The sequence below is a fragment of the Pragia fontium genome (assembly GCF_900638655.1).
In the GTDB taxonomy this organism is placed as follows: domain Bacteria; phylum Pseudomonadota; class Gammaproteobacteria; order Enterobacterales; family Enterobacteriaceae; genus Pragia; species Pragia fontium.
In genome coordinates, this window is record NZ_LR134531.1 from 2,076,175 (window position 1) to 2,133,845 (window position 57,671).

General features: G+C 44.7%; 56 protein-coding genes and 1 riboswitch (2 of these 57 only partly in view). Of the genes, 20 read left to right on the plus strand and 36 right to left on the minus strand.

Translation table 11 applies throughout. The features are described from left to right. Positions 1–89, minus strand: partial view of an AMP nucleosidase gene (locus tag EL341_RS09005; protein ID WP_047781067.1) — the 5' end (the start) only. 1,372 nt of this gene lie to the left of the window's left edge; the window shows 89 of its 1,461 coding nt (coding positions 1–89); it begins with the start codon at positions 87–89; its stop codon lies beyond the left edge, outside the window. Between the two features lie 224 nt (positions 90–313). Here EL341_RS09005 and EL341_RS09010 point away from each other — a divergent pair, with 224 nt between their 5' ends. After that, entirely contained in the window at positions 314–1,219 is a 906-nt protein-coding gene (locus tag EL341_RS09010; RefSeq protein WP_047781068.1) for an EamA family transporter, read from the plus strand. 90 nt (positions 1,220–1,309) lie between these two features. Here the strand turns inward: EL341_RS09010 and fghA are convergent, their stop codons facing one another. The 9 genes from fghA to EL341_RS09055 form a co-directional block, all read right to left on the minus strand. After that, complete coding sequence (fghA, locus tag EL341_RS09015; protein ID WP_074822418.1) at positions 1,310–2,158, minus strand: S-formylglutathione hydrolase; 849 nt, start codon at positions 2,156–2,158, stop codon at positions 1,310–1,312. 495 nt (positions 2,159–2,653) lie between these two features. Continuing rightward, on the minus strand, positions 2,654–3,772 hold the full coding sequence (locus EL341_RS09020; protein WP_047781070.1) for an S-(hydroxymethyl)glutathione dehydrogenase/class III alcohol dehydrogenase: 1,119 nt from the start codon (positions 3,770–3,772) through the stop codon (positions 2,654–2,656). Positions 3,773–3,792: 20 nt separating this feature from the next. Beyond that, entirely contained in the window at positions 3,793–4,068 is a 276-nt protein-coding gene (locus EL341_RS09025; protein ID WP_047781071.1) for a metal-sensing transcriptional repressor, read from the minus strand. A gap of 167 nt (positions 4,069–4,235) precedes the next feature. Then, the gene (locus tag EL341_RS09030) at positions 4,236–5,954 is read right to left on the minus strand and encodes a lysophospholipid acyltransferase family protein (protein WP_074822415.1); all 1,719 of its coding nucleotides are present in this window, start codon (positions 5,952–5,954) and stop codon (positions 4,236–4,238) included. A gap of 339 nt (positions 5,955–6,293) precedes the next feature. Further along, positions 6,294–6,686, minus strand: a complete 393-nt coding sequence (panD, locus tag EL341_RS09035) for an aspartate 1-decarboxylase (RefSeq protein ID WP_047781074.1) — start codon at positions 6,684–6,686, stop codon at positions 6,294–6,296. A gap of 9 nt (positions 6,687–6,695) precedes the next feature. Further along, the gene (gene panC, locus EL341_RS09040) at positions 6,696–7,547 is read right to left on the minus strand and encodes a pantoate--beta-alanine ligase (protein WP_074822412.1); all 852 of its coding nucleotides are present in this window, start codon (positions 7,545–7,547) and stop codon (positions 6,696–6,698) included. Positions 7,548–7,565: 18 nt separating this feature from the next. Further along, entirely contained in the window at positions 7,566–8,405 is an 840-nt protein-coding gene (panB, locus tag EL341_RS09045; protein ID WP_074822409.1) for a 3-methyl-2-oxobutanoate hydroxymethyltransferase, read from the minus strand. After that, a complete protein-coding gene (locus tag EL341_RS09050; protein WP_074822406.1) occupies positions 8,405–9,244 on the minus strand; it encodes a Rossmann-like and DUF2520 domain-containing protein in 840 nt (279 codons plus the stop codon). The genes panB and EL341_RS09050 overlap by 1 nt, the downstream gene beginning before the upstream one ends. Before the next feature lie 285 nt (positions 9,245–9,529). Next, entirely contained in the window at positions 9,530–9,955 is a 426-nt protein-coding gene (locus EL341_RS09055) for a pyridoxamine 5'-phosphate oxidase family protein (protein WP_074822401.1), read from the minus strand. A gap of 122 nt (positions 9,956–10,077) precedes the next feature. Here EL341_RS09055 and EL341_RS09060 point away from each other — a divergent pair, with 122 nt between their 5' ends. Beyond that, positions 10,078–11,010: a helix-turn-helix transcriptional regulator gene (locus tag EL341_RS09060; protein WP_074822398.1), complete on the plus strand. Its 933-nt coding sequence runs from the start codon at positions 10,078–10,080 to the stop codon at positions 11,008–11,010. A 35-nt stretch (positions 11,011–11,045) separates the two neighbouring features. Beyond that, positions 11,046–11,747 carry an alpha/beta hydrolase gene (locus EL341_RS09065; protein WP_074822397.1) on the plus strand — a complete coding sequence of 234 codons (702 nt, stop codon included), beginning with the start codon at positions 11,046–11,048 and terminating at the stop codon, positions 11,745–11,747. A 243-nt stretch (positions 11,748–11,990) separates the two neighbouring features. On the opposite strand, the gene EL341_RS09070 is transcribed toward EL341_RS09065, so the two are convergent. From EL341_RS09070 to EL341_RS09080, 3 genes are read right to left on the minus strand one after another with little or no spacing between them, the layout of a single operon-like run. After that, a complete protein-coding gene (locus EL341_RS09070; protein WP_047781080.1) occupies positions 11,991–13,034 on the minus strand; it encodes an aldo/keto reductase in 1,044 nt (347 codons plus the stop codon). 25 nt (positions 13,035–13,059) lie between these two features. Beyond that, positions 13,060–13,404, minus strand: coding sequence for a TIGR04076 family protein (locus EL341_RS09075; protein WP_047781081.1), 345 nt, complete (start codon positions 13,402–13,404; stop codon positions 13,060–13,062). Further along, entirely contained in the window at positions 13,394–14,851 is a 1,458-nt protein-coding gene (locus EL341_RS09080) for a Na+/H+ antiporter NhaC family protein (protein WP_126467598.1), read from the minus strand. The genes EL341_RS09075 and EL341_RS09080 overlap by 11 nt, the downstream gene beginning before the upstream one ends. A 284-nt stretch (positions 14,852–15,135) precedes the next feature. Between EL341_RS09080 and EL341_RS09085 the strand changes: the two genes are divergently transcribed. The 6 genes from EL341_RS09085 (at position 15,136) to mntP (ending at position 20,974) form a co-directional block, all read left to right on the plus strand. Continuing rightward, entirely contained in the window at positions 15,136–16,257 is a 1,122-nt protein-coding gene (locus EL341_RS09085) for a DNA alkylation repair protein (protein WP_074822393.1), read from the plus strand. A 258-nt stretch (positions 16,258–16,515) separates the two neighbouring features. Beyond that, the gene (gene ivbL / locus EL341_RS09090; RefSeq protein WP_071845460.1) at positions 16,516–16,614 is read left to right on the plus strand and encodes an ilvB operon leader peptide IvbL; all 99 of its coding nucleotides are present in this window, start codon (positions 16,516–16,518) and stop codon (positions 16,612–16,614) included. Between the two features lie 114 nt (positions 16,615–16,728). Then, positions 16,729–18,423, plus strand: a complete 1,695-nt coding sequence (gene ilvB / locus EL341_RS09095) for an acetolactate synthase large subunit (protein WP_126467600.1) — start codon at positions 16,729–16,731, stop codon at positions 18,421–18,423. Between the two features lie 2 nt (positions 18,424–18,425). Beyond that, positions 18,426–18,710 carry an acetolactate synthase small subunit gene (gene ilvN / locus EL341_RS09100; RefSeq protein WP_047781084.1) on the plus strand — a complete coding sequence of 95 codons (285 nt, stop codon included), beginning with the start codon at positions 18,426–18,428 and terminating at the stop codon, positions 18,708–18,710. A 176-nt stretch (positions 18,711–18,886) separates the two neighbouring features. Continuing rightward, the gene (locus EL341_RS09105; RefSeq protein ID WP_126467602.1) at positions 18,887–20,068 is read left to right on the plus strand and encodes a sugar efflux transporter; all 1,182 of its coding nucleotides are present in this window, start codon (positions 18,887–18,889) and stop codon (positions 20,066–20,068) included. 153 nt (positions 20,069–20,221) lie between these two features. Beyond that, positions 20,222–20,408: riboswitch (yybP-ykoY riboswitch) on the plus strand. A 5-nt stretch (positions 20,409–20,413) separates the two neighbouring features. Continuing rightward, positions 20,414–20,974 carry a manganese efflux pump MntP gene (gene mntP / locus EL341_RS09110; protein WP_047781086.1) on the plus strand — a complete coding sequence of 187 codons (561 nt, stop codon included), beginning with the start codon at positions 20,414–20,416 and terminating at the stop codon, positions 20,972–20,974. Positions 20,975–21,027: 53 nt separating this feature from the next. On the opposite strand, the gene EL341_RS09115 is transcribed toward mntP, so the two are convergent. Continuing rightward, positions 21,028–21,684, minus strand: coding sequence for a TetR/AcrR family transcriptional regulator (locus EL341_RS09115; protein WP_126467604.1), 657 nt, complete (start codon positions 21,682–21,684; stop codon positions 21,028–21,030). 408 nt (positions 21,685–22,092) lie between these two features. Between EL341_RS09115 and EL341_RS09120 the strand changes: the two genes are divergently transcribed. Further along, positions 22,093–22,920: a phosphoenolpyruvate hydrolase family protein gene (locus EL341_RS09120; protein ID WP_114986663.1), complete on the plus strand. Its 828-nt coding sequence runs from the start codon at positions 22,093–22,095 to the stop codon at positions 22,918–22,920. Positions 22,921–23,112: 192 nt separating this feature from the next. Then, positions 23,113–24,750 (plus strand): phosphoethanolamine transferase EptA, encoded by a 1,638-nt coding sequence (eptA, locus tag EL341_RS09125; RefSeq protein WP_126467606.1) that lies wholly within the window; start codon positions 23,113–23,115, stop codon positions 24,748–24,750. A 46-nt stretch (positions 24,751–24,796) separates the two neighbouring features. Here the strand turns inward: eptA and qseC (EL341_RS09130) are convergent, their stop codons facing one another. From qseC (EL341_RS09130) to qseB, 4 genes are all read right to left on the minus strand, one after another. After that, on the minus strand, positions 24,797–26,146 hold the full coding sequence (gene qseC, locus EL341_RS09130; RefSeq protein ID WP_126467608.1) for a quorum sensing histidine kinase QseC: 1,350 nt from the start codon (positions 26,144–26,146) through the stop codon (positions 24,797–24,799). Further along, complete coding sequence (locus tag EL341_RS09135) at positions 26,143–26,805, minus strand: response regulator (RefSeq protein WP_047781091.1); 663 nt, start codon at positions 26,803–26,805, stop codon at positions 26,143–26,145. Before EL341_RS09135 ends, qseC (EL341_RS09130) begins: the two co-directional genes overlap by 4 nt. A gap of 83 nt (positions 26,806–26,888) precedes the next feature. Then, entirely contained in the window at positions 26,889–28,241 is a 1,353-nt protein-coding gene (gene qseC, locus EL341_RS09140; RefSeq protein WP_126467610.1) for a quorum sensing histidine kinase QseC, read from the minus strand. Then, on the minus strand, positions 28,238–28,900 hold the full coding sequence (gene qseB / locus EL341_RS09145) for a quorum sensing response regulator transcription factor QseB (protein WP_126467612.1): 663 nt from the start codon (positions 28,898–28,900) through the stop codon (positions 28,238–28,240). The genes qseC (EL341_RS09140) and qseB overlap by 4 nt, the downstream gene beginning before the upstream one ends. A 181-nt stretch (positions 28,901–29,081) precedes the next feature. Between qseB and EL341_RS09150 the strand changes: the two genes are divergently transcribed. Further along, positions 29,082–29,489: a YgiW/YdeI family stress tolerance OB fold protein gene (locus EL341_RS09150; protein ID WP_126467614.1), complete on the plus strand. Its 408-nt coding sequence runs from the start codon at positions 29,082–29,084 to the stop codon at positions 29,487–29,489. A gap of 226 nt (positions 29,490–29,715) precedes the next feature. Beyond that, on the plus strand, positions 29,716–30,330 hold the full coding sequence (locus EL341_RS09155; RefSeq protein ID WP_126467616.1) for a LysE family transporter: 615 nt from the start codon (positions 29,716–29,718) through the stop codon (positions 30,328–30,330). A 136-nt stretch (positions 30,331–30,466) separates the two neighbouring features. On the opposite strand, the gene rnd is transcribed toward EL341_RS09155, so the two are convergent. The 4 genes from rnd to EL341_RS09175 all read right to left on the minus strand — a co-directional run bounded on the left by rnd (position 30,467) and on the right by EL341_RS09175 (position 36,281). Next, a complete protein-coding gene (gene rnd / locus EL341_RS09160) occupies positions 30,467–31,603 on the minus strand; it encodes a ribonuclease D (protein WP_126467618.1) in 1,137 nt (378 codons plus the stop codon). Between the two features lie 86 nt (positions 31,604–31,689). Continuing rightward, positions 31,690–33,372, minus strand: coding sequence for a long-chain-fatty-acid--CoA ligase FadD (gene fadD, locus EL341_RS09165; protein WP_047781097.1), 1,683 nt, complete (start codon positions 33,370–33,372; stop codon positions 31,690–31,692). Positions 33,373–33,570: 198 nt separating this feature from the next. Beyond that, the gene (gene tsaB, locus EL341_RS09170; protein WP_126467620.1) at positions 33,571–34,272 is read right to left on the minus strand and encodes a tRNA (adenosine(37)-N6)-threonylcarbamoyltransferase complex dimerization subunit type 1 TsaB; all 702 of its coding nucleotides are present in this window, start codon (positions 34,270–34,272) and stop codon (positions 33,571–33,573) included. A gap of 89 nt (positions 34,273–34,361) precedes the next feature. Continuing rightward, positions 34,362–36,281 (minus strand): ATP-dependent DNA helicase, encoded by a 1,920-nt coding sequence (locus tag EL341_RS09175; RefSeq protein ID WP_047781099.1) that lies wholly within the window; start codon positions 36,279–36,281, stop codon positions 34,362–34,364. A 263-nt stretch (positions 36,282–36,544) separates the two neighbouring features. On the opposite strand from EL341_RS09175, the gene EL341_RS09180 reads away from it, so the two are divergent. After that, on the plus strand, positions 36,545–36,889 hold the full coding sequence (locus tag EL341_RS09180; protein ID WP_126467622.1) for a RidA family protein: 345 nt from the start codon (positions 36,545–36,547) through the stop codon (positions 36,887–36,889). 105 nt (positions 36,890–36,994) lie between these two features. Here EL341_RS09180 and mdtI read toward each other — a convergent pair whose 3' ends face one another. The 5 genes from mdtI to zwf all read right to left on the minus strand — a co-directional run bounded on the left by mdtI (position 36,995) and on the right by zwf (position 41,219). Then, positions 36,995–37,327 (minus strand): multidrug/spermidine efflux SMR transporter subunit MdtI, encoded by a 333-nt coding sequence (gene mdtI / locus EL341_RS09185; protein WP_047781101.1) that lies wholly within the window; start codon positions 37,325–37,327, stop codon positions 36,995–36,997. Then, entirely contained in the window at positions 37,314–37,703 is a 390-nt protein-coding gene (gene mdtJ / locus EL341_RS09190; protein ID WP_074822358.1) for a multidrug/spermidine efflux SMR transporter subunit MdtJ, read from the minus strand. The genes mdtI and mdtJ overlap by 14 nt, the downstream gene beginning before the upstream one ends. 511 nt (positions 37,704–38,214) lie before the next feature. Next, positions 38,215–38,856: a bifunctional 4-hydroxy-2-oxoglutarate aldolase/2-dehydro-3-deoxy-phosphogluconate aldolase gene (locus EL341_RS09195; RefSeq protein ID WP_074822355.1), complete on the minus strand. Its 642-nt coding sequence runs from the start codon at positions 38,854–38,856 to the stop codon at positions 38,215–38,217. Positions 38,857–38,962: 106 nt separating this feature from the next. Beyond that, positions 38,963–39,658 (minus strand): 6-phosphogluconolactonase, encoded by a 696-nt coding sequence (pgl, locus tag EL341_RS09200; protein WP_126467624.1) that lies wholly within the window; start codon positions 39,656–39,658, stop codon positions 38,963–38,965. An 85-nt stretch (positions 39,659–39,743) separates the two neighbouring features. Continuing rightward, positions 39,744–41,219 (minus strand): glucose-6-phosphate dehydrogenase, encoded by a 1,476-nt coding sequence (gene zwf, locus EL341_RS09205; RefSeq protein ID WP_047781105.1) that lies wholly within the window; start codon positions 41,217–41,219, stop codon positions 39,744–39,746. A gap of 368 nt (positions 41,220–41,587) precedes the next feature. Here zwf and EL341_RS09210 point away from each other — a divergent pair, with 368 nt between their 5' ends. Then, complete coding sequence (locus EL341_RS09210) at positions 41,588–42,427, plus strand: MurR/RpiR family transcriptional regulator (protein ID WP_047781106.1); 840 nt, start codon at positions 41,588–41,590, stop codon at positions 42,425–42,427. Between the two features lie 238 nt (positions 42,428–42,665). Continuing rightward, on the plus strand, positions 42,666–44,108 hold the full coding sequence (pyk, locus tag EL341_RS09215) for a pyruvate kinase (protein ID WP_114986670.1): 1,443 nt from the start codon (positions 42,666–42,668) through the stop codon (positions 44,106–44,108). Positions 44,109–44,165: 57 nt separating this feature from the next. On the opposite strand, the gene lpxM is transcribed toward pyk, so the two are convergent. The 3 genes from lpxM to znuA all read right to left on the minus strand — a co-directional run bounded on the left by lpxM (position 44,166) and on the right by znuA (position 47,512). Next, entirely contained in the window at positions 44,166–45,143 is a 978-nt protein-coding gene (gene lpxM / locus EL341_RS09220; protein ID WP_074822347.1) for a lauroyl-Kdo(2)-lipid IV(A) myristoyltransferase, read from the minus strand. Between the two features lie 129 nt (positions 45,144–45,272). After that, positions 45,273–46,535 carry a murein DD-endopeptidase MepM gene (mepM, locus tag EL341_RS09225; RefSeq protein WP_408634902.1) on the minus strand — a complete coding sequence of 421 codons (1,263 nt, stop codon included), beginning with the start codon at positions 46,533–46,535 and terminating at the stop codon, positions 45,273–45,275. Between the two features lie 50 nt (positions 46,536–46,585). Then, positions 46,586–47,512, minus strand: a complete 927-nt coding sequence (znuA, locus tag EL341_RS09230; protein ID WP_408634903.1) for a zinc ABC transporter substrate-binding protein ZnuA — start codon at positions 47,510–47,512, stop codon at positions 46,586–46,588. Positions 47,513–47,631: 119 nt separating this feature from the next. Between znuA and znuC the strand changes: the two genes are divergently transcribed. The 4 genes from znuC (at position 47,632) to EL341_RS09250 (ending at position 51,932) form a co-directional block, all read left to right on the plus strand. Continuing rightward, positions 47,632–48,390, plus strand: coding sequence for a zinc ABC transporter ATP-binding protein ZnuC (znuC, locus tag EL341_RS09235; RefSeq protein WP_047781111.1), 759 nt, complete (start codon positions 47,632–47,634; stop codon positions 48,388–48,390). After that, entirely contained in the window at positions 48,387–49,172 is a 786-nt protein-coding gene (gene znuB / locus EL341_RS09240; RefSeq protein WP_074822342.1) for a zinc ABC transporter permease subunit ZnuB, read from the plus strand. Before znuC ends, znuB begins: the two co-directional genes overlap by 4 nt. A 218-nt stretch (positions 49,173–49,390) precedes the next feature. Continuing rightward, positions 49,391–51,079 carry an aspartate:alanine antiporter gene (locus EL341_RS09245; protein ID WP_047781113.1) on the plus strand — a complete coding sequence of 563 codons (1,689 nt, stop codon included), beginning with the start codon at positions 49,391–49,393 and terminating at the stop codon, positions 51,077–51,079. 283 nt (positions 51,080–51,362) lie between these two features. Then, positions 51,363–51,932 (plus strand): DUF1523 family protein, encoded by a 570-nt coding sequence (locus tag EL341_RS09250; RefSeq protein ID WP_047781114.1) that lies wholly within the window; start codon positions 51,363–51,365, stop codon positions 51,930–51,932. A gap of 172 nt (positions 51,933–52,104) precedes the next feature. Here EL341_RS09250 and EL341_RS09255 read toward each other — a convergent pair whose 3' ends face one another. The 6 genes from EL341_RS09255 to EL341_RS09280 all read right to left on the minus strand — a co-directional run. Further along, entirely contained in the window at positions 52,105–53,361 is a 1,257-nt protein-coding gene (locus EL341_RS09255; RefSeq protein WP_126467628.1) for an amino acid deaminase, read from the minus strand. A 97-nt stretch (positions 53,362–53,458) separates the two neighbouring features. Next, entirely contained in the window at positions 53,459–54,901 is a 1,443-nt protein-coding gene (locus EL341_RS09260) for a sodium:solute symporter family protein (RefSeq protein ID WP_047781116.1), read from the minus strand. Positions 54,902–54,949: 48 nt separating this feature from the next. Then, positions 54,950–55,339, minus strand: a complete 390-nt coding sequence (locus EL341_RS09265; protein WP_074822339.1) for a RidA family protein — start codon at positions 55,337–55,339, stop codon at positions 54,950–54,952. 76 nt (positions 55,340–55,415) lie between these two features. Beyond that, positions 55,416–56,855, minus strand: coding sequence for an N-acyl-D-amino-acid deacylase family protein (locus EL341_RS09270; protein ID WP_114986674.1), 1,440 nt, complete (start codon positions 56,853–56,855; stop codon positions 55,416–55,418). A gap of 57 nt (positions 56,856–56,912) precedes the next feature. Further along, complete coding sequence (locus EL341_RS09275) at positions 56,913–57,539, minus strand: 2-dehydro-3-deoxy-6-phosphogalactonate aldolase (protein WP_126467630.1); 627 nt, start codon at positions 57,537–57,539, stop codon at positions 56,913–56,915. Between the two features lie 4 nt (positions 57,540–57,543). After that, a protein-coding gene (locus EL341_RS09280; RefSeq protein WP_047781120.1) for a 2-dehydro-3-deoxygalactonokinase crosses the window boundary here: on the minus strand, positions 57,544–57,671 show its 3' end. The gene runs 904 nt beyond the window's last position; the window shows 128 of its 1,032 coding nt (coding positions 905–1,032); the start codon falls outside the window, past its right edge — the gene reads right to left on this strand; its stop codon occupies positions 57,544–57,546.

Here is a 57,671-nt window from a genome sequence, read left to right on the forward strand (position 1 = left end):
AATGCAGCAAGAGCGCTATCATACAAAATGTCGAGTTTATCAAGGGCCTCAGCCGCGGTGAGATGAGATGCTGTTACTGATTGAGTCAAAATATCTCCTTAGAGAACCAGCGAAAACCAAATAACTTACTGTTACCAGCAATAATAGCCCAGGAACTAACCGAGTGTCATAAATCACTAATGATGTTCATCGCTATTGCTTTGTTACCTTCTTCGATAGTACTCAATAATTAGTTTACTTATTACTCTAACCTCAATATGTTAGAAAATTGTCAAAATAAAAAAACTAAAGTACCAAACGGAACAGGGTAATAATGAATACAAAAGATAAGCTGTTGGCGCTTTGCGTCGTGATCATCTGGGGCGTTAATTTTGTTGTTATCAAGTTCGGTTTGGACGGCGTACCGCCTTTTTTACTCGGTGGCTTACGCTTTTTATTTGTTCTGTTCCCCGCCATTCTATTTGTCCCCAGACCTAAAGTTCCGATGAAACTTCTGATCATGTATGGATTGGCGATGAACTTTGGTCAGTTTGCTTTTCTGTTTAGCGCTATAAAGCTAGGCATGCCGGCTGGCTTAGCCTCGCTGGTGCTTCAGTCCCAAGCCTTCTTTACGCTATTGTTATGCGCTCTGTTTTTCCGCGAGAAAATCAAGCTCAACCATCTACTGGGAATAACCGTCGCCGGCATTGGAATTACCGTTTTAGCGATGGGACAAGCATCTGCCGCTAATATTACCGCCATTGGCTTTATGCTAACGCTGTGTGCTGCACTATCATGGGCAAGCGGTAATGTAGTCAATAAACAAATTGGTCGTGTATCTCAGGGTGGGAGCGCGTTTAGCGTAGTTGTCTGGAGTGCTGCTATTCCTATCCTGCCGTTCTTTGCCTGTTCATATCTGTTTGAGGGAAGCGAAGCAATAACCCATAGCCTGATGAATCTCAATCTTAAAAGTGCCTTCTCTATCGCCTATCTGTCTTTTGCCGCCTCAATTTTGGGCTATTCTATCTGGGGTAATCTCTTGTCGCGTTACGAAACTTGGCGGGTGGCACCATTAACCTTATTAGTTCCCATTGTCGGACTGGCTACGGCTTGGATCATTTTGGGAGAAACCCTCTCGATAGCCCAAACCTCCGGAGCCGTTTTGGTTATGGTTGGCTTATTGATCAATATCTTCGGTGCACTCATCAAGCCAAGAAGGCCGCACTTTGCCAAAAAGTAACGGCGCGGACTCAATGATTAGGCACAATTGAGATCCCGATCATCAAATCCGCTCAAAGATACCTTTCCACGCCAGTATCTTCGATAACACCTAGGCGTTCAGTAAATATTGCTGATGGAAGGTCAAGTGTTCTTCAATAAAACTGGCAATAAAATAGTAGCTGTGATCGTAACCCGGCTGTATACGTAGCGTTAATGGATAGTTCACTTTTTCGGCGATCTCCACTAGCTTTTCAGGTTGTAACTGCTGCTGTAAAAAGGGATCTTCATCGCCTTGGTCAATCAGTACAGGCAATGCCGTGCCCTGATAATCTGCCATTAACTTACAGGCATCCCACTCCGACCATAAATCACGGTTATTTCCTAAGTAGGCCTGAAAGGCATTTTGTCCCCAAGGCACATCCATCGGATTAACAATGGGAGCAAAAGCCGATACCGATCTAAATTTATGCGGATTCTTTAATGCCATCACCAGCGCACCGTGCCCCCCCATCGAGTGACCGGCAATGGCGTGAGGGCCGGTAAATCCTAAAGACACCTGAACCAGGCTATACAGCTCTTCATTCAGGTAATCATACATTCGGTAATGAGCCGCCCAAGGCGTTTGCGTAGCATTAAGATAAAAACCTGCGCCTTGCCCTAAATCCCATTCTTTAACATCAGCGACTTCCGGCCCGCGCGGACTGGTATCCGGCATAATAATCGCCATACCTAAACGGGCAGCGGCCTGCTGTGCGCCAGCCTTAGTGGTAAAGTTTTCATCATTACAAGTCAAACCGGAAAGCCACCACAGTAAAGGTGGTGAGCTAAATTTCTTCTTATTAGGCAGAAACAGGCTAAATGTCATCTCACAATTCAACGTTGTTGAATAATGGCGATAGCGGTACTGGCAACCATCAAAAACTTTATGCTGCTCGAGAAGCGTTAATTCATGTGGCATATTTTAGCTCCAGAAAAACGTTAGGTTATGGTTAATGCTTGTCAGTTAAGCTTAATGACAGCGAAAGTTTCGTCCACTATCAGTGCAGAGCATCAATTAACGTTGGTGCACGTGGCCGAGCAGAGGGCGTTAGGCGAACGCCCTCTGCACTCCCACGCCTTCGCCCCCGAATCCAGGTCGCCGTTGGCGACTCCCCTCCGCCTTCGTTCGGGTTAACGCACCGGCGCTGATTCTGTTATTCGCCTTATTGCATAAGTCTCACCCTAACGGGCCAGCACAAGTGCTGTTCAAAATGGCTAACGCCATTTAGTCCGGAGAAGCAGCGCCTCGCCCATCATCCTTGATGGGCGTGCTCCCTCTCTCAGTTGTCGGCTGAATTCCAGCGCTCAATATAAAGGTCAAAAGAAAGGTCAAAAGATAAAACTCACCGATCGCATTTTCTTAACTGACAAGCATTAAGATTATGGCCGGTTTGTTATCGGCCACTATAGAGTTTTATTTATCGCCGAAATGAATTACGGTGCGAATTGACTTGCCTTCGTGCATTAAGTCAAACGCTTGATTAATCTGCTCCAAAGGCATGGTATGGGTAATAAATGGGTCGAGCTGAATATCCCCTTTCATCGCCTGCTCCACCATGCCCGGCAATTGGCTACGGCCTTTTACACCACCAAACGCAGAACCGCGCCAGACACGACCGGTAACCAGTTGGAATGGCCGAGTACGAATCTCCTGACCGGCACCAGCAACGCCGATAATCACGCTTTCTCCCCAGCCCTTATGACAACACTCAAGCGCTGAGCGCATCACATCAACATTACCGATACATTCAAAACTGTAATCTACGCCACCGTCGGTCATTTCGACGATCACATCCTGAATGGGCTTATCGTAATCTTTTGGATTGATGCAGTCTGTCGCCCCCATATCACGCGCCAGCTCAAATTTGTCCGCATTGATATCAATAGCGATGATTCTACCGGCTTTCGCCTGTACCGCCCCTTGAATCGCCGCCAGACCAATCCCACCCAGACCAAAAATCGCTACCGTATCACCGGGTTTAACTTTAGCCGTATTATGTACCGCACCGATACCTGTGGTAACGCCACAGCCCAATAGACACACCTTCTCCAGCGGAGCCTGAGGATTAATTTTGGCTAAAGATATTTCCGCAACCACGGTATATTCACTGAAGGTACTGGTTCCCATATAGTGGTAAATTGGCTGACCGTTATAAGAAAAACGCGTCGTTCCATCAGGCATCAGTCCTTTTCCCTGAGTCGCACGTACTGCCTGACACAGGTTGGTTTTTCCTGACAGACAGAACTTGCACTCACCACATTCTGCCGTATACAGCGGAATCACGTGATCTCCGGGTTTTAAGGTGGTTACCCCTTCACCAACCTCAACCACAATACCGCCGCCCTCGTGCCCCAGAACGGCCGGGAATACGCCTTCTGGATCGTCACCCGATAGGGTGAAAGCGTCAGTATGACAAACGCCGGTATGGGTAATACGCACCAAGACTTCCCCTTTTTTAGGAGGAGCAACATCAATTTCGACGATCTGTAACGGTTTACCGGCTTCAAAAGCCACGGCAGCACGAGATTTCATAAGATTTTCTCCAGTAACAACTACTTTAGATAAGAATTAATTAGGCCGGCTAGCTCATCAACTTTGGACAGTTGCGGATCTCCCGGTGGTAGCAATTCACGCAGTTCATCACGCAAATGGGTTTGCAAAATATCATTCATTAACCCATTGGCTGCACCGCGAAAAGAGGCTATTTGCTGTAATAACAGCTGGCATTCTTGACCTGACTCCAGCGCTTTTTCCAGCGCATCCACCTGCCCTTTAATTTTACGTATCCGCGTCAGGATACGCTTTTTATCTATTGCTTGATTTGGCATAAGGCTCACCGCACGAAATAGTATAGGGGGGTATAGTATATGGAACTATGGCAATGAGTTAAACAGACACTATCGCGATAAATTGAAATAAAGAGTCTCGCGGTTAATTTTGCGAGACGATGCGCAGATTTCGCATTGATTAAAAATAGGACATTACAAAGCGTTATCTAACTTGTAGATTCCGTCGGCTTTTGATGTACTGCGATGTAGCGCTGATAACGGGAAGGCTTCAACTGAGAGATATCCACCAGAACCAAACCATCTATGCTGTTAAAAGCGTCATCAATACCAAAATCGAGAAACTGCACTCCGCCCGGTTCACACAATTCAGCATACTGCTTATACAGTGTGGGAATGGAACACCCCAAATTCCCCAATAAACTTTTTAACTTCACCAGATCGTTAGCATAGTCCTTGCCGGAAAACTGAGCCAAAACTTGCGGTAATGATGGAGGATAAGGACTACGAGACGTAGCCGATGGATTTGGTTGCGAAAAGTAGAGACGATAAAAGGCCACCAATAGGTCTCGCCCAGCTTTTGGCATATCTCCGGAAATGGATACCGGGCCAAACAGGTAACGATACTGTGGATATTTAGCTAAATACGCGCCGATACCCAACCATAAATAATCCAGTCCTCGCTTACCCCAGTATTTCGGTTGAATAAAGCTGCGCCCCAACTCAATCCCTTGAGCCAATATGGGTTGCATACTGTCATCGTAATCAAAGAAAATATGGGTATAGATGCCCTCAATACCCTTTTCGCTGATTTGTTTGGCAGTAGCAATGAATCGATACGCCCCGACAATCTCCAATTCTGCATCGTCCCATAACACTAGATGACAATAGTCGTCGTCATATTTATCTAAATCTCGGCGACGTCCACTGCCTTCACCTACCGCGCGGAAAGCAATCTCACGCAGCCGTCCTAACTCTCGTAAAACAGGAGAATCAATATCTTCGCCACGCCGATAAAGATAGATTATTTTATTATCTGGTGTTATCCCTAATACTTCACATAACGTCAGCGCTTTTCTTAACTGTGTTCTATTTTCCGCCAAAGCTATAGGCGCCTCCGTTTCAAATAGCCCTTCTTTACCCTTAGCTAAACGATAAACGTGCTGACGAAAACGTTCAGCTAAAGCCTTATCGTCATATTGATGGCTGTGCCAGCGATGAAATGAAATTCGCCGCCCTATTTTCAGCTTTAGTTGAGCATTCTGATGGGTGAATAACTCCCTCACTAATAACAGCGTTGACAGCGGTCGGTAAAATAGTGACGCCGTATAAAACAGGGCGCTGTTACGCGCTTGTATATGTACCGGCACAATAGGCGCATTGACCTTAGCCGCTAATCGCAAGAAACCGCTAAGCCATGGCCCATCCTGAATGCCTGTTAAGCTTAGGCGTGATACCTCTCCAGCAGGAAATATGATTAACGCGTGCTGATTGGTCAGATGTGTCATGACCTCATGAATCTGGCGGCGATGTGTGCGGTGATTAATATTATCTACGGAGATAAATAGACTGCGTAAGGGGTCAATATAAGAGAGCAGTGGCGTGGTCATCACTTTAACATCCGGACGAACCTTCGCCACTGTTTGTAGTAAAACCAATGCGTCTAATGAACCAATAGGATGATTAGCAACTAAGACCACCGGCCCTTGTGCTGGTATATTTTCTAAATCGCTATGGGAGAGTTCGCAGTGAATATTAAAATCATTAATCACCTGCTCGATTAAATCCAATCCTTTAAGATGCGGGTAATCATCAGCAATTTGCTGGAATGCTTTTTCATAAACTAACTTACGCAATAAATAGCGTTGCCAATCAGGAAATTTACGGTCTGGGTGAAGCGCTTGCAGCAAGGCATCCAAACTAAACATAACGAGATTTCCTTATGAAAAGAAAAATCTTATTAACTCCTTTTAATACATGAATATTTCATCCGTATGACTATATTGAGTTTGGCAGATTTTAATCATTATTCAAAAAGCGTTAGTCTGTGGCTAATGTCAGGCAACTAACCTTAATTGATATTCCTAATAAAATACCGAGTTGACCATGTTGACCAAACAGTTGGCTGAACGGATAGAAAAGCTAACCATCCAAATACATAAGAAGGAACATCCTGATAAATAAAAGGTTAGATAGATACTACGTTAACAATACGGTGGTGCTATCCACCACAATAAAAAGCGGATAGCACTCACGGTGGCGCGGATTTAAGCCATATCCTCAAGGCGACCATGTGTCTCATAGCGAGAAATACGACTCACGCTATTATCATCATCCACAAAAACCACTTTAGGCTGATGTTGCTGCGCCTCTTCCGCCGTTAGCTGGGCATAGCACATGATGATCACTTTATCACCCACCTGAACATGCCGAGCCGCTGCGCCGTTCAGGCAGATCAAACCGCTGCCCCTCTCTCCGCAAATGGTATAGGTTTCAAACCGGCTTCCGTTGTTGATATTAACAATCTGCACCTTTTCATATTCTAAAATACCTGCCGCATCCAGAAGATCGCGGTCGATCGTGATACTACCAATATAATCCAGCTCAGCCTGTATTACGGTTGCACGGTGGATTTTGCTTTTTAGCATTGTTAATTCCATGACAACCTCTTAATGTATATCCACAATAAAATTATCAATTAATCGGGTATTACCAATGTAAACCGCGATGGCACACAATATCGATTGATGAATTTGCTCAATCGGTCTTAACGTCTCAGCATCCACGATGGTGATATAGTCAACACGCGCCAGCGGCTGCTGTGTAATGATTGATTGCATTGATGAGGTTATCTTTTGGCAATTTCTTTCGCCCCGTTGTACCAACTGTTGACCTAACGAAATAGCCTGAGACAAGCAAAGCGCTGCCTGTCGCTGCTCAGCATTCAGATAGCTATTACGCGAGCTTTTGGCTAAACCGTCCGCTTCTCTCACAATAGGACAACCAATCACCTGAACATCAATATTTAAATCCCGCACCATACGGCGTATCACCGCCAACTGTTGTGCATCTTTCTGCCCAAAATAGGCTTTGTCAGGTTGAACAATATTAAATAGCTTACTCACTACCGTACAAACGCCCCGGAAATGCGCCGGACGACTGCGTCCACACAGTTCTTCTGTTAACCCGGTCATATCAACGAAGCTACAAAAATCTTCAGCATAGATTTCACTGGCATCAGGATGAAAAATCAGATCAACCCCTGCCTGCTGACAAAGTTGCTGGTCTTTATCAATATCTCTCGGATAACTGGCCAGATCCTCATTTGGGCCAAATTGCATGGGGTTAACAAAGATCGACACCACAACCTTATGATTATCTGCTTTTGCCGCAGACATCAAACTTTGGTGTCCCTCATGTAAATAGCCCATCGTTGGAACGAAACCAACCTGATATCCAGCCTTTTTCCACGCTTTAACCGTATCTCTGACTTCACTAATGGTTTTTACTATCTGGACCAAAACGTTGCTCCTATTGTGCTAAGCATATTCCCGCTGTAGTTTTTCAATAACTGCATCATCAATGTGAAAAGTATGTTCTATTGCTGGAAACGCTTGCTCTTTGGTTTCCTGAATATACTGCTGAAAACCGCCTTTCATTCGTTCACCAATATTAACAAACTGTTTGGCAAACTTTGGCGCAACACCGTCATACATGCCAAGCATATCCTGATAAACTAATACCTGCCCATCGCAGCCCGCACCCGCACCGATACCGATAGTCGGAATAACCAGTAGCTGTGAAATCAGCGAGGCCAGCGTTGCCGGTACACACTCTAATACCACTGCAAATGCACCGGCTTTTTCAACGGCCAAAGCCGACTGAATAATCTTGCGGGCTGCCGCTTCATCACGCCCCTGGACTTTGAACCCGCCAAAAGCATTCACCGACTGAGGCGTTAATCCCAAATGCCCCATAACAGGAATGGCAGCCTGAGTTATGGCTTTAATTTGTGCACAGACTTCTTCCCCGCCTTCTAGCTTAACCGCATGAGCACGTCCTTCTTTTATCAGACGCCCTGCGTTAGATAACGCTTCCTGAACGGAAACCTGATAAGACATAAAGGGCAAATCCGTTATGATCATTGCCCGCTGTGCCCCTCTGGCAACCGCTTTACTATGATGAATCATATCTTCCATGGTCACGGAAAGGGTATCTGGATAACCCAGCATGACCATACCAAGTGAATCACCAACTAAAATTGCCTCAATACCCGACTCATCCATCAGTTTGGCGGTCGAATAGTCATAGGCGGTTAACATAGTGATTTTATTCAGACTATTTTTTTGCTGTTGCATTGTCACAACGGTATTTCTCACTATTTTAACTCCGTTTCTATTAAGGAATAATCTCTGTCCGGATGCTTCTCTTGCGCTACACTCAGCAATGACCGTGACAGCGTCACGTAGATTTCACGTTGTTTATCGTTTAAACAAGCGAGATGTTTGCGAATAGTGTTAATGTCCCCGCGTTCTAATGGGCCAGTTAACGCTTTTGACACACCTGAGTGGCAAATGTTCTCTACATTACCAAGAAATAATGCATTCCATGCCTTCTCAGAAAACTGCGCATCAAAACCACATTGCGCAAAAAGATCCGACCCCGTTTTGGCTAACGCAATCACCAAATTGCTGACCATCACTGAAGCCGCATGATACAACGCTTTATTCTCTGCCTTCATGATTCTGACTGAATTACCCAAGGAAGCAATAAGCATCGTGATTTGACTGATATGAGCATCACAACCTTCAACGGTAAAGTAAGCTTCTGAAAACATTTGGAATGAGGTGTCTTTGTCATGGATAGCATAAATAGGATGAACAGAATATCCATAGGCTCCATAGTATTGCAGGTCAGCAAATATATCTGCGGAAAGCGCCCCGCTGCAATGGCATATATTTTTCCCGCTAATGGGATAATGTTTTATCTCATCCCATACTTGAACGATATTCGTATCCGGCACGGTTAAAAACAGCGTATCGCAAGCAGCGATCAACGTTTCAGCATCCTTGAAATAGTTAGTTTGCGTAAACGCAGCCGCCTCTCTGGCATCATCAATATGTTGGCTATAGTAACCTACAACGTTGACGCCTTTAGACGTGAAGTATTTACCTAAGGTAAACCCCACTTTACCCGCACCAATAAAACCTATTCTCAAAGCAACCTCTCATCCTGAATGCGTATGAGAAATAAGATAGCTGCTATTCATCATTTCTAACAGCCGAACAACGCAATAACGATGCTATAAGCAAGCTTGTATTCAAAATGTTGCGGAAAGAGATGAAATACTTGCGCTTTAAGAGTGAATTAATGAATGAAATTCTACTTTATAACAAAAAAAGGGATAGTAATTATCCCTTTATTAATATGAGTGCTCCCGTCCTGAATAGCATTTTTTATTATTCACATTTAACGCTAACAGTAACGCACCAATCATTAACCATCAGGCAACCGTCACGCTACCGGATGTCATATGATCGATAGTCACTTGGGCTTGTTCAAAGCGAACTTCGTACAGATCCAACTCACTTCCCGCCTGTTCAATAATTTCCTGATAGCTTGGGATTTTACTGACAAACCCTTCTTGCAGGTCATACAGTGATAAATCACTTTTATGCACGGTGGCGTTATGAACCCTGACGTGCTGGGTATCCCCAATGGGAATTGTCGTTATCGCTACACGGTTATTGTGTACAAACTCTTGCGTTTTCGGGTTATTTTTAAAGCTAGAAAAATAAATAACACCGCGATTATCCGGATGATAGTAGAAATTAACAATCCGCACATTTGGCTGATTATCAACACAGCTTGCTAATGCCATATCCGTTTGTTGCTGCATAATGCTATGAAAACTCGCTAAAAAATCCATATTCCCATCCTGATTAACTTAACGGCTGACTATCAGCCAGTTTCCGAATTTGAGTATGGCATGCTAACCTTGACATCAGTATGTCAGGGTTTGATTCGATGAAATAAATTAAGGCGAATGAAGTGAAAATAGATCGATTAATTTCCATCATCATGGTGTTGCTGGAGCGTGAAAAAATCAGCGCAACGCTACTGGCTGAGATGTTTGAAGTTACCCCCAGAACGATCTATCGAGATATTGAAACCATTGCACAAGCAGGTATTCCGGTGGTGTCTTACCCGGGAGTTAACGGCGGTATCAGTATTATGGAAAAATATAAAGTCGATAAAAAGCTGTTTACCCAAGGTGATATCGCCACGCTATTAATGGGGTTGGGTAGCATCTCCCCCACGTTATCCTCCAAAGAATTGGTCGGTACGCTGGCAAAAGTCAAAAGTCTAATTCCGGAAAAGCTGTATCGGGATATCGAAATTAAATCTAATCAAATATCTATCGATCTGACAACCTGGTCAGGCAATCGCCACTTACAACCTAATCTGGAAATTATTAAGCAAGCGTTGAATGAAAGCCGCAGCTTATCCTTTCACTACTCAGACAGTAATGGATCAGCGACTTGCAGAAGCATTGAGCCCTATCAATTAGTGTTAAAGCAAGGACATTGGTATATACAGGGATATTGCTTTATCAGACAGGCTTTCCGGCTGTTTAAGCTCTACCGTATGTCGCAGTTAACGCTTTTAGATGAGCACTTTATTCCACGAGAATTCAATTCCGCCCCGTTAAATTGTTCAGAATGGATCGATCCGCGATTAATTGATATTACCTTATTAATTGATGCGTCCTTAAGAGAGCGAATAGCTGAACATTGTGGCGAGGAAAACATTCAACCAACCGATAGTAATAAACTGATGGTGCGCTTCCCATTTGTTGCGGATGAACAGGGATATAATATTTTACTTAGCTTCGGCAATAAGTGTGAGTGTTTGGCACCGGAACCTGTACGTAGAGAGTTAATTCAGCGGGTTCAGGAATTGCTTGCCATCTATCAATCATAAGATGATTAAAGCATTAAAAGGGGTGGATTATCAGGATGAGAAAAGAATATTTAAAAATCGAACAAATACCAGCGGTATTATGGGGGCCTTCGGCTGAAAAACTGGTTATTGCTATTCATGGAAATATGTCGAATAAGACAGATAGGTCTATTGAATTATTTGCAAGACATGCTATTCAAAATGGATATCAAGTTTTGAGTTTTGACTTACCTGAACATGGAGATCGGAAAGATGAAGATACTTTATGTAAGATTGATATTTGCGTCAGTGAATTAAATCTCATCATGGAATATGCGAGAGCTTATTCTAAACGCATTAGCTTATTCGCTATCAGCATGGGCGTTTATTTTAGCTTATCTGCCTATCAAGATATGGCTTTAGAAAAGGCATGGTTTCTTTCTCCGATAATCGACATGCAACGCATGATTGAGAATATGATGTCATGGTTTAACATAACACCTGAACAGCTCAAGCAGGAAGAAAGCATTGTAACACCAATAGGAGCAACCCTATACTGGGACTATTATTGTTATGTTAAAACATATCCTATTGTTAAATGGAATGTGTCCACCGAAATCTTATATGGCAGTCAAGATGACATATGCGAAAAGGATTGCTTGCTATCTTTTGTACATAAATATGCATGTAATCTGGAGATAAAAGATGCAGAACATTACTTTCATACGCCAGACCAATTAAATATATTAAATACTTGGCTGGTTAAAACAATTCAATGATTTGATCAGGCGAGAGATAAAGACTTCAAAGATGCAGTTCCGGCAGAGCGATCTTTAATATTAAAAAATAAAAATATTTAGAAATAGGTCTCCACTATCAACACTTCTGGGGTCAATTATGCCGGTGCTTTATCTCGTGACGTTTTCATGAGATCCCCCAAAATTGGATTATCATCTCCAACTTTGGGGGCAGTTCAGAAAGCAGCCATGACCGCTTTAAGTCATACGAACAATAGATCATCACTATTCGTCGTTGAGATTCATCTTCATAATATTACGGTGCTTATTGCCCTCTTCGCGCTCCAGCTCAAACGGTTCGCCAGCGGGGATACTATGTCGATCTAAAAATTCATCAATCCGTTGGATGTCTTCCGCCAACAATTGCGTAGAAAAGACCGTTTCATTAGATTGGATATGACGCTCACTGCGTGTACCAACAATCGCAGCAGCCACCGCCGGTTTATTTAATACGTAGTGCACCGCCACATTCGACAGTGAGCAGCCCCGTTGTTCACCGATCTGCTTCATCAACAATAGCAATTGCTGGTAACCTTCCCAGCCAACGGAATCCTCAATCACCAAACGATATTTCACCAGAGAACGGTTTTCCAGTTTCTCAGGTGCGGCTTTTCCTAACCAGGCTTCGGATAAAAAACCGCCTGCCAGTGAGCCGTAACACAATAGTTTGACGTTATTACGCAGGCAAAAATCCACCATGGCACGTTCCGGGCGACGATCCAGAACAGAATACTGGGTTTGGTTACTCACCAGCGGATAGCCTGCATCAATCAGCTGCTGTAAATGAAGTGTATCAAAGTTGGTGGTGCCCAAATTATCAATCAGCCCTTTTTCCTGCAAACGAACCAAATGACCAGCAATATCCATACATCCCGGAATGTTGTAATCCCACCAGTGGAACTGAACCAAATCCAGACGCTCTTTATTTAATCGTTTCAGGCTGCGGGTAATAATCCGCTCCACATAGTGATAGTCTACCTGATCCAGCATTGACAGATCTGGAACAAACTTAGTGTGAACCCGGATATCATCCTTACCGCTGCTTTTTCTACGCGCCAGAATAAACTGACCAATCAGCTCTTCTACGCCAGTATAGATATCAGCGCAGTCAAAGGTGTTAAATCCACGATCGGCCAACTGATGAAAGGCCTGAAGTACCGGGTCAACGTCTAACGTTCCCTGAAGCTTATGCCCTTCAGATAACTGCCAGCCACCGTTGATAATACGGCATATGGGATAGTCAGGCGTCAGTTGTATTTGCTTATCCATTGTTTATTCCCTCTGTGTAAACAGATTATTTCTCATCCTGATTGAGCGGAACTACCGTACAATCGCTGTGATTAAACGTTCGAATGCCAGTACGCGTAATTTTAAACAGCGCACCGCAGTATGGGTCGGGGCAGGCAATGAGTGAATCGGTTGTCATCCAATCATGGGCATGGGTCATGCGCTGCTTCGCAGGCAACAACGGTAACAATGCCGCCATGGAATAAAGAGAAAAACGCCCACCTTCTGGAAAAATCAGGTTTTCGCCCTCGACATTAAATCCTTGCCCGGTATGGTGAGAGCAGACATAAGGTTTATCACCTGGCACCACTTCTACGCGTAAATCATAAAGTTCAAAGCTATCATTGGCCATTCGCTTTCTCCGCCTCTTCCTCGGTTGGCATTACGGTATCCAGCGTTTTCAGCGCGCTCCGATCTTTACCTTCGAAACGGCGTCCCCACCCGGTAATAATGCTACCGCTAAAAACAATAAACAGCGCCCACGGATAAAACGCACTGGTTAACAGAGTAAACGGCGTAATCATGTCGCCCGCAGTTTGGTTTTTCACGGCGATCATCACCACAAAAACAAAGGCGCTAAACGGTAAAATAACCGGGATACTGTTGGCCATCGCACTCATAATATGTGAACGACGGAACGGATGCAGTCCGGCACTTTTGCCAATTTTATCACCGATTGGTCCAAACAAAATTAGCGCAGCGCTGGTGACACCAGCAAATACCGTTGAGCAAACAAAAGAGCCGGTAGCCAGAATAACTTCAGCCCGACGCGGGCTTAATTTCTTATCACCCTGCAACAGTTTATTGGTCATGGCCGCAATGGCACCGCTCTTTTCCAGCAGACCAATAACGGCAAACAAGGACAGGCAAAGCATAATCGTCCCTGACATGCTATTCACGCCGTCATAGAGGATGCCCACCAGATGTCCGTCATTCACCGCAAGAATCTGTTCCATCCCCAGTCGCCCGGTGAATAAACCCAGCAAAATGCCGGAAATAATACCGGTGATTAATGCCAGGAAAATATTTTTAGAATAGATAGCCACTGCCACCAGAATAATAACCGGTATCAGCATCACCAATCCATTAGCTGAAGCATTCTCCATCAGTACCGTATTGATGGTACCGCCGCCGCCAAACAGCATATAAAAAGGAATAGCCAATGCACCGGCCAATAACGCATAAGGACTACGTGACACCACGACCCCACCCACTTCAGCCGTTTCACCATTTTGGTAAGTTTGCGTACTGGCTGAAATGACGGTGACATCGGAAACCGGTGCCAGATTATCGCCAAAAATAGCGCCGCTAAGAATCGCCCCGGCCAACATAGCCGGATCGCCGCCCAACTGAACGCCTGCGGCAAAAAACACCGGTACCGCGGCAAAAATAGTCCCTATCGATGTACCCGTTGCCGTAGCGATGATGGCCGTTGCAATAAAGGTAAACGTGCAGAACAGCGCTCCGGTAATCCCAGTTTGAGAACCTAACCAGACAAAGCCACTGGCAATGCCCCCGGTTTTCATCATTGAGGAGAAAATACCAGCCAACACCAAGATACACACCAAAATACCGGTCAGTGGTGTTGCGATACCCGCAATAGCACCGTTCCAATAATCTACTGAGTTCTTAGCCAGAAAAGAACCAATAATCACGCCTAAGAAACCGCCCATTGCCAGGCCGGTCATGTCGAATGCTTTCTGAAAGATAAACAGATACACGGCAACAATAAGAAATATGACCGCCGGCACTAATACCATTAACGGGCCGCCATAAAATTGAATCCTTGATGAAGACAAGTGAAACTCCAAAAAACCTAAATAGGATATGTGTCTCTACAATACCCGTGAACTAGTACAACATTCAAGTATCAACGTTTGAAAATTTAACCGGGTGTCTATCCGTTTTATTCTTTTTACTGCATAGCGTTCGTTCTCATGTGGTGGGGAAAGAATTTCCTCTTGGTCGTAACCTTACGCTTCAGAATATATGGATGCAAAAAATGAATAAAATATGAGATTTAGATATAACAGTATGATATTAATAAATATCTCTATAGCGTAATCATTAAAGAGCGAGATCTATGGCAAAGGCTGAAACTGGACACAAAAAGTATTACAACAGTGAATGTGCGCAAATTATCGCTGAGATGATTAATCCATTACATCAAATTGATACGAATGATTACGCCTCAAAAGTGCAGACGAAAATTGGCCCATTAGAACTTAAAGATAGGGTCTATGTACTTGCAGATGAATTACGTAAACAGCTACCACAGGACTATCCTACCGCTATCAATATCATTGTTGATTCGTTGGGCGATGAATTAGCTGAAGATGCCGGGATGTTTAACGAAGGCTGGTATCTGATGCCTATCGCACGATTCGTTGAGGAGTTTGGATTAAGCTTTCCTGAGGCTTCTTTATCTGCGCTGGCAGAGATTACTAAGCGGCATACTGCCGAATATGCAGTTCGTCCATTTATTCAACAACATTATGAATACACTATGGGGACTCTTGGTGAGTGGGCAAGAAGTTCAAATTTTCATTTAAGACGTGCAGCATCAGAGGGAATTCGTCCTCGTTTACCTTGGGCACCTAAGCTCCAATGTTTTATTGATGATCCAAAGCCTGTTTTAGCGATTCTGGAAATATTACGCTCAGATCCTAGTGATTACGTCCGAAAATCAGTAGGGAATAATCTTAATGATATTTCAAAAGACTGGCCGGATTTAATCATTGAAACGCTAGAACGTTGGAAGTCTGAAAGCTCAACCCCTGAAACAACTCAAATTATCAAGAGAGCATTAAGAAGCCTGATTAAAGCGGGCAATCAAAAGGCCTTAACACTAATTGGGGCAACTGGCGGTGAGATTATAGAAGTCTCACATTTTGATATCACGCCAAAAGAGATTCAGCTTGGTGAATCAATCAAGATGGAAGTGGCTATGATAAATCCGGATACGGCTCATCATGATTTAACAGTTGAATATATTATTCATCATGTTCGTCATAATGGTCGAACGATTCCAAAAGCATTTCGCTTAGCATCACTGAAATTAAATGCTCATGAGACTAAACATATTAGCAAGACTCATGCTGTTAAAGCCGTAGGTGTCAGAGCCTATTATGCCGGGCATCATCGCGTTGATATTGTCGTTAATGGACAGCTTAAAGCCTCATCGGCGTTTGAATTGAAGATATGACCAGTTTATGTCCACGTCAGCGTAGCTCTGGGCAATGAGGCACCTCCGTAAAAGATAAACCCTGTTGGTCAGTTGCTATCCTATGTGGCTTATTTGTCATATTTCCCCAATTTATTCGTTCACAACGCCATTCATATAGTGACAAATCTCTCATTTTTTATTCTTTCTTAACGTTCTATCGATAAATCTATTGTCCTACCTTTTGAGCTGTGCTTTTATAAATGCACTTTAAATTTTACTGATTGATAAGGTTACCCTGTGATCCCAGCTCAATTCACTTCGACTCTTCTCTTTACCGCGCAACCTGCTGCGGTAGTCGTCGTGCGTGTGGTGGTGGTCGTCGGCAGTGCGCCGTAACGGGTCCGAATCAACGCATTGATTTCAAAAACCCCGCCGGCGCAAACCGAGCGGGGTTTCTCTTTTCTAGACGCCCTGCTCCGAGTGTACCGGCTTAATGAAAGGATATAAGCTATGGTTTCTTTGGGCATACCTCAACACCCCACCCGCATGACGGGCGCTGAATTAATTGTTTATTTGCTGGAGCGTCAAGGTATTACCACCGTCGCCGGTATACCCGGAGGCGCAGCGTTACCATTGTATGATGCACTCAGTCAAAGCAGCATTATTCACCATGTTTTGGCTCGCCATGAGCAAGGTGCAGGCTTTATGGCTCAAGGTATGGCCAGAACCAGCGGGAAAGCAGCAGTCTGTATTGCCTCTAGCGGCCCTGGGGCAACTAATCTGGTTACCGCGATTGCCGATGCTAAGCTGGATTCCATTCCGCTAGTTTGTATTACCGGACAAGTTTCTTCCGGCATGATCGGGACTGATGCTTTTCAGGAAGTTGATACTTACGGTATTTCTATTCCTATCACCAAGCACAACTACTTAGTGCGCGATATTAACGACCTGCCCAACGTTATTTGTGAGGCTTTTCGTATTGCTGAATCTGGCCGTCCGGGCCCGGTGTGGGTTGATATTCCCAAAGATATTCAAACCGCTACCATTGAGCTATCAGCATTACCGCCTATGCCGGTAATGGATAGCGCCCCACTGTTTGATATCAACCAAATTAAACAGGCCGCCGATATGATTAATCAGGCCAAGCGTCCGGTGCTGTATTTAGGTGGCGGTATTATTTGTGCCAACGCCCATGAATCAGCGCTGGCGCTGGCGGAACGCGCTAATTTACCAACAACGATGACGCTTATGGCTTTAGGTACGGTACCAACCAGCCATCCATTATCTTTAGGGATGTTGGGGATGCACGCCGCACGCAGTACCAATCTTATCCTACAGGAAGCCGATCTACTCATCGTCATCGGCGCTCGCTTTGACGATCGAGCCATTGGTAAAGCTGAACAGTTTTGTCCAAACGCCAGTATTATTCATGTTGATATTGACCGTGCAGAACTGAGTAAAATCAGGCAGCCGCATATCGCGATCCATGCCGATGCAGGTCAGGTTTTACAGCAATTGTTGCCGCAGATAGAGCAGCAGCCTCGTACCGCATGGTTAAATGTGGTCAATAACATCAAACAACAGCATCCATTTAATATGCCTGATGCCGATAATCCGTTAAGCCATTATGGTTTGGTATTAGCCGCAGCGCGCTGCGTCGATAAAGATGCGATTATCACCACCGATGTTGGTCAACATCAGATGTGGGTTGCCCAAGCTTATCCGCTGTGCCGACCGCGCCAGTGGTTAACGTCTGGCGGTTTAGGCACCATGGGATTTGGCTTACCCGCAGCCATTGGCGCGGCGTTAGCGGAACCAACACGCAAAGTGCTGTGTTTCTCGGGTGATGGCAGTTTGATGATGAACATTCAAGAAATGGCCACCGCGGTAGAACACAATCTGGATATTAAAATCATCTTGATGAACAATCAGGCTCTGGGCTTGGTTCATCAGCAACAAACCCTGTTCTATCAGCAACGTATTTTTGCCGCGGCTTATCCCTATCAAACGGACTTTGTCAAAATCGCCGCTGGGTTTGGTTTGGATACTTGCGATCTCAATACCGAATCCGATCCAGAGAAAGCCTTGGCAGCCGCCATTAATCGCCCTGGACCTTGTTTAATTCATGCCTTAATTGACGTTAACCAGAAAGTATTCCCAATGGTACCGCCGGGTGCCGCTAATATCGAAATGATTGGAGCTTAACCATGACACAACAAAATCACTCTATTGCTTTAGAGCTCACTGTCTGTAATCACCCCGGCGTAATGTCACACATCTGTGGCTTGTTTGCTCGCAGGGCATTCAACGTCGAAGGCATCCTGTGTCTACCCATGAAAGAGAGCAACCAGAGCCGAATATGGTTATTGGTACAAAACGATCAACGCCTGCCACAAATGGTCAGTCAGGTAGAAAAGCTGGAGGACGTACAGCAGGTCAAATACAGCCAAAACCTACAGATATTTGAGCAGCTCGAACAGTTTATTCAATAACCTTGGCGACCAAACCACGTCTGATTTATAGACAGACGTGGTTTGGTGATTCGCTTTACTCCGTATCATCTATCTATTTGTTATCAATAAGTTAAAAGATAATTCGCCTTTTTATTCGACAGTAAAGCGCGTATCATCCGCTACAACCCCTTATTCTGTTGAAATTTCATTCAATTATGAAGAGTTTTACCACATCACTCAGGCAAATGACTGACCTTACGTCATTAGCTTTTCTCTTGATTGCCTTCCTTACCGGGATTGCCGGTGCATTGCAAACCCCAACGCTCAGCCTGTTTTTGACCACTGAAGTGCACACCAGACCTATTCTGGTTGGCCTGTTTTTTACCGGCAGTGCAGTGATTGGCATTATTATTAGTCAGATTATCGCCAGCTATTCTGACCGCGCTGGCGATCGCAAAATGTTGATCGTGATATGCTGCCTGTTTGGGGCATTGGGTAGTGTACTTTATGCTTTTAATCGAGATTACTTTCTGCTGCTAACGGTGGGGGTTTTGCTCTCAACATTTGGCTCAACCGCGACACCTCAATTGTTTGCGCTGGCCAGAGAACACGCTGACCGAACCAATCGTGAAGTAGTGATGTTCAGTTCAATACTGCGCGCTCAAATTTCACTGGCTTGGGTTATTGGCCCACCTTTAGCTTTTGCGCTGGCATTAGGATTTGGTTTTAAAACCATGTATCTCTCCGCCGCAGTAGCGTTTGTTTTTTGTTCAGTGATTGTTTGGTATGCCCTGCCTTCTATGCCAAAAGAAAAACGAATCGACAACGCTCGCCTTCAAGCCCCTCGTCAGAACAGGCGTGATACGCTGCTATTGTTTATCGTCAGCGCCTTGATGTGGACTTGTAATAGTATGTACATCATCAATATGCCGCTCTATCTGATTACAGAATTACAGCTGTCAGAAAAGCTGGTGGGAATTATGATGGGAACCGCTGCCGGGCTAGAAATTCCAGTGATGATTATCGCTGGTTATTATGCCCAGCGATTCGGTAAACATAAGCTAATGAAAAACGCCATTATTGCCGGTCTGCTGTTTTATATTGCGTTATTCTTTTTCACCTCTCCATGGATATTATTGTTATTACAAATACTTAATGCCATTTTTATCGGTATTCTTGCCGGGATCGGTATGCTCTACTTTCAAGATCTGATGCCAGGTCAGGCCGGTGCGGCAACGACTCTGTTTACCAATACAATACGGGTAGGTTGGATTATCGCCGGCTCGCTGGCCGGTACCGTGGCAGAAATATGGAATTTTCACACGGTGTTCTATATTGCTGCGGTGATGTGTCTGGTCGCCATTTTCTGTCTGCAAGGTATTAAACCGACGAAATAAAGCCTGTATGACGATATTTCTTCCGTCATTTCGGTAAAAACCGCAATACGCAGCCGTAACCCAGCACATCAAATGAAAATAACAATCATTTAATGAGAATATTTATTAATAAGTGTTTCCTTCTTGGTGAAGCGGGAACCTAATGTTAAGATCCCGCCCGTCATTGGGGAGTAGCCGGTTTTTGTTCATCCAACAAAAGCGCCTGTATCAACATGCTCGCTTGAATTACCTAAAATTCAGCGTGGTGCAGGCAACCGTCAGGTAGGCGAGACCATAGACATGGTGGGCACTCTGTAGGTTTAGAGGTGCCTTGCATGTATATGTTGCTCAGCCGGAGACTTTCCCATGAACCTTTCAGCCACACTTATTCTTGCCTTTGGTATGTCTATGGATGCGTTTGCCGCATCCGTTGGTAAAGGCGCTATCTTACATAAACCCCGATTTCGCGAAGCTTTTCGTACCGGATTAATTTTCGGTTGTATTGAAGCGATCACGCCGCTGATTGGCTGGGGAATAGGTTTAGTTGCTGGTCAGTACATTACCGAATGGGATCACTGGGTTGCTTTTACCCTGCTCTTTATTCTTGGTTGCCGGATGATTGTTGAAGGCAGTAAAAAACCAGACGAGCATATAGTAAAAATTCGCCGTCACTCCTTTTGGGTTTTGGTTACCACGGCCATAGCCACCAGCCTGGACGCGATGGCCGTAGGCGTTGGATTAGCCTTATTGCAAGTTGATATTATTCATACCGCCATGGCTATCGGCCTGGCGACCATGATTATGGCAACGCTGGGCATGATGCTAGGCCGTTTTATTGGCCCTATCTTGGGTAAACGTGCAGAAATTATCGGTGGTCTGATCCTGATTGGTATTGGGGTTAATATCCTGTTTGAACATCTGAGCTAACTTCTGCTGATATCAGTTCCCCGCAGCATGACGCTGCGGGTCAGAGACTAAACCTATTTTTTCGCGTCAGTCCGAGCCTGATTAAGAATGGCCTTTGCCATCCATTGGGTCACTGACTGTACATTATCGTTATCAAGCTGCCAGATATCCTTTAACACCATAAATACTTCAGAACCATAAATGATAGATAACGCATGGTTTACTTTCTCCACTAGCTCTGAAGGAAGCTCTTCACGTAACGGCTCCGTCACCAGAGATAAAATCTGTTTGCGGTGCCCCCTAACCAGTTTCTCTTTCACTTCAGTTACTTCGGTTTTCACCTCAGCCTGACTTGCAATCAAACGTTCGTTAGCCCACTGCTGGAGCGATAATAGTAGTGCTGCACGTAATGCTCCCTCATGCTGTAACATCTTCGGATAGGCAAACTTAAGTAGCTCCTCTACCCTATCCTCAGCTTTAGTATGTTCCGGACGCCATAAGATAATCGGTTTAAGGCACTCATCGACTACCGCAGAAATCAAATCGCTTTGCGTCGGGAAATACCGATAAGCCGTTGCCCGTGAGACCTGAGCTTCAATAGCCAATTCGCTGACTGATGGAAATGCGCCTTCTTCAAACATTTTTAGAGCCAACTTAATTAAGAGATTATATTTTCTCCTCTTTAAATGCGTTAGCGTGTTGACGTCATTAATTGGTTCAACTGGTTCCATTCACAAGCCCTTCTTATCTCAGCTTAGTAATAAAAATAGAGTATCCAAAGAATATCTTAATTCAATAAGTTAGATCAGACTCTTTCCGACCAACATTTACTTTAGCAAGCTCACAGTCCAAATCTGTAAAATGCGATGTAGCTAACAGACTCCACCATCAATCGAACCTATAATGAAACTCGAGTCTCATTATGGTTGTTATATATGCATAGAAGAGAGTGGTTACCAAATCAACTCACCAAAAGAGACTTAACAGTAGCTTTAATCTTGAATTGAAGCGAATAACGCCCGAATTATAGTCGCTGGTTATCTAAAACGACAAACGGCGACGAATGAATATATTAGGTATTTTCAGTCCATAACATGACTGAATTAAGAAAAATATTTAAACAAACTGGGAGAGATCTGATGTCAACACAACGTAAACAGTTACTGGAAAAATTTCATGCCATGATAGCCCGCGGAGAGCCAATTATCGGTGGTGGAGCCGGTACTGGCTTATCGGCAAAATGTGAGGAAAGCGGCGGCATTGATTTAATTGTGATTTACAACTCAGGCCGCTATCGCATGGCGGGTCGAGGATCTTTAGCCGGTCTGTTAGCCTATGGTAATGCCAACGAAATCGTGATGGATATGGCGAAAGAAGTATTACCCGTGGTGAAGCATACGCCAGTTCTGGCTGGTGTAAACGGTACTGATCCTTTCTGCCAATTTGATAAATTTCTTGATGATATTGCTGCCGTCGGTTTTTCCGGCGTACAAAACTTTCCAACCGTTGGCCTGATTGACGGCAACTTCCGAGCGAATCTGGAAGAAACTGGTATGGGCTATGCTCTGGAAGTGGATATGATCCGAATGGCTCATGAAAAAGACCTGTTGACTACCCCTTACGTGTTCAGTGAACAAGACGCGATTGATATGACCAAAGCGGGTGCCGACATTATCGTTCCCCATATGGGACTCACTACCGGCGGCAACATCGGAGCCGAAACGGCGTTAACCTTAGCCGACTGTGTGCCTTTGATTAATAGCTGGGCTAAAGCGGCTAAATCTATTCGCAACGATGTGATTGTCCTATGTCACGGCGGGCCGATTGCCAGTCCGGAAGATGCAGAATATATCTTACAGCATTGCCCTGACTGTAATGGTTTCTATGGAGCAAGCTCTATGGAACGTTTACCGACGGAAGTGGCGCTAACCGAAACCACTAAACAGTTTAAATCTATCAAACGTTAATCTCATCGTTCAGGCCGCTTAACCATTAAGTGGCCTGACTATGCTTTTCCACCACCTCTTCTGCCGTTTTTCTGGCGAATACTATCCTTTGCTCATCTATTACACTGCGTTTCCTGAGCTTAATAATTAATTAAGGATTAAGTGATTAACTACGTTCACTGATTTATTGAACACCTTGATTAATATCTGGCTATGAAAAAAACGTTCCAAGTGCAGTGTAGTGATATTTTATTTATTATCAGCGTAGCGCTGTTTATTACCGTCATTCAAAATACCCGTTTCTTTGCCCATGTCTGGAATATTGTTAATATTAACTCGTTCCACAGTTTCATGTTCTCCGCTTCCATGCCAGTGCTGCTGTTTTGTTGCCTGAATATCATCTTCACGCTATTGCTGCTACCCTATATTCGTAAGCCAGTGGCCATCGTTTTGATTTTAACTGGCGCTGCAATTAACTACTTTATGTATAGCTTTAATACCGTGATTGACCAAAACATGACCCAGAATGCATTAGAAACCAATGCCCATGAAGCACTGGATCTGCTTTCATTCAAAATGGTTATCTGGTTTACCCTGTTAGGCATTATTCCTTCAATCGCCGTGGCACTCACTAAAATTAAAACGACCAAAAGTATCTGGCATTTTGTTTGGCTTAAAGGGGTCAATATCATGGTTTCAGCTTTGGTGATTATTCTGATCGCACTGTTTTTTTATAAGGATTACGCCCCCTTTTTCCGTAATAACAAAGATATCGTCAAAATGCTAACCCCGTCTAATATGGTTGGTAGCCTGATCAATAACGTGGCTAGCTACTTTGATGCGCGTAAGCCTTTTGTTCAAATTGGCCTGGATGCCCAAAAAGGCTCGCTATTAACTCAACAGCCAAAGAAAACGCTGGTGATCTTAGTGCTGGGCGAAACAGCCAGAGCCGAGAGTTTCTCTCTTGGTGGCTATGACAAAAACACGAACCCGATACTATCTAAACGTAACGACATTATCTATTTTGATAACGTTAGTTCTTGCGGCACGGAAACGGCTGTCTCCGTTCCCTGCATGTTTTCCAATATGACCCGAAAAGAGTACAGTGCCTCACAGGCCAAGCACACGGAAAACCTGTTGGATATTCTGGCCAGAGCCAAAATTAATGTGTTATGGAGAGATAACGACGGCGGATGTAAAGGCGTCTGCAATCGCGTTCCCTCAGAAGATATGACAGCATTTAAACTACCGCAATACTGCCAAGACGGAGCCTGTCTGGATGAGATCTTACTGCATAAGCTGGATGACTATATTAACCAGTTAGATAATGATGGCATCATTGTCTTGCACCAAATGGGCAGCCACGGCCCAAGCTATCATCAGCGCTATAGCAAAGAGTACCGCCACTTTATCCCTACCTGCGATACCAACGATATTCAGGATTGCGATACCACATCATTGCGCAATACCTATGACAATACTCTGCTCTATACCGATGCTGTATTGGATAAAACTATCTCCCTGCTACAAAAACACCATGACCGATTCAATACAGCGATGCTTTACCTGTCCGATCACGGTGAATCTTTGGGAGAGAACGGGCTATATTTGCACGGTGCGCCTTATGCCCTTGCACCTAGTCAGCAGACCCATGTGCCGATGCTGCTATGGACATCATCTGACTATCGGCGCTCACAAAAGCTGGATGAAAACTGTCTGGCTAAAGAAGCAAAACAAAATCAATTTAGCCAAGACAACCTTTTTCACTCTTTACTGGGCACATTTAATATTCAAACTGGTGAATATCAGGCCCCACTTGATATGTTTAAATCATGTCGTCAAAACAGCTAGCCTACATTGAGGGGATAGCATGAAGACTATCCCCTCAACAATCTACCTAGAAGATAATTCTGGCAACAAAACCGCCGTTTTCACCATGATTAAAACGAATACTTAAATTATGAAGTTCAGCGATTTGCCTGACGATAGACAGCCCCAAACCGCTGCCGGTCTTAACTTGCCCCGGTGGTCGATAGAAGCGTTCGCCTAAACGCGCTAACTGTTCATCCGTCACCCCAGGTCCATTGTCTTCGACGATGAGTTCTTTATCCGTTAACGTAACCCTTACGCAACCGCCTTCCTGCGTATAATAAAGTGCATTATCCACCAAATTCCGAATCAACAACGAGAGTAATACCGGATTACCTTCACTGGTATTGGGCATACCCTGATAGTTCATTTGCAGATCCATCCCCTTTTCTTTTGCGGTATCAAAAAACGAAGGCTGCATTTCCTGTAGCAACATTTGCCAGTCAATATCTTCCCGATCGGGAATGATTGCATGAGCATCGAGACGCGATAGAGTTAGGAGCTGATCGACCAGCCGAGAAGCCCGATCGATACCCACGGTAAGATTATTCAGCGCCTTTTTTTGTGCTTCCGGTTTATTGGCGGTTAACAGAGCAACTTCCGTCTGAACTCGCAATGCGGTTAATGGTGTACGCAATTCATGAGCCGCATCAGACACAAAACGACGCTCACGCTTTAATAGCTCTCCAGTACGGCGAAACAGCGCATTCAGCGCGTCAACAAAAGGACGCACCTCTATCGGTAATTGGGCTTCTTTAATGGGCGTATCATCATCAGGTTCCCTGTTCTTTAAGTCATCTGACACACGTTTTAGCGGCGCTAATTCCCGACCAATCATCAGCATAATCACAATCAGCATAATGGGCATAATGATTCCCCACGGCGTGACCTGATGATCGAGCAGAATAAGCTTAGCCAACCGCGTGCGGTAAGCGTTTTTCTGTCCAACGGCAATGATAAAGCGCTGATCCTGAGACTTAAGCCATAAAACCCGCCATTCCGGGGTTTCAACAAATTTAGGCTCACTCCCCAATTTTAACTCTGCCGGAGAATAGGTAAAAGCCGCGATATCTTCACGGTCTCCTAGCAATTTCTTGCCATCGACGCTGCTATAAATAGCGTAGGTAAGCGCATCTTGCGCTTTAGTGAACCGATTAGTTTTAAATGATGTGTTATCGTTTTGCGGCTTGATATGCAGTAAATCATCCAGACTTGAACGCTCTAAGCGCTGGGCAAACAGAATTTGCTCAGCGTCATACATTGCTCTAATACGTTGCCGAACTTTAATATAACCAATCGCTGATGAAATGACCCATGCTAACAAAATCAGCAGGGTAAAAATGACGGTAAGTCGGGTTCGAAGACTCAAGTTTCTCATCGTTCATCGCCTAATGCATAGCCGATGCCATAAATGGTACGAATCAATTCCTTCCCCAGTTTGTGTCTGAGATTATGAATATGTACTTCTACCGTATTACTGCTGACGTCATCACTCCATGAATAGAGTTTTTCTTGAATAAAGGTTTTATTCAAAACGCGATTCTGACTGAGTAAAAATAATTCCAGCAGCTTCAGCTCTCGCGAGGTTAACACCACCGTTTCGCCACCTTTAGTCACGGTATAATTGGCCGTATCCAGTACGATATCTTTATACTTAATTACCGAACTATGATGTCCATGACGTCGTCGAATCAAAGCCTGAAGCCGAACTGCCACTTCTTCTAAAGCAAAAGGTTTACACAAATAGTCATCGGCACCAAACTGAATGCCATTTATGCGTTCTTTTAATGCATCTCTCGCCGTTAAAATAAGAACCGGCGTATCTATTTTCTGTTGCCGCCAATGCTTAATAATATTCAGGCCATCAACATGCGGCAGGCTTAAATCCAGAATAACCGCATCATATGGCGCAGAGTTTATTGCTTGTTGTCCCAATAAACCATCGGTAAACCAGTCAACGGTAAACCCCAACTCGGTCAAACCAACATGAATACCATCTCCGATTAACTCATCGTCTTCAACCAGCAATAGCCTCATGTGAGCCCCCTTTAACAATTAGTCGCATTAACTGCGTCAGTTTAGTCATAAAAATGGAAATGACTCTATTAATCATATGAATATTAGTGCCAGTTCACTCTTACTTCAAAACCGCCTTTTAAGCGATTATTAAAACTGACGCTCATTCCATGTAAATTAGCAATGCGCTGAACAATGGACAGGCCAAGGCCACTTCCGGTTTTTTCCTGTCCTGGTGGCCGGAAAAAACGTTCGCCAATACGTTGAATGAATTCATCACTAACTCCCGGGCCATCATCTTCTACGCTAAAACTGCTTTGCCTTAATATCACGCTAACATTACCGCCGGTATGGGCATAACGAATGGCATTATCCAGCAAATTCCTGATCAGTACGGAAAGCAATAACTGGTGACCTCGAATCGGCCGCGGCGTTTGTAGAACTTCCAGACTAATCTCGATATTTTCTGCCCGAGCTTTGTAGTAAATATCGGCAATTCCGGTTTGTAATAGCGCCAGCCAGTCAATCTTATGCAGCTCATCAAGCTGCGATAGTGATTCCAAACGAGAAAGCGTCAACAGTTGATCGACCACCCGCGTAGAGCGATCGATACCGTCAATCAGATTACCCAGCGCCCGATTGCGTAACGCTTCATCATCACCGGCTAACTGAACTACTTCAGTCTGAACTTTTAACGCCGCCAGTGGACTACGCAATTCATGCGCCGCATCTGAAGTAAAACGGCGCTCCCTCGTCAGCATTGAACCAATACGCGCAAACAGATGATTTAACGCTTCAACCATTGGGCGGACTTCACTGGGAATCTGTTGGATATCCAGCGCCGATTCATCATCGGGCTTTCTTTGATTAAGCTGTTCGGCAATTTTACGTAACGGTAACAGCTCTCTGGCTATCAACCAACTCATGAGCAACATCATAATCGGCAGCGCGATCAACCACGGCATCAGCTGGGAAATCACAATATCTTTCGCCATATCCTGTCGGTAATCCCACTCCTGACCAACGGCAATAATGTGGTTTTTATCTGCTGATTGTAGCCAGACGATACGCCAAAGATCGTCACTGCCCTGAATGGCGCTGTCGACAAAACCATCTTGGTAATAATTAAAAATAAATTTTCTGCCGTTATCACCATCGTTGAGAACCATGGTTCCTTGTGGTGTAAAAATGGCAAAGGCCAAAGCATCGTCGTCTTGCTTTCCCCGATTGTGGCGCACTAGCTTTTTAGTCTTCGGTAATTGTTCCGTAATGGTTTGCGACATATCCGGGTGTAATACCGACAATCGTTTGGCAAATACCATCTGTTGGGTATCAAACAGTTCATTGATATTTTTACTGGTTTGTAGCCATGCAATAAAGCTTGCTACTCCCCATGTCACCACAGCCAAGACACTAAACATCAGAATGAGACGAGCTTTGAGGTTGAGAAATTTCATTTTATTTCTCCCAACGTATAACCCACACCGTGGACGGTACGAATAAAATCATTTCCCAGTTTGCGGCGCAGATGATGGATATGAACCTCTAATGCATTGCTGGAGACTTCCTCATCCCAGTTATACAGTTTTTCTTCTATCAACGGCCGCGGTAAAACCCGTCCAACGTTATGTAAAAATAGTTCCAGTATCGCCAGCTCTTTAGGCTTCAATAAAACCGCTTCACCGTGGCTCGTCACCGTCATGGTTGCGGGTTCCAACGTTACATGCCCATAGGTTAGCTTCGGCATTAGCCGACCGTGGCGACGACGAATTAAAGCCTGTAATCGAGCCGCAACCTCCGCCAACGCAAAAGGTTTACACAGATAATCATCTGCTCCCTGTTGGAGCCCAGCGACCCGTTGTTCCAGCGCATCGCGAGCGGTCAGGATTAGCACCGGTTCATCATGACCACTTTTACGCCAGTCACGCAGAATATCCATGCCATCCATTCCCGGTAAGGAGAGATCGAGCACGATGGCATCATAGGGTGCAGACGCGATCGCCTGCCGTCCGGTCTTGCCATCAGCAAACCAGTCGACGCTGAATCCCATTTTGCTCAGACCTGCTTTAATACCATCACCGATCAGTCTGTCATCTTCAATTAACAGAATGCGCATTGTTTTCGTCTCCCCTTATTTATGCGCTAACTTTTACCGCATAAATAAAGCCATGGCTATGGCTGAAAGCGCATTATGAAATATATTTTTTAATTTTCATCCTTTTAAGATCCTGTTAAGAACCTTATGTTTTAATACCTAACGAACAGATGAAATCATTCATTATTTAAGGGAGATTCCAATGAACAAATTATCTATGTTAGCTTTAGTTGCCGCGTTAGCCAGTACCTCTGCTGTTGCCCAAAACGGCGGTTTCAGCGGCCCAGGCGCTGTCGCACCAGAAACCACGACCACAGTCCCCCAAAGCGGTGGATTCTCTGGCCCCAATACGAGCGAAACCACCGTTGATAAAGCGCTTAAAATGAGCGATGACAGTTGGGTGACGTTGCGCGGCAATATTGAGCAGCAAGTGGGCAAAAAACGCTATCTATTCCGTGATGAAACCGGAACCATCAATATTGAGGTAGATCGTAAGCACTGGAACGGAATTACCGTTACGCCGAAAGACAAGGTGGAAATTCAGGGCGAAATCGATAAAGACTGGAGTTCAATTGAAGTTGATGTGAAAAAGATCGTTAAAGTTAACTAAATCATTGGTTAATACCACCAGTTTATGACTCGGTGTAGCATGATTCATTAACCTCGTCATCCCGGTGAAAACCGGGATCTCGGTTTAAACTAACAGGTGAACGCTTGGCCTGAAGGCTGGCACCGAATTTGCTCGACCTACTTTATTATTTAACCCTTTGCGTTTCAGTAAAGCTCTGACATTATCAAATGCTTACCGTTGCCATTATGGATAAATTGGAGTTTGTATGCTGGAGACATCTCTCTTTGTTGCCACTATCGCCACTTTGGGTATGTTATCCCCGGGCCCGGATTTCTTTTTAATCGTTAAAAATGCGGCTCGTTATCCTCGTTCTGTCGCCATGTTTACAGCTCTGGGGGTTATCCTTGCGGTAGCTACGCATATGCCCTACTGCGTAGCCGGACTGGCGGTGGTGATTACGGCGACACCGTGGTTATTCAACATCTTAAAATACGCTGGTGCCGCCTATCTCATCTGGATTGGCTTTCAAGCGCTGCTGGCTAAGGGAGGCAGTAAAATGGATGTCACCCACGTCTCTCAGCAACAAACCAGCTATAGAAATGCTTTTATCCAGGGTTATCTATGTAATCTGCTCAATCCAAAAGCCACCCTATTTTTCCTTTCTGTTTTTACTCAGGTGTTAAACATCGACTCCAGCACCGGCGAGAAAATGTGGTATGCCTTTATTATTTGGATTCTGTCTGCTATCTGGTGGCCTGCTCTGGTATTTCTGATTCAAAGCGCACCGGTAAGACGCGGTCTGGCTAAGATGCAAAAGTCCGTTGATAAAGTTCTGGGGGTTGTATTGATAGGCCTGGGAATAAAAGTAGCCTTAGGGTAAACGAGATATTTGGTTGGTAAACGCTCTTTCAAATCAGTATTTAAAAATATCCCGGCCGTAATGAATATGGATAAAACACCATGATTAAAGACGACCGGGAAGATGCAAACTTAACAACCGCAATTATCTGATTTAATTACATAAACGGTTTAGCTTCCTGCTCCAATAAAGCCTTCAGACGCTCCCCCATTAACTCTCCACGCCAACCCTGAAGTAATTCAGCGGTTTCATTAGACGAGCCTTGCTGCCAATAGAGTTTAAGCACCTGATTAATCTGACGGCGAGAGGCCAGCAACTCTACGTTGAGACCACTTTCTGCTGAAACCGTTTGAATCAGAGATTTAATGTCTTTAAACAGCTTTTTGTATCCGGGATGATCGACAATACGCAATATCTTCGGCGGGAAGTCATCTTCAGCTACCGACAGGGCTTCCGTCACTAATCGCAACAGTGTACGACCGTGGAATCGAATTTCTGGTCCGCTTAATCCTAAAGGCTCTAGTTCTGCCAACGAGGTGGGTAAATAACGAGCCACTTGCCATAAGTTCTCTTCTCTAACCACAAAGTTTACTGCCATATCCCGTTCACGGGCATAATTTAAGCGCCAGGCGGCTAACAACTTTAAACAGGCTAACTGACGGCCATTAAGCTGCCAGCCATTATTCACATCTAAATAAGCTTGCTCGGGAGTGACAACGTCACTACGGCGTTTACTCATCATCACACATTCGTTTTGCGCCGCGGTTAACCACTGCAACTGTTCGGTTTCTTTCAGGATAGCATCGGCAATCGGCAGCAAATAATAGACATCGGCAGCGGCATAAACACACTGTTTCTCCGTCAGCGGGCGCGCCAGCCAATCGGTTCTTGATTCACTTTTATCCAATTCAACATGCAAATATTCCGCCACCAGGGTGGCAAACCCTGTCGACAAAGAGCGCTGGTTAAACGCCGCTAGTATCTGAGTATCGATTAATGGCTGAGGCAGAATGCCAAATTCATGTAAAAACACTTCTAAATCTTCACTACAGGCATGCAGTAACTTAATTACATTGGGATTAATTAGCAATGCGGTAAACGGCGACCAATCGTTGATATTAAGCGGGTCAATCAGGGTGACCTGCTCTCCATCATAAAGCTGAATTAAGCCAAGCTGCGGGTAATAAGTACGGGTACGGACAAATTCGGTATCCAGGGCAATCCGTGAGGCCTGAGCAGCACGTTCACAAACAAGCTTTAACTGGTCATCTGTTGTTATCAGTTGATAATCCAAAACGATATCTCTTTTTTATTAATTTCAGACACAATAGCACCGGATAAACCGGTACTATTTTAGTGCTGCCTGACAAACGAATAAGGTTATTCGCCTGCCTGCTGTTTCAGTACTTCATCACGTAAGCTCTTACGTAATATTTTGCCTACGTTAGACTTAGGCAACTCATCACGGAACTCGACAATTCGGGGGATCTTATAGCCCGTCAATCCACTACGACAATGCGCCAATAATTCATCTTTGGTTAAGCTAGGATCTTTCTTCACCACATATATTTTAACCGTCTCACCGGAGACCTCATTCGGTACACCAATCGCAGCCACTTCGAGTACTTTAGGATGATGTGCAACCACCTCCTCAATCTCGTTGGGATAGACGTTAAATCCGGAAACCAGGATCATATCTTTTTTACGATCGACGATTTTCATAAAACCTTGCTCGTCCATCACCACGATATCTCCGGTAGCTAACCAACCGTCTTTCAACACTTCGTTAGTCGCCTCTGGTCGGTTCCAATAACCTTGCATAACCTGAGGACCTTTTACCCACAACTCACCCGCTTCACCGTCCGGTACATCTTCACCGTTATCATTCACTAAACGAATGTCGGTTGACGCCACCGGTAAACCAATGCTGCCGCTATATTGCTGTAAATCATATGGGTTACCGGCCACCAAGGGTGAACACTCCGTCAAACCATATCCTTCCAGCAAATGCGTGCCGGTTAACTGCTCCCAGCGTTCGGCAACGCTACGCTGTACCGACATGCCGCCGCCCACCGTAATACGCAAATGAGAGAAATCCAGCTCACGGAAATCTTCATCATTAATCAGTGCATTGAATAAGGTGTTCACACCCGTCAGCGCAGAGAAAGGATAACGTCCCAGCTCTTTTACCATGCCTTTAAGATCGCGTGGATTGGTAATCAATAAATTACAACCGCCCACCTCAAGAAACAGCAGGCAGTTAACCGTCAGTGCAAAAATGTGATACAGCGGTAACGCCGTCACCACCATCTCTTGGCCAACCTTCAATAACGGAATGTAGGCTGCGCGAGCCTGTTCCATATTGGCCAACATATTGCGATGCGTTAACATCGCCCCTTTGGCAACACCCGTCGTTCCACCGGTATATTGCAGTAACGCCAAATCATTAGGAGTCAGGCTGGGTTTAATGTATTGCTGTCTGCGACCATGATGTAAGGCAGTGCGAAATGAAACCGCTCCGGGCAAATGATACTTGGGCACCAATTTCTTAATGTATTTAACCACGAAATTGACCAACGAACGTTTACCAACGGAAAGCTGATCGCCCAATCCGCTCAAAATAACGTGTTCAATTTGCGTTTTAGCTACCACTTTTTCCAGCGTGTGGGCAAAGTTAGACACAATAACAATCGCCTTCGCACCGCAGTCGTTTAGCTGATGTTCCAGTTCTCTTGGGGTATATAGCGGGTTAACGTTTACCACAATCATCCCCGCACGCAGAATACCAAACAGGGCAATGGGATATTGCAGCAGGTTAGGCATCATTAACGCTACCCTGTCACCTTTTTTTAACCCTAGTGAATTTTGTAGATAAGCGGCAAATGCCCTACTGCGCTTCTCTAACCGGCGGAAAGTCATGACTTTCCCCTGATTAATATAGGCAGGCTGATCGGCAAAATGCTTTACTGCATTTTCAAACATATCCGCTAACGATGAGTATCGTTCCGGATCAATTTCTGCCGGTACATCTTGCGGATAACGGGATAACCATTTCTTGTCCAATCTATTACTCCTGTCTCTCACCCATGATCCCTTCCCGGTTGTTGTCATTATCCGTCGGGAAAGCGATTATCTGTAGAGCATTACGTCCATGAATAACCTATGGTTATCATGAATCAACCGTTCAACGCTAATGTCATATCAAATATTTACACAGCGTGATAAAAATTGACGAAGCGGTATTTTTTACCTTAAACCCCGTTATTCACGTCCCGGAAGCTTTTTCCATGTGACTTCATTACGCAAATAAATGGGCTGTACATCCTCTACTGCCTGAACCTGACCGGTTTTCCAGCGCTCAAGGGCCAAAGGTAACATGTCCTCAGCCTGTGGTAATAACATATTGCCATTGGTTAGCGTCACATTTGTACCCACCGCCATGTCGGGATAAACCGGCCACCCGGTACCGGCCATCGCCCACTCACCGTGAAGTGATTTAAGCTGCTCCGTCACCTTTTCCGGTGCCAGAACTTGCTCAGCACCTTGTACTTGCCACTGCCCTTGGGCATTACGCTGATACTGTCCCCAATAAACCTCACCCATCCGCGCATCAATCGCCGTCAGAACCTGCGAAGCGCCGGTCATTCGGTAAGCGCCCTGCGCCATAGTGTTTAACGTTGACAGGCCAATCATCGGTAAATCCGCGCCCAGAGCTAGTCCCTGAGCAATACCAATACCAATACGCACACCGGTAAAGCTGCCCGGACCACTGCCGAAAGCCAAAGCGTCAATGTCGGTCAGCTTTAATCCTGATTCAGCCAGAATTTGCTGAACCATCGGTAAAATACGTTGGGTATGTTCACGAGGACACAGTTCATATAAAGCATGGATATCGCCATCATTCCAGATAGCAACAGAACAAGCCTCAGTGGCTGTATCAAGCGCAAGAATTCGCGTTGACATAGAAAACCTCAGACGGGAAATTTAAATATAAGCATGATGTCACAATCATATCATAGGGATAGTCATGGAGATAAATAGCGTTATCGCGCTTATTTATCATCATGCTTCGGTTGTTGATGTAAAAACTCAATAGCCTTGGTCAAATCCCGGGTTCTTGGGGCTGGAGGTAGACTATTAAGGAAAATGGCACCATAAGGACGCATCACCAAACGATTGTCGCAAATCACAATCACTCCGCGATCGTCGGTGTCTCGAATCAAACGTCCTACCCCCTGTTTAAGGGTAATGACCGCATCAGGAAGCTGAACTTCATTAAAGGGATCGCCGCCGCGCAAACGACAGTCTTCAATTCGTGCTTTAAGTAAGGGATCGTCAGGCGAAGTGAACGGCAGTTTATCGATGATGACGCAGGATAGAGCATCACCTCGCACATCAACCCCTTCCCAGAAACTATTGGTTGCTACCAACAAGGCATTACCACTTTCAACAAACTGCGATAATAATTTACCTTTACTGGTTTCACCCTGCATCAATACCGGCAATGTCATGTTTTCGCGAAAAGTTTCGGTCAAATCACGCATCATCTGGTGTGAAGTACACAGGAAGAAACAGCGCCCGGCATTTGCCTCAATCAACGGTTGCAGCATTTTTGCCAGCTGTTTGGCCCCACCGTATTGATTAGGTGAAGGGAGAAAGCGCGGTACACAAAGCAGCGCTTGCTTGGCATAGTCAAATGGGCTGGACAGGAGCAGTGTTTCTGCGTTGGTTAATCCTAAACGCTGGTTAAAATGCTCCAGAGAATCATTGACCGATAGCGTGGCGGAAGTGAAAATCCAACTGCCCTTTTTCTCATCCATCAAATCACGGAATTTTTCAGAAACCGACAGCGGTGTCAGCGCCAAAACAAAATGACGAGCGCCGCACTCATACCAGTAGCTGTAGCCGGGAATCGTCACATCTTTTAAGCGCCCCAAGCGAGCGCGATACTGCGTCGCTCTTTCAAAGGCTGCATCCAGTAACGCTGAACGACCCAAGGCCATTTTAATCACGTCATAGCAGAGCGTCAGCGCATCATCGACTAACAACAGCGCCCGCTGAATATTTGGCTGCTCCAGCACGTCACGCAAATTACCGCGAAAACCCGGATCGCCCAACGCCAGTCGAAAATCTTGGGTGCTTTGTGTCAGGCGGTCGGCGCTTTTTTGCAACTGTGCCATATCCCGCACTTCTGTGCGGTAAGCGATAGTAATATCTTTCGCTAAATCTAATAGCTGACGGCTGGTAAGCTGCTGTCCAAAATATTGACTGGCGATATCAGGAAGCTGGTGGGCTTCATCAAAAATCATGACATCAGCATTGGGGATCAACTCGGCAAATCCGCTCTCTTTCACCACAATGTCAGCCAAAAACAGATGGTGATTGACCACCACAATATCCGCGTCCATGGCTCGACGGCGGGCTTTAACCACGAAACACTCTTTATAATAAGGGCAGTCGCTGCCTAAGCAGTTATCATTAGTACTGGTGACTAAAGGCCAAATAAAGCTGTCTTCCGCCACTTGAGTACAGGTACTGACGTCACCATCAGAAGTACCTGATGACCAGCGACGTAAACTCACTAAATCATTCAGCGTTGAATTTGACAGCTCTCCACCGGTCATGGTTTGCTGCTCCATTCGCTCAAGACAGAGATAGTTAGAGCGCCCTTTAAGCAAGGCTAGCTTACCGGTAAACTCCAACGCGGTCGCCACCGTGGGTAAATCCCGTGCGAATAGCTGATCTTGAAGCGCTTTAGAGCCAGTCGAAATAATCACTTTGCGTTTAGAGCGTAACGCGGGCACCAGATAAGCATAGGTTTTACCGGTTCCTGTACCGGCTTCAACCACCAACGCCTGCTTTTTTTTGATTGCATTGGTAATGGCCTTAGCCATTAAACGCTGTGGCTCTCGTGGTTTAAACCCTTTAATCGCCTGAGCTAGTGCACCTTTGGGTGCGAAATCATCCGCCAAGTAGAATGTCCGTTGTCTTGATAATCGACCGCCAACGTGTGACGGATATCGTGAAGAAGGTGCATATTATGCCTTTCCTGACGGTTCACCACCACCCCGTTTCGTTATTCAGGCTAAATTGGTTATAAAATGGCGGGTATGACATTGCTGAGATAGGGTTCTAAGATGATCGGACATCTGAAACAGCAATTTATCCCTTAAAGCGGTTATGTTAACCTTGATCGGTTAACACAGATTGATGACTATAATCAGGAGCAAAAATCATGTCTATTGAACGAATTAACCCTACCAAGCGTTGGTCTGACGCCGTGGTTTACAATAACACCATCTATTATACCAGCGTCCCTGAAAATCTGGATGGCGATGCCACAGCCCAAACAGCAAACGTACTCGCCGATATCGACATCATGCTGCACCTGCTAGGCTCCAGCAAAGAACGTATTCTCGACGCCACCATTTTTCTGGCTGATAAAGCCGACTTTTCTGCTATGAATGCCGCCTGGGATAGTTGGGTCGTTGATGGGCAGGCACCGGTGCGTTGTACCGTTGAAGCTAAGCTGATGAAGCCTGAGTATAAAGTCGAAATTAAAATTATTGCCGCGAAGTAACCGACTGGCTTGTTGTTCGCCATTCCAGTATTGAATGACGAACAACAAGGGCTGAAACATTTATTTTGCTACTACCCGATATACAACTATTCTTAAGTCCCGCAATCAGGCTGCAACCTTAAGAATAACCATACCTGCAATTAGAAACAGCACCCCAATCCAACCTCTGATATTTAAACGCTGACCAAACATAATCCAACCGGCCGCGATGGTGGCAACAATACCAAATCCCCCCCACAGGGCATAAGCAATGGAAAGATCCATGCCTTTAACCGCCTGAGCCAATGCACTAAAAGCACCGAGAACACACAGCAATGACAGTATTCCCAACCAAAACCGTTTAAATCCGTTGGAAAGCTTGAGAAATATATTTGCCACAATTTCCATCACAATGGCTAAAGCAAGAAACGCAATATGATAAAACTCAAGCTGTTGCATGATATTCATCCTTATCCATCAAGCTACTGCTGGATTTCACTGCGTTATTACCCTTTTTCTGCATACCTGACTTAATTAACACAATACCCAGTAACAAAATGGCTAACCCACTGGCTTTAGCCAGAGAAATATCTTCACCAAATATCATGACGCTAGAAATAGTAATCAGTAAAACGCCAATCCCTTCCCATAAAGCATAAGCTACGCCTAAAGCAACGCGTTTAATCGATACGGATAATAGGATATAGGACAAAGTAATCATAAAATACATAATGATATGTCCATAAATACTGCCGGTTTCACTCGCATACTTCATAGATAACGTACCGATAACTTCGGTCACTATCGCCATTAATAAAAATAGCCAATAAATCATTTTATTCTTCTCCGAATTATTTTTATAACAATAATTCCGGCGACTATTTATTGTTGTTTTATTCATTATATTAACGAAAAGTAAATATAATTGAGTCAACAATAAATCAGTAACGGTAAAATTATTGCGTAAGAAATACCTTTTCAGGCAACAACGAAGAAGACGCTAACGTGCGGTGCTCCAGTTTAACTCACTGGCGAGAATAGCGGAGATAAAGAAAACGAACGTTGATGTTTGTAATAGAGAACGTTGAATGTTCATCATGAATTTTTGGTTGTCAGTCGTGTAGTAACACCACGATTTGCCCTTACCCCTCCAATATTATTTATATGTGGGCATATTTTTACATGCCTCAATAGATAAAGTAAACACTAAAATAGAAGTATGATTTAATTATTTACAATATCTTATTCTGTTATCCAATATAGAAAATGCCGAAAGTATGAGTAATTATGCAAAATCAAGCCGACTCATATTATAAGCCGGCTTGATTAAAATACGCTTGGATCAATTAACTTTTAGCGTGGGCTACCGCTTCACGAGCCAGCTCAGTGATGCGATTAAAATCACCTTTAGCGATTGCATCGGCAGGCACTAACCATGAGCCACCAACGCACAGTACGCTCGGTAATGCCAGGTAATCACGGCAATTGTTTAGCGTAATGCCGCCGGTAGGACAGAAGCGCACCTGCGAAATGGCGCTACAGATGGCTTGAAGCGCTTTAACGCCACCGTTAGCCTCTGCCGGGAAGAATTTAAATTCACGCAGGCCGTAGTCCATACCCAACATCAACTCAGACACGCTACTAATGCCAGGAATTAGCGGAATACTCCCTTCAACGGCAGCTTGTAATAAAGGTTCAGTTAACCCCGGGCTGATAGCAAACTGCCCACCGGCAGCGGCAACTTCTGCCAACTGCTGGGGATTTAATACCGTACCGGCACCAATAATTGCTTCAGGTACTTCTTTCGCGATGGCGCGAATTGCATCCAGAGCACAAGGAGTACGTAACGTCACTTCCAACACTCTAACACCGCCAGCAACCAGCGCTTTAGCCAGAGGAACCGCATCTTTGAGTTCTTTTATTACGATGACAGGAACAACCGGTCCATCAGACAGGATACTTTCAGCGCTTACTTTCCAATTTTTCATCTTGTGAAATCTCCATATGGCCAGTCAACACCTGAAACAGGTACGTCACAGCCGTTAAAATAACGTGTAACAGTAGACTAGCCACACGCAGAATTTACTTAAATCATTATGCGGACCAGAAAACGTCAACCGGCGTTTGCGTTTGGTGAATAATGGCGCGTACCGGCATTTCATTCACATCATTCCCTTCCTGAGCCTGATGGTAAACTACTCGCTTATTCTCCCCCACTAAATGCAGAAAAATCTGACGGCTATTAAGCAGTGCTGGCAGCGTTAAGGTTAATCTATCCAGCGGTGCCGTCAGTGGAGTCATCCCCATGCATAATTTTTTAGATTTCATATCCAAGGCGGGAAACAGGTTTTCTGCGCCGGGAAAGAGTGATGCGGTATGGCCGTCATCCCCCATCCCTAAAATCACCACATCGAACGGTTTAACGATGTCTTTTAACGACTTTTCGATACCTGCTGCGCCATCAAACGGAGTAAGGCTGCCATTTTTTAGCGAGACAAACTGAGCGGTCGCCGCTTGATCTTGAATCAGATTCTCACGCACCAGTTTTTCGTTGCTAGCTTCATCATGACAATCAACCCAGCGTTCATCCGCCAGAGTAATGGTCACTTTGTCCCATTCAAGGGGCTGCTGACTGAGTAATTTAAATAAACCGAGCGGAGTTTTGCCGCCGGAAACGACAAGGCTGGCTTTTCCTTTGCTAGTAATTCCTTTTTGTAGCTCAGTGATAATCCGTTGTGCCAGACGACGATTCAAATCATCAGTTGACGGAAAATTAGTCAAATCAGCCATAGTAGTCACCTTTATTAACAGTCATTGATGGCCATCTTAGCCCAGCTTAAGATGGCATCGTTTTACCTTGTCAGTTATTTGAAAATTATTCGAACTCGCTCCAGGAACGACCATCACGGGTAATCATCGCTACAGAAGCAACAGGCCCCCATGTTCCCGCCTGATACGGTTTCGGTGGCTCATTATCTGCTGCCCAAGCGTTCATAATGGAATCCACCCACTTCCACGCTTCTTCAACTTCATCCCGACGGACAAACAGCGCTTGAATGCCACGCATTGTTTCCAACAACAAGCGTTCATAGGCATCCGCCACATGTTCCTCATGGAAGGTATCTGAGAAGCTTAAATCCAATTTGGTGGTCTGTAAGCGGTGTTTATGATCCAGCCCTGGTACCTTATTCAGAATCTGAACTTCAACGCCTTCATCCGGCTGAAGACGAATGGTTAAGGTATTTGGCGGCAGTGACTGATAAGAGTCGCTGAACAAATTCATTGGCGGATTCTTAAAGTAAATCACCACTTCAGAACATTTAGACGGTAAACGTTTACCGGTTCTCAAATAGAACGGTACGCCAGCCCAACGCCAGTTATCAATATCAACCCGAATAGACACAAAGGTTTCAGTATTACTGCGCTTATTGGCACCCTCTTCTTCCAAATAGCCTGGTACCTTCTGCCCTTGTACGAACCCGGCGGTATACTGGCCACGAACGGTCGTTTCGCGAATGTTAGTATGGTCAATTTGTCTCAGAGAACGCAGCACTTTAACTTTTTCATCGCGGATACGATCGGCACTCAAATCCACCGGTGGTGACATAGCGATCATGGTCAATATTTGCAGCAAATGGTTTTGTACCATGTCGCGCATTTGACCTGCTTTGTCAAAATATCCCCAACGGCCTTCAATACCCACTTCTTCAGATACAGTGATCTGAACATGGTCAATCGCGCTATTGTCCCATTTGGCCGCAAACAGCGAGTTAGCAAAACGTAGTGCTAGCAGGTTAAGAACGGTTTCTTTACCTAAATAGTGGTCAATACGATAAACCTGAGATTCATTGAAATATTCAGCAACCTGATCGTTAATTTCTTGCGATGATTTTAAATCTGTACCCAACGGTTTTTCCATCACAACCCGGCTAGGAGCATGATTTAACCCTGCCTCACCTAAACCACGACAAATTGCGCCAAAGGTATTGGGCGGCATAGCAAAATAGTTAATCGTGACACGATTTTCCTGATCGAGCATTTTGCCTAGTTGACTAAATGCCGGACTGTCGTTGACGTCCAAGTTACAAAAATCCAAACGCTGGCTTAAACGCTGCCAAATCTCAGGGTTGACCTCTTCCTTCATAAAGGTAGTCAACGCGGTTTCAACCACGGAGGTATACTCGGCTTTATCCCAGTCAGCCCTGCCGACGCCTAAAATCCGCGTTTCCGGATGAATATGGCCCGCTTTTTCCAACTGATAAAGTGATGGTAATAGCTTACGGCGCGCTAAATCGCCTTTGGCCCCAAAAATGACCAAATCACAGGCCTGAGCTATCGAATCATCCACCATAACTATCTCCTCACTAAGCGACCGCATTATCGAGGCTAATCGCTTAAAAATTCATGTAACTTTATTACAGAAGTAATGTACCTCTTTACCTAACCGCCGTAAATAGGCTGGCAAGAAAGTATCAACTTTGTAGTAAATTCCGGGAAAAACCAAACCTAACCAACTAAAATTAAAATAATTTTTAACTAAAGCTTTCTTTCCTCATGATTTCAATAACGATAAAATAAGCGCTGCGTCAAAAATCATGAAAAAAAATTACAAAAAACTGTTTTATTACTGCACAACCTGATATCCCGTAGTATATTTCCATAGATCGAGGATTGATTTCTCCTCTGAATGCAATAGGCAAAACACTGCGGAATACAATAATGCTGGAAAGAATTCACCAATTTAGAGACTCGTTAAGCAAATCAGAACAAAAAGTCGCTGATGCGATTCTGACCGCGCCACAGACGGCCATTCACTCCAGCATTGCTACATTAGCGAAAATTGCCAACGTTAGCGAGCCAACCGTTAATCGTTTTTGCCGCAGCCTGAATACCAAAGGATTTCCCGATTTTAAATTGGCTCTGGCCCAAAGTCTGGCGAACGGAACACCTTATGTAAATCGTAATGTTGATGAAAATGACACCACCGATGCGTTGACGGATAAAATTTTTGAGTCTGCCGTAGCGAGTCTGAATATGGCAAAAAGCAGTCTTGATATTATAGCCATCAATCGCACCATTAATTTACTCACTCAAGCAAAAAAAATCTCATTCTTTGGCTATGGCGCCTCTTCCGTCGTTGCTCACGATGCCATGAATAAATTTTTCAGATTCAATGTTCCCGTTATCTACTTTGACGATATCGTTATGCAGCGGATGAGCTGTATGAATTCCAATCAAGGTGATGTCGTGGTATTAATTTCCCACAGTGGCAGAACCAAAAGTTTGGTTGAGCTGGCTGAAATTGCCAGTAGCAATGGCGCTACCGTTATTGCAATCACTTCTCAAGGCACACCACTGGCAAAAGCCTCACAGTTATCCATTCTGCTCGATGTGCCTGAAGATACCGATATCTACATGCCGATGGTGTCTCGTTTGGCTCAACTTACTATTATCGATGTGCTGGCAACCGGGTTCACTTTACGTAATAGCGCAGCCCGAGATAACCTGAAACGTGTAAAAGAAGCCCTAAAACAATCCCGCTTCGATAAAAGCAAATAATTCGCGTTTAATGCCACAAAATATGATTTCAGACAATCGTTCATCAACCTTATATGAAACGAGACAGCTCAAATTTGAGAAGCGCTCTGGATAGTGGTATAAATCTCCCTCAGATTTTGAGACCGCTGACAAAAAAATAAGTACAACGGGTAAAAAAATACCCCCGGGATTTAACATTGCTAACGATTGAAAAATACTGATTAAGTAGAAAAACTAATCATGTTCAATGGAGTTATACATGTCCAGAAGGCTTAGAAGAACCAAAATTGTTACTACGTTAGGCCCTGCAACTGACCGTGACAATAATCTAGAAAAAATCATTGCAGCCGGTGCCAATGTTGTCCGCTTAAATTTCTCCCACGGAACCCCCGAAGACCACCAGATTCGCGCTAATAAAGTCAGAGAAATTGCCGCAAAACTCGGCAAACACGTGGCTATTCTGGGTGACTTACAAGGGCCAAAGATCCGCGTTTCAACCTTTAAAGAAGGTAAAGTGTTCCTGAACGTTGGTGATAAATTCCTGCTGGATGCCAACCTGTCTGTCGGCGACGGCGATAAAGAGAAAGTCGGTATTGATTATAAAGGTTTACCCGCCGATGTCGTTCCCGGCGATATTCTGTTGCTGGACGATGGGCGTGTACAACTGAAAGTGCTTGAAGTTCAGGATATGAAAGTCTTCACGGAAGTGACCGTCGGCGGCCCACTCTCTAACAATAAAGGCATAAATAAGTTGGGCGGTGGTCTTTCTGCTGAAGCGCTAACGGAAAAAGATAAAGCGGATATTATTACCGCAGCCAAAATCAAAGTGGATTATCTGGCAGTTTCATTTCCGCGTACCGGTGAAGATCTTAACTATGCGCGCCGTCTGGCGCGCGATGCAGGCTGTCAGGCTAAAATTATCGCTAAAGTAGAGCGCGCTGAAGCCGTTGCCACCGATGAAGCAATTGACGATATTATTATGGCTTCTGACTCCATCATGGTTGCTCGTGGCGATCTGGGGGTGGAAATTGGCGATCCAGAACTGGTCGCTGTGCAGAAAAAACTTATCCTGCGTGCCCGTCAGCTAAACCGTACCGTTATCACCGCAACGCAGATGATGGAATCCATGATTACCAATCCAATGCCAACCCGTGCAGAAGTTATGGACGTGGCAAACGCCGTATTGGACGGTACCGATGCCGTTATGCTTTCAGCTGAAACAGCAGCGGGACAATATCCTGCTGAAACTGTTGCCGCGATGGCTCGCGTGTGTGTAGGTGCAGAAAAGATGCCGCATCTGAACGTGTCTAAGCATCGTCTGGACGTTGAGTTTGACAATATTGAAGACACCATTGCCATGTCGACAATGTATGCGGCAAACCATCTGAAAGGTATCAAGGCAATTATTGCCATGACCGAATCTGGCCGTACGGCATTAATGATGTCACGCATCAGCTCCGGTTTACCTATTTTTGCCATGTCTCGTCATGAGCAAACCCTAAACCTGTGTGCCCTGTATCGCGGCGTCACGCCAGTCATGTTTACCGGCGATTGCGATGGATTAAGTGCGGCAATGGCTGCCACTAATCAGCTGCGTGACAGAGGGTTCTTGATGTCTGGGGATCTGGTTATTATTACTCAGGGTGACGTTATGGCCTTGATCGGCAGTACTAATACCTGCCGTATTTTGCGCATTGAATAACTGATTAAGCCCGATCAAAAAAGGAGCCTTTATGGGCTCCTTTTTATTTAGCGCGAATCACTTCTCTTTCGGCCATAAATCCTGGCGTTTATAAGGCTCAATATCACCCTCTTTCCGGGTTTTCAGGAATTTTAATACCCACACATATTGTTCAGGATTGGGTGAAACTAATTTTTCCACTTCCTCATTCATTCGGCGAGCAATGGTATGATCATCGGCTTCGGCAATATCACTCATTTCCGGATTAATATAAATATCCAGCATGCCTTCATCTGCACGATAAACCGGAAATAAAGGAACAATAGCCGCTCGACATACTTTCATTAAGCGTCCAACTGCCGGTAAGGTCGCTTTATAAGTGGCAAAGAAATCAACGAACTCACTGTGTTCCGCACCGTGATCCTGATCGGGCAAGTAATATCCCCAATACCCCTGACGAACTGAGCTAATAAACGGTTTGATACCATCCTGACGTGCATGCATGCGGCCACCAAAACGGCGACGTACCGTGTTCCACATCCAGTCAACCAGTTCATTTTTCTGATTATGGAACATCGCCGCCATCGGTTGACCGCGGGCCGCCATCATCATGGCAGGGATATCTACGCTCCAACCATGAGGCACCATAAAAATGACGTTGCGACCGGAAGCTCGGATAGCATCTAAATGCTCATCACCATGCCAGCGTACCCGCTTCATCAGGTATTCTGGACTGCGTACGCTTTGCTCCACCATCAACATCGTCGAGTGCACCGCAGTGACAAACATTTGATCGATAATCGCTTCACGCTGCTGTTCGCTGAGTTCAGGAAAGCAATAAAATAAATTGATCCGCGCCCGCCTTCTGGCACTACCAATAAAACGAGCGGCAAATTTGGCAATTTTCGCTAACACCGGGTTTCTCACTTTTACCGGCACGTAGGCAAACATGAGCATAACCCCAACGGCCGCCCATATCCCCCAATATTTAGGTAGAAAGAAGGACTTTTTAAAGAGTGGAATAAACTCAATATTTGAACGCTGTTTTTTTTGCATGCCAAAACTCATTAGATAGATGAACAACCCTGCTGTTCATATTAGTCTGTTCATCGGAAGAATAAAAAGATTTAGAAACGTGCTGAAAAAAGAAAACGCTGCTGAGTTATCAACAGCGTTTTCTTACTATTAGAGATGAAGCTGCGGCATGACGTCTTTTACCAGAGCCAGATATTCTGCACGCTCTTTACCCATCAAACCTTCAGAACGCGGTAGCGTTGCGGTTAATGGATTAACGGCCAGCTCATTTACCCACAGTTCATAATGCAAGTGAGGTCCGGTTGATCGGCCAGTATTACCTGACAATGCAATACGATCGCCGCGTTTCACTTTCTGCCCTGGTTTAACCAGCAGTTTATTCAAATGCATATAACGCGTGCTGTATTGACGACCGTGGCGAATCGCCACGTAGTTACCGGCAGCGCCGCTGAATTTCGCTACGACAACCTCACCGTCACCAACCGCCAGAACCGGAGAGCCAATTGGCATCGCAAAATCGACGCCTTTATGTGGCGCAACGCGACCGGTAATCGGATGTAAGCGACGAGGATTAAATGGTGATGAAATTTTGTACTGCTTCGGCGTAGGATAACGTAAAAAGCCTTTAGCTAAGCCGGAGCCTTCACGATCATAGAACTTACCGTCAGTGGAGCGAATAGCATAGTAATCTTTACCAGAACTTTGCATTCTCACGCCAACAAGCTGACTTTGCTCATTTTTTCCGTTCAGCTCTTCTCTTGACAGCAATACCGAAAAACGATCGCCTTTACGTAACTTACGAAAATCCAACTGCCATTGTAAGGCTTTGGTCACCGCATGAATTTCGCTATTGCTTAACCCTGCGGCTCTAGCACTGGAAACAAAGCTACCGTCTAACGTACCGGTGACAACGCTATTTTTCCATTCACCTTTCAGGGTATCAATCGATTCTACGAAACTCGTTTCACTGCGCTGATAAGTGCGTGTTTCGCGACGAGACACTACCCAAGTCAGAGATTGTAACGCACCATCATCATCCAACGTCCAGTTTAACTGTTGACCAATTTTCAGATTAGCTAGTGCACTGTTTTTATTGGCTAACAGATAGACATCCGAGGAATCAATACCGAACTGAGTTAAAATACTCCCCAGCGTATCACCGCTGGAAACCACGTACTCATTCGGAACGGCGGTTTCATCTAATTCATCTTTAGGAATCTCATCATCCGGCGTCGCCTGATCCATAGGCTCGGAATTATCACTCTCAGCAGTATTGTTTACCGCGGTGAGGCTGGTCAATGCCGAATCCGCATCGGGCTTATAGATAGCCGCCTGCCAAACCAGCATGCTCCATGTAAGAAACAAAAGCGCCCCAATAGTTAATTTTTGGGGCCGTGAAAAATTATTGTACATCAGCGCAATAGTTCTAACCACTTGCAGCACTACTTAAATCCCTCGTTCTGTTACTCCAGACAGCTCGTAAACTGTTGGGATAGCTGAGTTAAAAAACGCATATAGCTATCTTTACCTAACATTATGTTGCTGCCTAACGGATCTAATGTTCCGGTCCGGACGTTTGTCCCTTGGGCGACAGCGTTGATAACGGCTGGCTGGAATTGTGGCTCAGCAAAAACGCATACGGCTTTATGCTCAACCAACTGTGTTCTTATGTTATGTAATCGCTGCGCTCCGGGCTGGATTTCTGGGTTTACGGTAAAATGCCCTGATTGGGTTAAACCGAAGGTTTTCTCAAAGTAGCCATAAGCATCATGGAAAACAAAATATCCTTTGCCGCGCAACGGGTGCATTATATTAGCAATATTTGCTTTTGTCTGCTTTAGTTGTTGTTCAAATTGCTCAAGATTAGCATCTAGTTTGTCTTTATTTTGTGGCATAAGTTCCAATAATTTATCATGGATGGCGATAGCTGACTGTTTTGCAATCTCCGGTGACATCCAAATATGCATATCATAGCTGCCGTGATGATGGTCATGTTCATCATGATCTTCATGTTTATCAGCGTGATGGCTCTCGTGAGCGTGATCATGGTCGTCTTCAACGTTACCTTGGCTTAACAACGGTTTCACCGACTTCAATTCAGCTAATTGAATTTTTTTCTTTTCATCAACCTGCTGTAATGGCTTGGTTAAAAAAGCCTCCATATCTGGACCAATCCAAATAACCAGGTCAGCCGAACGTATTTTCTGGACATCTGATGGACGAAGCGCATAATCGTGCGGCGATGCACCATCGGGCAGTAAAACTTCCGTGGTAATCACCCCATCGGTGATCGCTGATGCAATAAATCCTAACGGTTTGGTCGATGTTAACACTGCCGCTGAGGCGATAGTGCTGATGCTGGCGGTAAGTAGCGTACCAGCGAATACCATACGGTTAAGCCATTTTGTATTTGTTGCCTGTTGCATTTGTTATATTCTCATCTATCAATAGTAATCATCATTGGTATGTTATAATATAACACATCATGAATTCTGCAAGAAAAATGAAAATGTCCAGTTTGCTTAATTTAGAAAAAATCTGTGTTACTTTTGGCCGTCGCAAGGTCCTTTCCAATATTTCTCTTACGCTGGACGAAGGGCAAATATTGACGTTACTCGGTCCAAATGGGGCAGGGAAATCGACCTTAGTCAGAGTTGTATTGGGATTAGTCTCCCCCACCTCAGGTAAAATATCCCGTCCGAAAGATTTGCGCATTGGCTATGTTCCGCAAAAGCTACATCTTGATCCCACACTGCCCTTAACCGTCGAGCGCTTTATGTGTCTGCGCCCCGGTGTAAAAAAATCCGATATCATACCGGCCTTGAGCCGCGTACAGGCAAAGCATCTGATCAATATGCCGATGCAAAAACTTTCGGGTGGGGAGACCCAGCGCGTTCTATTAGCCAGAGCACTGCTGAACACGCCACAACTGTTGGTGCTTGATGAACCGACTCAGGGCGTTGATGTTAATGGGCAATTAGCGCTGTATGACCTGATAGAAAAATTACGCAATGAACTCAACTGTGCGGTGCTCATGGTGTCCCACGATTTACATCTGGTGATGGCTAAAACCGATGAAGTATTGTGCCTGAATCAGCATATCTGTTGTTCCGGTGCCCCGGAAGCCATATCTGAACATCCTGAATTTATTGCTATGTTTGGCTCTCGTGGAGCTAAACAACTCGCAATTTATCACCACCATCATAATCATCAGCATGATCTAAAAGGTCGTATCATTCTAAAAAACTCAGGCAGTAATAAAGTATGATTGAATTATTATTTCCAGGCTGGATGGCCGGTGTTCTGCTCGCGCTAGCCGCAGGCCCTTTAGGTTCTTTCGTGGTCTGGCGCAGAATGTCTTACTTTGGCGATACGTTGGCTCATTCATCTTTGCTGGGCGTGGCATTTGGCCTGTTGCTGAATGTGAACCCGTTTTATGCCGTCATTGTTATTACGTTACTCTTGGCTATTGGTTTAGTCTGGCTTGAGCGTCGCCCTCAATTTGCCGTTGACACCCTGTTGGGTATTCTCGCCCATAGCGCCCTCTCTTTAGGCTTGGTCACCATTAGTTTGATGTCAAACGTCCGTGTCGATCTAATGGCCTATCTATTTGGCGATCTATTATCCGTCACGATTTCAGATCTGTGGATGATTGCCGTAGGCGTAACGATAGTACTGCTGCTTTTATGGTGGCAGTGGCGTCCGCTACTTTCAGTGACTATCAATGCAGATTTGGCCCACGTTGACGGTATTAATCCTGAACGGATGAGATTATTACTGATGTTAGTCACTGCACTGACTATCGGTCTGGCCATGAAGTTTGTTGGCGCATTAATTATTACCTCACTGCTAATTATTCCTGCCGCCACTGCTCGCAGATTTTCCAGAACCCCGGAACAAATGGCTGGGCTAGCCATTATTATTGGTATCTTTGCAGTAACGGGCGGACTGACCTTTTCCGCTTTTTACGATACGCCTGCTGGCCCTTCCGTTGTATTGTGTTCCTGCTGTCTGTTTATTCTTAGCCTGACCAAAAAACAGTCAGACTAATATGATGAGAAATAATGAAAAAATAAATTTGCTCATCATATAGGATAAAAGCAAAATTTTTCGTATGACGACCGATTCAAGAAGTTTTAGACTAGACTATTCAGGAACACTAATGCCTTGCTTTTGACCGAGAGTCTGTCAGTGCAAGGCGCTTTTTATGTGGAAATGCAAGATTAATCCACGATTAACTCACTACAGATGACTTTAAAGTTAACATTGTGAATATTGATATTATCAGCCTGCTTAACAGTAACTACATTCTTTTGCTTTTTGTTGTCCTGGCGCTAGGGCTGTGCCTGGGAAAGATACGACTGGGCTCAATTCAACTAGGTAGTTCAATCGGCGTATTAGTGGTTTCCTTACTCTTAGGCCAGCAACACTTCTCGATTAATACTGAAGCGCTGAGCCTTGGCTTTATGCTGTTTATTTTCTGTGTTGGCGTTGAAGCCGGACCAAACTTCTTTGCTATCTTTTTCAGAGATGGCAAAAACTATTTTATGCTGGCGCTAATTTTAGTCGGTAGCGCAATGTGTATTGCTTTAGCCTTGGGCAAACTCTTGAAATGGGATATCGGTCTGACCGCCGGTATGCTCGCGGGTTCAATGACCTCAACCCCAGTACTGGTTGGCGCCGGTGATACACTGCGGCATACCACAGCCGATCCTGCACTTCTCGCTGCCGCTCAAGATCACTTAAGTTTGGGTTATGCATTAACCTATTTAATTGGTCTGGTCAGTCTGATTTTTGCCGCCCGCTATATGCCTAAATTGCAGCGTCAGGATCTCCCGACCTGTGCCCAACAAATTGCCCGTGAACGCGGTCTGGATCACGATAGTCAGCGCAAAGTCTATCTCCCGGTTATTCGAGCCTATCGCGTAGGCCCGGAACTGGTCGCGTGGTCCGACGGTAAAAACCTGCGTGAACTGGGCATTTATCGTCAAACTGGTTGCTATATAGAAAAAATTCGCCGTAACGGTATTATCGCCGCACCAGACGGCGATGCGGTTTTACAGATTAACGATGAAATCTCTCTGGTTGGTTATCCTGATGCCCATTCTCGTTTAGACCCTAGCTTCCGCAACGGCATGGAAGTATTTGAACGCGACTTGCTGGATATGCGCATCGTAACGGAAGAGATCGTAGTTAAAAATAATAACGCCGTCGGTAAGCGACTGAGCCAAATTAATCTAACCGACCACGGCTGTTTCCTTAACCGGGTGATTCGTAGCCAGATAGAAATGCCAATCGATGACAATATTGTGTTGAATAAAGGTGATGTTCTACAGGTCAGCGGCGATGCTCATCGGGTAAAAAGCGTTGCCGAACGTATCGGATTTATCTCTATTCACAGTCAAGTTACCGATTTGCTGGCCTTCTGCGCCTTCTTTATTCTCGGCTTAATGATCGGGCAAATTACTTTCCAGTTCAGTACCTTCTCCTTTGGTATTGGTAATGCTGCCGGTCTGTTATTCTCCGGTATCATGCTAGGATTTATGCGAGCCAACCACCCAACGTTTGGCTATATCCCTCAGGGCGCACTGAACATGGTAAAAGAATTCGGCCTGATGGTATTTATGGCTGGCGTTGGTCTGAGTGCCGGTAGCGGTATTGGTAATAATTTGGGATTAGTCGGTGGCCAAATGCTGCTGGCAGGTCTGATTGTTAGTCTGGTGCCCGTGGTTATCTGCTACCTGTTTGGTGCTTACGTGCTACGTATGAACCGCGCTCTACTGTTCGGAGCCATTATGGGTGCCAGAACGTGCGCGCCGGCCATGGAAATCATCAGCGATACTGCTCGCAGTAATATCCCGGCGTTAGGCTATGCCGGTACTTATGCCATCGCTAACGTATTACTGACACTCGCCGGTTCACTTATCATCATAATTTGGCCGGGGATATTAGGTTAATTTGCTTATTAATCAATACAATGAAAAAAATATCAAAATATTTAATAAAAATGTCATTTTTCTCTGAACTATTTGATTAAGTCAGCGTCTTAAATAGTGCCACTGCTTTATTTTCATATCCCTCATTGAGGTTGGCCCGATAAGTTCTTTTACGTTTCATACTTATCGGGCTTTTTATTGTCTAAAATTCAGAGACTTTCACTTTTTCTTCATGCATCACCCCCAACAATGGCATACAATATATGTCGAGCATCAACAAAACTCATAGGGAAGCGTGACTTCTATGTCTTTAGTAAAGAAAATCTTTATAGGTTATTTAGTTTGTTTTGCAATTGGCACCGGCCTTCTTTGCAGCTTCTATCTGCCTTCAACCGATATTGTAAAAATTACCGGTTCAGAAGTTAAACGTGTTGATAACGATGGCCCTATCTCAGCAAAAAATCCGGCCGATGGCCCGACTCGAGATGTGTACTACATCTATACCATCGACCAAAACAAGAAAATTATGGTTTACCGTAATGAAGATACCGGCTGGAGCTTTCCATGGTATTTCAAATTCAACAGCGCAGATATTCAGGCTCAGGCTCAATCAGCTAATGATGCCAGTCAGCTAACTCGGGTTGTTCATTACGGCTGGCGTTTCAATATGGTGAATATGTTTAAAAACATAGTTTCGATCAAACCTATTGATAGCTACGATGCATCCACCTTCTCTTTTTATACCATCATGAAATATTTAGGCTGGATTGTCTGGCTGCTGCTTATCGTTATTCAGGCGGCCATTCCTACCTTATATACCAGCTGGCGGGATCGCAGAGATTTAAAACGACCTGATGGTTCTGTCGTTAAGTAATAACGTAGTTTAACGGCAGCATTGGCTGCCGTTTCTTTATGCCCTTCGGTATTTTTCTTTCCATTTACTCGATCTACCTGACGATGATGCGATTTAGCCGAATAACCTGAAACTCACTCATACAAAAATGGCCAGTATAAAACTGGCCACTTCAACGCATATCGATATTCAACTAGAAAAACGTATCCATCTCTTCCAGAACGGTATATTTATCATCGACTAAAAACAGCGTTTTCCATTTATCAAATGTCAGACAAGGGTGGGAGGTGGAGAAAACTAGAATATCCCCTACCTGTAGTTGTACATTTTCGCTATATCGAACCATCGCATGCTGATCCATCACATCCACCGTTTTCATGGCATTCGCGGTAAACGGTTGTTCTTCACCTTGACGGTAATGTGCTATAGGCTGCGGTAAACCCGCATCAAATGCGGCATCACGCTTACCAAAGCCAATAATCGCCAGACCTTTTTCAGGTAATGATTGAACATAGGCACACAGCTCTAAGGCCGATACTAATCCGCCCTCAAGATGCCCTGCAAGACTATCGCGTGCAGTTAAAGCGTTCTGTGACTGTTCATACACGCCTTTATCATGAGTAATATAACAACCCGGGCGGATAACATAGCGAATATTGTCCGGTAAATCTGCCGCCATTAACTGATGACAAACAATGTCATACCATACCGATCCGGCACCGGTTAACAAAACTTCATCGCAATGGATAAACAGACCTTTCTTAGTTAGCCGTTGGGTCAGGTCGATAACTTCACTGATAAAAGCGCCGATTCTTGCCAGATCGCCCTGTTCATCATTGCTATGAATAATTCCTTCATAAAACTCAACGCCTGCCAGTGTTAAGCCCGGTAAGGTCGCGACATAGTCGGCTAACGCTTCGGCCTCATCCGCAGTACGACAACCGCAACGCCCACCCGGTAATCCCAGTTCAATCAGTACATTCATGGTTTGACCATGAGCAGAAAAGTATTCAGACAATTTCAATGCATTCGACTGGCTATCAACACAGCAGAATAACGTTGCGGAAGACTGCTGCTTTAACTGAGAAATCAGCGCCATATTGGCACGCCCAATAAGCTGGTTTGCCATAATGATATTCGGAACCCCGGCCGCTATCGCCACTTTAGCCTGATATGCTGTGCCAACCCCCACACCCCAAGCACCTCCGGCTATTTGCATTTTAAAAATAGCCGGTGTCATGGTGGTTTTACCGTGCGGCGCTAAAGAAATGCCACAATGATTGGCATAATTCTGCATCCACTGAATGTTATTTTCTAATGCGCTCTTTTTGATGGCAATCGCGGGCAGGCATACGTCTTCATTCATGATATGAGCATATCCGGCGCTGTCGGCAAACATGATCGCTGCTTTATTTAGCGGGTTTTGTTGCCCTTCAAATTTATTGCTCATTAATTTCATCCTATTTCTCTTAGCTCTGAATAAATAAAGAATACACAACTTGTGTATTCTTTATCTTTCATACCGTTATAAATTGCTCACACACGAATTAAGCGTTATTTTCCCGCTCATCGGTAATTAACTTTAACACATCTTCCCGGCTCAATTTATTTTTCGGCGTCACTAAGGTCACGATCACCGAAACAACAAAACTGACGGTTAATGCTGGGATACTTGGGTTACCCCAGAATGCTGACCACGCTGGAGTCAGGATGATAGCTAACGACGTTAAACTTCCACCTAACAATGCCGCAACGCACCCTTGCCAATTAAACCGATGCCAGAACCGGCCGAACAGTACCGAAATACACATACCAGACATAATCATCGAAATCATTTTGGTAATGTAGCCAATAATGTCATTGGATGTCAGAGCGAATATCAGAGCCAACGCAATAACCACTAATAAGAATATTCTTGATAGATTGATGGCTTTCTCTGGTGGCGGCATTTTTCCGGTAATCAGAGTATAAATATCACGTAATATAATCGACACACCGGCAATGGCATCGGAACTTCCTGAAGACATATTGGCCGACATACCCGCAATCAGTACCACCATCGCTAAGATATGAGGCAGCGCATTTGTGGCATACAAGAAGGCGAAGCTGCTGTTTTCTAAGTTAGGATCCATCACATGCGTCGACATACCGATAATGGCCGGCAAGAATGAAAAGCCCATATACAATAAACCGGTAATCACAAATGATTGTCTAATGGCTTTGGTTGAATTAGCCGAGTAAATACGCTGACGATAAGACGGCGTGGCTAAAACCCCAATACAAATCACAACCGCCAATGAAATAGCCGGATAAAAGCCTAATTTACCAATACCAAAAAGCGTATAGGCTTTAGGGTCGGTATTCGCCACCACCACATCCCAGCCACCCACGTAATTCACAGACATGACGGCTAATAGAATGAAACCGGCAAACAAAACAATCGATTGTAATGTATCAATCCAGGATACCGCTTTATATCCACCAATACCGACATAGAATATAAATCCAACGGCAACAATGATTTTAGCTACGTTAATATCGATACCTGAAGCCCAGGCTAAATATAACCCGCCCCCCAGAATATGCGCACCTAACCAACCGATTGACGCTAAAAATATAATAATCGCGACCATATTTTTAACGATTTTACTGCCGCCGGTATAATAACAAAGCTCTTCACTCATCGTCATAAAGCGCAGTTTTCTGACCGGCGCAAATAACCAAGCGGTTAATAAAATACCGGTAGCACCACCAATACCATATAACATGCCTGCCCAACCGTTAGCATAACCAAAGCTAACGGCACCGATACTGGAACCGGTACCCACCATGGTTCCAACGGTAGAGCCCAGCGTCAGTAACATCGGTAATTTACGCCCGCCAAGAATAAAGTCTTCACCGGTCTTTTGATGGCGGGTAACATACCAACCCACCAACATCATGCATCCCGCATAGATCAAAAACCACACTAAGAAATTGTTATCATTCATAAATGATATCCTTTATATCGTTATAATAAGATTCAAATAAGTGGTTTCTTATTTAAATTTCTGATTAAAACAGGTGATATCCACTTCCACCATGCAATCAACAACTAAGTCGGCAACACAGCACACTCTTGCCGGTGGATGTTCATGAAAGAATTCTTTAAAAACTTTATTAAACGATTGAAAATAACGAGCATCCGTCAGGAAAACCTTCATATGAACAATGTCTTCTTTGCCATATCCTGCCTCAGTCATAATGTCTAAACAGTTTTGGATCGCCACTTTAGACTGAGCAATAATGCCGCCATCAATAATTTCGCCGTCGATCATTGGCGTCTGACCAGAAACATATAACCAGCCATCTGCCGCCACAGCCTTGGAAAAAGGAAGTGCTTGTTCGCCGGTACCTTTACTGCCGCCCACGCCATATCTTTTAATCATGTTATTCACCTGTTTTTATTACCTGTTGTTTTATAAGTGCATTCTATAAACGTGTGTTTTATGAATTTCTTTTTTATTAATTCTTTTCTCTTTCCATAAATCTACCGGCTCTATTCCCCGTCATTTGTTTATCGGTATAAGCCACCACGCCATTGACGAACACATATTCAATTCCGTCGGCTCGTTGTTTTGGTTGTTCAAACGTTGCAGTGGCATTAATTTTATTGGCATCGAATAACACGATATCGGCGAAATAATTTTCTTTAATAAAGCCCCGGCCAGACAGTGAGAATCGTTGTGCCGATAATCCGGTCATTTTGTGAATCGCCGTCGCCAGAGAGAATAATTTTTCATCACGACTGTAGTGCCCTAATACCCGCGGGAAAGTGCCCCATAAGCGTGGATGAGGATTAGGATCGCGAGGCAGACCATCAGAGCCAACCATGGAGCTAGGATGTTGTAATACTCTTCTGACATCATCTTCGTGCATTTGGAAGTAAATCGCGCCGGCAGGCTGTAAACGCGCTGCCGCTTGATGTATATCCGTTGACCAGGCAACTGCGATTTCTTCTAATGTTTTGCCCGACATGTCAGGATGTGGCGTAGACCAAGTGATTAAAATATCGTAATCAGCGGTCACTTGAGATAAATCGAGGTTGGACGAACCCGCACGATAAGGGTAACAGTCACAGCTGATATCTTGCTCCAGACGACACTTGTCAATCAGGCCTAACGTCTCTACCGTTCTGCCCCAGTTTTTAGCGCCAGCGCATTTATGATGTGATATTTGAACCGGCACTTTGGCATGTCGCCCCACCAAAAACGCCTCTTCCATGGCGCCAATAATGCCGTCATACTCTGTTCGCATATGCGTTGCATATAAGCCACGATAAGCGGTCAACACCTCTGACAGCGCGCAGATTTCTTCTGTTGATGAGTTAATCGCATTGCCATAAGACAGTCCGGTACTTAAGCCTAATGCCCCCTGCTCTAATGCCTCAACTAACTTGCTTTTCATCACCTCAATATTGTCTTGCGTTGCGGGTTTTAGCAGGCTCTCAACACAATTATTACGTAATGTGGTATGGCCAATTAACGTCCCCACGTTCACTGACGGTGAAATCTGATTAATTTTTTCTTTATAGGCATTCAGGTCGGGGAAAACGAACTCATCCAAACTACCGAGTAAATCGATAGGATCAGGAACCTCATCACGTAAAGTGGCACACACCGCACTAATACCGCAGTTACCCACAATAATGCTGGTCACGCCCTGCGAGGTTTTTTCGATGTAATCCGGCTTTTGCACCACAATCAAATCATCATGGGTATGTACATCAATAAATCCGGGGGATAAAACTAAACCGGTACAGTCAATAGTGATATCAGCATCGGCAATAATCTGAGGGCTGATTTTAGCGATACGATCGTCTTTAATAGCCACATCGGAAATAAAACTTTCATTTCCTGAGCCATCAAAAACCGTGGCATTCTTTAATAAGTAATCATATTTCATGTTAAATACCTTTGAATAAATGTCGCTTTTATCCAGATAACGGCGTCTGGCATTTTCTTATTGTTGTTGCTGTTGCCATTGTTGATAAGCATGAATAAAAGCTTCGGCCTGCTGCTTGGTTCTTTCAGCTGATTGCCCCGCCTTATATAAGTCACCGCCTAACCCCGCACCCACACATCCCGCATTCAGATAGGTATGTAAGTTCTCAGGTGTGACGCCACCAACGGCAAAGACTGAAATATCCTCAGGTAAAACCGCTTTTAACGCTTTGACATAGTCAGGGCCTAACGTCGCAGAAGGGAAAATTTTTAAATTAGGTGAACCGGCCTCCAACGCAGTAAATGCCTCAGTGGCTGTGAAACAGCCAGGACAAACAGTCATGCCGTATTCAATGGCTTTACGGATAACGCCGGTATGAATATTTGGCGTCACGATTAACCGACAACCTAGTTCAGCCAGTTGATCGACATTCTCAACCCGCAATACAGTACCTGCACCAATTAAGGCCTGATGACCATAATGTTGAACAGCCTGTTGAATACTGATTTGCCAGTCAGGGGAATTTAAAGGGATCTCTATCGCATCAAAACCCGCTTCAATTAATAACGGGATATGCGTATGAATTTCATCAGGTGTTATGCCCCGCAAAATTGCAATCAGGGGCATTTTGGTATTCCACGCCATATTATTATTCTCCGGCTAACTGCTTGGTAGGTTGGTTTTTCAATTCATTAATCCGTTCGGCAATCAGTTTTGCACCGATAACGGAGAGTGGTTTACTGCTATCCTCATCCACGGCAATAATCTTGCCGGTAA

What these genes read in the sequence shown, in the direction of transcription:
- zwf (WP_047781105.1), bottom strand. Translation starts at nt 41,219, where the DNA reads ATGGTGGATGATTCGATAGCTCAGGCCTGTGATTTGGTCATTTTTGGG.
- EL341_RS09155 (WP_126467616.1), top strand. Translation starts at nt 29,716, where the DNA reads ATGCTGGAGACATCTCTCTTTGTTGCCACTATCGCCACTTTGGGTATG.
- znuB (WP_074822342.1), top strand. Translation starts at nt 48,387, where the DNA reads ATGATTGAATTATTATTTCCAGGCTGGATGGCCGGTGTTCTGCTCGCG.
- mdtI (WP_047781101.1), bottom strand. Translation starts at nt 37,327, where the DNA reads ATGCAACAGCTTGAGTTTTATCATATTGCGTTTCTTGCTTTAGCCATT.
- EL341_RS09055 (WP_074822401.1), bottom strand. Translation starts at nt 9,955, where the DNA reads ATGGATTTTTTAGCGAGTTTTCATAGCATTATGCAGCAACAAACGGAT.
- eptA (WP_126467606.1), top strand. Translation starts at nt 23,113, where the DNA reads ATGAAAAAAACGTTCCAAGTGCAGTGTAGTGATATTTTATTTATTATC.
- qseC (WP_126467610.1), bottom strand. Translation starts at nt 28,241, where the DNA reads ATGAAATTTCTCAACCTCAAAGCTCGTCTCATTCTGATGTTTAGTGTC.
- ilvB (WP_126467600.1), top strand. Translation starts at nt 16,729, where the DNA reads ATGGTTTCTTTGGGCATACCTCAACACCCCACCCGCATGACGGGCGCT.
- znuA (WP_408634903.1), bottom strand. Translation starts at nt 47,512, where the DNA reads ATGGTATTCGCTGGTACGCTACTTACCGCCAGCATCAGCACTATCGCC.
- EL341_RS09260 (WP_047781116.1), bottom strand. Translation starts at nt 54,901, where the DNA reads ATGAATGATAACAATTTCTTAGTGTGGTTTTTGATCTATGCGGGATGC.
- EL341_RS09025 (WP_047781071.1), bottom strand. Translation starts at nt 4,068, where the DNA reads ATGCCAAATCAAGCAATAGATAAAAAGCGTATCCTGACGCGGATACGT.
- pgl (WP_126467624.1), bottom strand. Translation starts at nt 39,658, where the DNA reads ATGGCTGATTTGACTAATTTTCCGTCAACTGATGATTTGAATCGTCGT.
- EL341_RS09270 (WP_114986674.1), bottom strand. Translation starts at nt 56,855, where the DNA reads ATGAAATATGATTACTTATTAAAGAATGCCACGGTTTTTGATGGCTCA.
- EL341_RS09120 (WP_114986663.1), top strand. Translation starts at nt 22,093, where the DNA reads ATGTCAACACAACGTAAACAGTTACTGGAAAAATTTCATGCCATGATA.
- EL341_RS09180 (WP_126467622.1), top strand. Translation starts at nt 36,545, where the DNA reads ATGTCTATTGAACGAATTAACCCTACCAAGCGTTGGTCTGACGCCGTG.
- EL341_RS09255 (WP_126467628.1), bottom strand. Translation starts at nt 53,361, where the DNA reads ATGAGCAATAAATTTGAAGGGCAACAAAACCCGCTAAATAAAGCAGCG.
- mntP (WP_047781086.1), top strand. Translation starts at nt 20,414, where the DNA reads ATGAACCTTTCAGCCACACTTATTCTTGCCTTTGGTATGTCTATGGAT.
- qseB (WP_126467612.1), bottom strand. Translation starts at nt 28,900, where the DNA reads ATGCGCATTCTGTTAATTGAAGATGACAGACTGATCGGTGATGGTATT.
- mdtJ (WP_074822358.1), bottom strand. Translation starts at nt 37,703, where the DNA reads ATGATTTATTGGCTATTTTTATTAATGGCGATAGTGACCGAAGTTATC.
- EL341_RS09150 (WP_126467614.1), top strand. Translation starts at nt 29,082, where the DNA reads ATGAACAAATTATCTATGTTAGCTTTAGTTGCCGCGTTAGCCAGTACC.
- EL341_RS09265 (WP_074822339.1), bottom strand. Translation starts at nt 55,339, where the DNA reads ATGATTAAAAGATATGGCGTGGGCGGCAGTAAAGGTACCGGCGAACAA.
- EL341_RS09115 (WP_126467604.1), bottom strand. Translation starts at nt 21,684, where the DNA reads ATGGAACCAGTTGAACCAATTAATGACGTCAACACGCTAACGCATTTA.
- EL341_RS09065 (WP_074822397.1), top strand. Translation starts at nt 11,046, where the DNA reads ATGAGAAAAGAATATTTAAAAATCGAACAAATACCAGCGGTATTATGG.
- EL341_RS09105 (WP_126467602.1), top strand. Translation starts at nt 18,887, where the DNA reads ATGAAGAGTTTTACCACATCACTCAGGCAAATGACTGACCTTACGTCA.
- EL341_RS09030 (WP_074822415.1), bottom strand. Translation starts at nt 5,954, where the DNA reads ATGTTTAGTTTGGATGCCTTGCTGCAAGCGCTTCACCCAGACCGTAAA.
- panD (WP_047781074.1), bottom strand. Translation starts at nt 6,686, where the DNA reads ATGGAATTAACAATGCTAAAAAGCAAAATCCACCGTGCAACCGTAATA.
- EL341_RS09135 (WP_047781091.1), bottom strand. Translation starts at nt 26,805, where the DNA reads ATGAGGCTATTGCTGGTTGAAGACGATGAGTTAATCGGAGATGGTATT.
- tsaB (WP_126467620.1), bottom strand. Translation starts at nt 34,272, where the DNA reads ATGTCAACGCGAATTCTTGCGCTTGATACAGCCACTGAGGCTTGTTCT.
- EL341_RS09020 (WP_047781070.1), bottom strand. Translation starts at nt 3,772, where the DNA reads ATGAAATCTCGTGCTGCCGTGGCTTTTGAAGCCGGTAAACCGTTACAG.
- mepM (WP_408634902.1), bottom strand. Translation starts at nt 46,535, where the DNA reads ATGTACAATAATTTTTCACGGCCCCAAAAATTAACTATTGGGGCGCTT.
- ilvN (WP_047781084.1), top strand. Translation starts at nt 18,426, where the DNA reads ATGACACAACAAAATCACTCTATTGCTTTAGAGCTCACTGTCTGTAAT.
- pyk (WP_114986670.1), top strand. Translation starts at nt 42,666, where the DNA reads ATGTCCAGAAGGCTTAGAAGAACCAAAATTGTTACTACGTTAGGCCCT.
- EL341_RS09275 (WP_126467630.1), bottom strand. Translation starts at nt 57,539, where the DNA reads ATGGCGTGGAATACCAAAATGCCCCTGATTGCAATTTTGCGGGGCATA.
- EL341_RS09195 (WP_074822355.1), bottom strand. Translation starts at nt 38,856, where the DNA reads ATGAAAAATTGGAAAGTAAGCGCTGAAAGTATCCTGTCTGATGGACCG.
- qseC (WP_126467608.1), bottom strand. Translation starts at nt 26,146, where the DNA reads ATGAGAAACTTGAGTCTTCGAACCCGACTTACCGTCATTTTTACCCTG.
- EL341_RS09075 (WP_047781081.1), bottom strand. Translation starts at nt 13,404, where the DNA reads ATGGCCAATGATAGCTTTGAACTTTATGATTTACGCGTAGAAGTGGTG.
- EL341_RS09250 (WP_047781114.1), top strand. Translation starts at nt 51,363, where the DNA reads ATGTCTTTAGTAAAGAAAATCTTTATAGGTTATTTAGTTTGTTTTGCA.
- EL341_RS09210 (WP_047781106.1), top strand. Translation starts at nt 41,588, where the DNA reads ATGCTGGAAAGAATTCACCAATTTAGAGACTCGTTAAGCAAATCAGAA.
- EL341_RS09010 (WP_047781068.1), top strand. Translation starts at nt 314, where the DNA reads ATGAATACAAAAGATAAGCTGTTGGCGCTTTGCGTCGTGATCATCTGG.
- EL341_RS09085 (WP_074822393.1), top strand. Translation starts at nt 15,136, where the DNA reads ATGGCAAAGGCTGAAACTGGACACAAAAAGTATTACAACAGTGAATGT.
- lpxM (WP_074822347.1), bottom strand. Translation starts at nt 45,143, where the DNA reads ATGCAAAAAAAACAGCGTTCAAATATTGAGTTTATTCCACTCTTTAAA.
- EL341_RS09070 (WP_047781080.1), bottom strand. Translation starts at nt 13,034, where the DNA reads ATGGATAAGCAAATACAACTGACGCCTGACTATCCCATATGCCGTATT.
- fghA (WP_074822418.1), bottom strand. Translation starts at nt 2,158, where the DNA reads ATGCCACATGAATTAACGCTTCTCGAGCAGCATAAAGTTTTTGATGGT.
- znuC (WP_047781111.1), top strand. Translation starts at nt 47,632, where the DNA reads ATGTCCAGTTTGCTTAATTTAGAAAAAATCTGTGTTACTTTTGGCCGT.